We start from the raw sequence: 55,586 nt of genomic DNA, 5'->3' as shown, positions 1-55,586 counted from the left end.
CCTGGTCGAGGTGCGTCGCGGGTCCCGCACCGGAGCCAGGGTGCGCGTTCCCGGCCCGGAGATCGTCGCTCGCCCTGCCGGCCTGTTGCTCGAGCTCTCCGGCGCCGATATCGCCGACGTCATGGTGGCGCGCGCGGCGATCGAGCCGATGGCCGCCCGGTTGCTCGCCGAGAACGGCTCCGAGGAGGCGTTCGCCGAGCTGGACCAGATGCTCGAAGAGCATCTTCCGACCGATTGGCAATCGGATCGTCTGGCCGAGACCACCGGGGACTTCCACCGCCGCGTGGTCGAGCTGTCGGGCAACGCCACGCTCGGCATCATCGCCGGCATGTTGCACGAGATCACCGTGCGTCACACCGCGTTTCTGTTCAAGGAGCGGCGCCCGGTGTCCAAAGCCGACTACGAGAAGCTCATGCGGTCCTACCGCAAGCTCATGCAGATCATGCGCTCAGGTGACGGCGCCGCAGCCGAAGCGCATTGGCGCAAGCACCTCGACACCGCTCGTGGCCTGCTGTTGCAGGGTATCGAGACGGTGAAGGTCCGCGACGTGATGGGCTGACGTTCGGGCCTAGTCGGGCCACACCGCAAGCCGCGCATCGGTATCCCGCCAACCATCGGCGGTCTTCCACCGCATGGGCAGCAGCCGGTACCGCCAACTTCCTGGGGGCCCGTCCGCGCCCACGTGGTCCACTGTGATCGAGATGAGATCCGCTGCAAGGTGTTTGGCGTGGGTTTCCAGATAGATGCCGGCCTCGTCGTCGACGTTTGACATCAGCTCCCCGTAGATCAACCGGGGGCCCGGCGCGCGATACAGCAGGACGCATTGCCGGCGCTGCGGACAGTGCCCCGCACGAACGGTGGCCATGCACCCGGTGTCGACGCCACCGAGCTCACTCATCAGCCGCCCGGCCTCGTCAACCCAAACCGCAACCGGCTCAGGTGGCTTGGTCATTCAAGGCGTGGTCGACGTACACCGGCAGGGTGTCATCCCACGGTTGACGCGTCACCATGTCGGCGACCTTGACGTAACCCCGCTCGAACTCGCCGGTGGCCGCGTCGACCAGCCGGTACTGCTGGGCCTGCCGATGAATCGGTTGCGCATCGAGCATCACGATCCGCACCTCGCCGGGTTCGAATTGACACCGCTTCTGCAGCGCGGCCACGAGTTGCTCATTGCTCATGTGACCGTCGCCGAAGTTCCATCCGATGGCCGTGGACACCAGCCGCTCCCCGTCGGTCAGGGTGTAATCGTCCTCGTTCTGCCCGGCCATCGCGCGGTGCGCGAGTGTGAACAGGGCCCGACCGTGAGTGTTGAAAGCGCGGAACGCGTACCCCATGTACTGCGGGATCTGCGCGGCCTCCTTGCTGCCGTAGAACCGCTCCAACTGCGCCTGCGGCATGCTGGCGATCGCGACGATGCCCTTGGCGATCTTCTCCTCGGCGGACCCCCTGATGCACCACAGCGTGGTGTCCCAGTTGCCCGCGTAATAGCGCATGCCCGGCAGGAAGGAGATCTTGCGCGGGAACAGGTTTCCCAATGCCACGATCCCCGCCAACACGACGAACAGCACCACCGGGAGCGGTGTGCTCAGATCCGACAGACCGAGATCGGCGTGGCCGACGAACAGCGTGACGACGCAGAAGATCATGAAGACGTTCCACTCCAGCGGCACGCCCATCGGGATAGAGCTGAGGATGCCGAAGTGGAAGCAGATCATCACGAACGCGGCGATCGCGGTCGGCCAGCCGCCGTGTGAGAAGAACAGGACAAGCGGCACCAGCATCTCGATCGCCGTGCTGAGATGCGCGAGCAACCGCGACGGGCGGCCCGGCCGCAGATCGTCCGGGAAGTGCTCGAAGAATGCCCGCTTGATGAACCGCGGCCGGAACACCGGGTTGTTGCTCATCATCGTCGAGATGACGAACGGGAAGTGCTTGTTGAGCTTGGAGGTCGCCGCGCCGATCCAGATCACCATGCAGACCAATTTGGCGGCCAGGATCATGTCGACGCCGTAGCCGGCGAACAGGAAGGCGACGGTGAACGAGGCGTACACCTCGCCCCGGGCGGCCAGGAAGATGACCTTGTCGCGCAGTCCGGCCAGCGCCAGCAGCACCAGGACCGCCCAGATCTGCCACATCGGCAGCACACCGACCTCGGTGCCCAGTGCCGGCACGGACCCGGTGCCGTCGGAGAACAATGCCACCAACAGCACCACGAGCAGGGCCGCATACAGCGCGACGTCGAACACCGTGCGGCTGTCGCCCTTGGTCAGCGGCACCCGGTTCGGCCAGGGTGGCAGCCGAATGGTCTTGGGCCGCAACCAGTACAGGATCGATCCCATGGGTGGGAAGAACCGGTTGTTGAGCGGGCCGAAGCCGCAGCCGAGGCCGACGACCTCGAACAGCATGGTGTAGAGCACGACCTTTTCGAAGACGATCGGCTCGGTCCACCAATCCCCGACGTTGGTGAAGCCGTCGATGCCCGTCGTCGTCAGCACCACCAGCCAGGCGCCGAGGATGTAAAGCCCGATCTTGATCACATAGAACAGGTGCAGTGCGACCGGTGCGCCGAAACCGACCTCTGCCCAGTGCCGGGCCATCGGCTGGATCTTCTCAGCGCGGGTGCCCTTGCTCCACTCCTCGAAGTTGATGACAGGAGTCTCTTGTTTGAGAAAGCCCATGCCCGACAGATTAGAACGTGTTCTAGTCCGACCTCACGCGAACAGACACTTGGGTACCGAAGAACGGCCGTTTTCGGGTACCGGAGCGGCTGCTCGCGGGAAAAGCTAGCGGGGAAAGCTAGCCCGTCTTCGCCGGGGGCCGGTAGAAGACGACCAGTTGGCCGATGCCGCCGGCCAGTCCGAGGACCACCGCGATCGCCAGCCCGCACCAGCCATGCAGCCAGTCGTAGAAGCCGGTGCTCGAGAACAGGACGTAGTCCAGGCTGTAGCGGCCCGCACCGAGGCCCGCGATCGCGATCGCGGCGACCGCGAGGATCAGGTTGTACTCCCAGCCCTCCTTGACGATGAAGAAGCCGTTGGCCCGGTGCACCGTCCACGCCGCCACCAGCATCAGGGCGACGAACCCTGCCGCAGGCACGGGCGTGAGCAGGCCCAGCGCCAGCCCGAGACCGGCCGCGATCTCGGTGCTGGCTGCGACCCTGGCGTGGAACATGCCCGGCTTCATGCCGATGCTCTCGAACCAGCCTGCAGTGCCGGGGATCCGTCCACCGCCGAAGAACTTGTTGTAGCCGTGTGCTGCCATGGTCAGACCAAGCACCACACGCAGGATCAGGATCGCGGTATCAGAAGCCATGTAACAGAATCTAGGACATCTGTTAAGCCGCTGCCCAGCCCCCATCCACACTGAGGATCGCGCCGTGGATGTTCGCGGCGTCGTCGCTTGCCAGGAAAACCACCGCTGCGGCGACTTCCTCGGGCGTACTCATCCGCCGCGACGGGATGCGCGCCAGCACCGGCGCGACATGGTCTGCTACGTCGGCCGCGCGTTCGGTCGCGATCGGTCCGGGGGCCACCGCGTTCACCCGCACACCAAGCGGGCCGTACTCGGCCGCCCACGACTTCGTCAGCGAGTGCACGGCCGCCTTGGTGGAGGAGTACAGCGCCGATTTGTCACCACCGATCAAGCCGTTGATCGAGCCGATGTTGACGACGGCACCGTGGCCCCGCCGGGCCATAGCCGGCACCAGTGCTCCGGTGAGCAAGAACGGCGCGATGACGTTGGTCCGGTAGGACTCCAGCAGAATCTCCTCGGAGATCTGCTCGGACGGTTCCGGCATCGCCCACGATGCGGCGTTGTTGACCAGGATGTCGAGCTGCCCGCCTGCCGCCGCGACTGCCTGCTCGGCCAACCGGCGCACCTCGGCTTCCCCGGCCCCGAGGTCGGCCGCCACGAACTCGGCCCGACCACCGGCCGCACGGATATCGGCAACGACGGCGTCGCCGCGCTCTTTGTTACGACCGCTGACGACGACGAATGCGCCGTGTGCCGCCAGGGCAGCCGCGACAGCGACGCCCAAGCCTCCGGTGGACCCCGTGATCAATGCTGTGCGGCCTGCAAGCCGCGTATTCTTTGGACTCATGAGTCCAGGTATAGGACGCTGAAAATGGACCTGCAAGTCCAGAACTTCACCGCCAAGGGCCAGGCGACCCGCCAGCGCATCATCGAGGGTGCGGCGGCCGAGATCCGCAGCCGCGGCGTGGGCGAGACCACGCTGGACGACATCCGGGCCCGCACGCAGACCTCCAAAAGCCAACTGTTCCACTACTTCCCCGAGGGCAAGGACCAGCTGATGCTCGCAGTGGCCGAACACGAGGCCCGGATGGTGCTCGAAGATCAGCAGCCTTACCTGGGCGAGCTGACGTCGTGGGCGGCCTGGCAGCGCTGGCGGGACGCGGTCGTGGACCGCTACCGGCGCCAAGGGCAGAGTTGCCCGCTCAGCATGCTGATGTCGGAGATCGGCCGCAGCACCCCCGGTGCGCAGGCCGTCACGAAAGCCCTGCTGCGCCAGTGGCACGACGAGATCACCGCGGGCATCCGACACATGCAGAAACGAGGGAAGGTCGCCGACTTCGACGCCGAGCGGGTGGCGGCCGCACTGCTCGCCGGCATCCAGGGCGGGGTCGGCATGATGCTGGCCACCGGGGACCTGAGCTATCTTGAGGCCGCTCTGGACGTCGGGATCGCTTCGCTGCGCCCGGGCTAGCCGAGAGCGCGCTCCAACCGCGCGACATAGGCGTCGATGTCCGCGACCGCCGACTCGGCGGCGTGCACGCTGATCGCGACGGTGTCACCGATGCCGTGCACACCGTGCGTGACGCCCATCATCGGTGACAGCGCGGGGTAGCCGGCCGTGACCACCACGGGCGCGGTGCCGAAATGCAGATCCGCGGCACCTCGGTTGACGCTGGAGACGACGGTGTTGCCGGTCACCAGCGGGGACCGCACGGTCGGATCGAATTGTGCGATCCCCCAACGCAATAGCGGTGCGGGCGTGGCCTCGAACGCGCGTCCGGCCGCAACCATCGCCGGATGCCGGGCCCGACGGCGACGCTCGGCGAGGTCGTGCACGATACGCGCGGTGCGGTCTGGCTCTCCCAGCTCCGGATAGAGGCCGATACCGACGTTACCGAAATGGTTGTGCGCATGCCGGGCACCGGCTTTCGCCATCGGCACCTCGGCGCCCAGCCCGTCGGAGTCCTCGCCGAGCGCACGCAAATGGGCACTCAGCGCGGTGGAAACCGCGGCCAGCACACCGACGGTCACCGTCGGCCCCGCGATCTGCGCACGCTTCCGCACGACGGTGCGCACTCGGCGTGGTCCCGTCGGCTTGGCGTTGGTGCGCCGGACCGGTCTGGATTCTGCTTGCCGGGGAACCGCTCCGGAGTCTTCGTCGCGGACCAGTTGACGATGGGTGCGGGCGGCCCGCACAGCCCGCCAGGGCAGGGTGGCGCCGACAAAGGGCTGCGACGGCACGGCCGCTACCGGTTCCGGCCTGCCGAACAGCCACGCGGCCAACGCCGAGCATCGGATGCCGTCGGCAAGCGCGTGCGTCGCCTGCAGCACCGCCACCGTCCCGGGCCCGTCGGCGCCCGGCACCCCGTGCACTCCGGGGAACACGTGCAGGCGCCAGGTTGCGTTGGTCGCGTCGAGCTGATGGTCGGCCAACCGACTGACCGCGTCCAGACATGTGTGCCAGTCGATCTCGCCGAGATCGTGTACGACGAACCGGTCGTCATCGACCCGACACCGCACCCAGGCCGGATACCTCAGCCTGCTGTCATCGCTCACCCGGACCGTCAGCTCGGGACAGCTGCCTGCCCTGGCCCGGATCGCGTCCAGCACTGCATCGAGATCCGTTGGCACGCCCGCGAACCCGTATAGGAGAAACTGGTCGTTGGGAATCTTCGCCGATATCCAGTGACTCTGGGCATCGACGGCAGCCATCCGGGGCAGAGACCTAGCGGGCACTGCCGATGAAGTCCAGGATCCGGCCGGCCACCACGTCCGGCTGCTCCAGCTGCAGAAAGTGGCCTGCCCGTTCGACGATGCTCACCGCGCTGCCGTCGGGCAGAATGTTCTGCACCCAGCGGGCGTACTCCGGTGTTGCGCAACCATCCTCGGTACCGTGCAGGTACAGCGTCGGCAACACCGGCGGCGACAACCAGTGCTGATGCAGGTCGGCATACTGGGCCGGGGGTTTGGTCCCGCGCATCGTTGCCCGGTAATAGCCGAGCGCGGCCTGCCACCGCGCGGGGGCGCCGATGGCGGCGTCGACATGCCGCACGTCGTCGCGGGCGTCGTACCCAGGCGACCACTGCCGCCACAACCGGGGCACCACCCAGGATGCCGATCGGTCTGGTAGCCAAGGCAATTGGAAGTACATGATGTACCAGCTACGCAGCAACTGGCGCGGTAACTGCGCAGCCAGCCTGCCGCCGTTGGACAAGCGGCCCAGCGGCCGGAATGACGCCGCCGGCGGCACCGACATGATCACCGACTTACTGAAGGGGCTCTCCGGCATGGCCGCCAACCCGGCCCCGGCGATGGCACCCCAGTCGTGCCCGACGAGGACATCGCGCCCGGTGGGCCCGGCCGCATCCAGGAGTCGCAGGGCGTCGTCCATGAGGGCGCCGACGTGGTAGCTGCCGTCCGTTGGGATCGACGATGGAACGTAGCCACGCGAGAACGGTGCCACCACTTTCCAGCCGGCGTCGGCCAGCACCGGCGCGACCTTGCGCCAGCCGTAGGCGGTGTCAGGAAAACCGTGCAGGCACAGCGCAACCGGACCGTCGTCGGGGCCCCAGACCAGCGCCCGCAGCTGTACGGCGGGACCGTTGACATCCAGCCAGCGTGGCTCGGTCATGGCTTCACCGGCTCGAATTGGGACATCAACCAACGGCCATCCTCATGCACCATCGTGGCTCGCACGGTCGACGGAGTCTTCTGCGGTGCCTGATCGCCCACCATGACCGACTGGTTCAGGTACAGCAGCACTTCGGCGCGGTGGGGGCTGGCGGAAACCGAGCCTGCCGACGGCACGTCAGCAACTGCGGTGATGTTCTGAGCCGTCGCCCCGGGAATGATGGCCGTGTTGATCATCTCGGTGTAGGTGTCGAGAAACTCTCCGGTCAGTCGCTCGCGCACCGAGTTGAGTTGCTGCTCGACGGTGGCGGGCTCGTAGGACAGCATCTGCGTGGTGATATCCTTGGCTGCCTCGACCGATTCGGTTGCGGCGGCGGCACTTCCACGTTCCCACCCGATCTGCCATTTCAGGAATGCCGATCCGGCGGCCAACAGCAGAGCAAGCGCGGGCAGCACCACGACGACCGCGACCCGGGACCAGTTGGTCCGGCGGCCCGGGTCCTCGGGTTCCTGGGGCTCCTCGGGGGCCTCGGTTTCTTCGGCGTCAGCGGTTTCTTCACGCTCAGCGGGCGTCTCGGTTTCGGCGTCGGTGTTCACGTCCTCGACGCTGGTGTCTGCGTCGGTGGCCGCTTCGTCAGTGACGTCGTCGGCCGACTTCGCCTCGCGCTCCTCGTCCTCGCGCTCCTCGTCCGCCTGCTCGAACGCCCTGAAGCTGTGCCTACCGCTCATTCGACGAACTCCACTTCGGAAACCTTTGCCAGGCCGTCGTTCTTCTGCACCGTCAACAGCATCCGCCAGTACTGGGGCGCCTGTTCGGGTACGCCCGCGTTGGTCGACTTGATGGTGACCGAGGCGAGCACCTTGGCCTCACCATCGGAGACCGGCTCCAATGCCAAGCCGGTGATGGTGCCCTCCGACTTCGACTTCACCTGTTTGACGACCTCGAGATAGGAATCCGCCCGCTTCTGGAAGTCGTCGTAGAACTTGCCGGTCGCCGAGTCGAGTACCCGCTGAACATCGACGTCCGCAGTTTCCCAACCGACGTTGGTGAGCCGCAGCGCGGCCTCCCGGCCCGCATCCAGGAACATCTCCCGCTGCTGCTCGGTGCGGTGCGACTGGTAGGCCTCGTAGCCGAGCCATCCGGTCAGCCCCGCCAGCACCACGACTACCGCCAGACCGACCAGAGCACCCAGCCTCCTGTGGGACCACGGTGCGCGAGATTCGTCGTCCTCGGCGCTCGCGCCCTGGGCCTCTACCTCGCCCTTTGGCTCCGCCGTTTCGGCGGCGGAGCGGTCCGACTCCTCGACCTCTGCCGACTCGACCGCCTCGGCGTCGGGGCTGTCGTCTGCCATACATCTGCTCCTCGGTGGCACTGCTGATCGCACGCGCGCCGTGCGCGCGCGATCCAACGTACGTGGCGGCGGTCACACCGTCATCGGCGGTACCGGCAGCACGATCGGAGATTGTAGGGAGATCGGGCCCGCAACGGGTCGCAGACTAGGCAGAATCCCGGCTCGGTAACGTGACTGCGGGAGCCCGCCGAGAGGATGTCCGTGAGCACTGCACACAGCGAATTACACACCGTCACGTTTCGGGGGGTCGACGACCTGCAGCTGGTCGGCGACGAATGGAACAAGGGCGCCGATTCAGCAGCGGACCGCCCGACTGTGCTGCTGTTGCACGGTGGCGGCCAGAACCGGTTCTCCTGGAAGAACACGGGCCAGATCCTGGCCGACAGCGGGCTGCATGTGATCGCGCTGGACTCCCGCGGACATGGCGACAGCGACCGCTCTCTCAGCGCGAACTACACGGTGGAATCGCTGTGCGGCGACGTGCTGCAGGTGCTGTATCAGGTCGGCCGCCCAGCTGTGCTGATCGGCGCCAGCATGGGCGGATTGACCGGCATCCTCGCGGCCCATGAGGCCGGGCCGGATCTGGTGACGAAACTCGTGCTCGTCGACGTGGTGCCCCGATTCGAGAAGTCCGGCAGCGCGCGCATCCGCGATTTCATGTTCAACCACGTGCACGGCTTCGACTCGTTGGACGAGGCCGCCGATGCCGTCGCGGCCTACCTGCCCTACCGCACCAAGCCGCGGAGCCCGGAGGGGTTGAAGAAGAATCTGCGGCTGCGTGACGGCCGGTGGTACTGGCATTGGGATCCGGCGTTCCTGACCAAGCCCGAGGACGATCCGTTCGTCCGGGTGGAGAAGTTGGAGCAGGCAGCGGTCAACCTGACGATTCCGATCCTGCTCATCCGCGGCAAATTGTCCGACGTGGTGAGCGCCGAGGGTGTCCAGGATTTCCTGGACAAGGTGCCTGCCACAGAGTTTGTCGAGTTGCCCGACGCCGGGCATACCGCTGCCGGTGACGACAACGACGCCTTCACCGAGGTCGTCGTCGAGTTCGTCGGCCGCTGACCGCCGACCGTGGGCTTCAACTTTCTAGCTGAACCCGAGCTACCGGCCCCCCAAGTCAGCGAGTCTCAGGCCGAGCACATCCTCAGTACTCACTTCGGCTTGCAGGCGCGGGCGGAATCGCTGGGCAGCCAGCAGGACAAGAACTTCCTGGTCAGTCAGGGCGACGAGATCCTCGGTGTGCTCAAGATCGCCAACCCGGCTTTCGACGAAACCGAACTGGCGGCCCAGGACCTTGCGGCAGACTTGATCGCCCACGCCGAACCCGACCTGCGCGTCGCGGTACCACTACCCAACAACCACGGCGAAACCCGTACGGCGGTAACGGGATTGGTTGACGGCACCGCCTACGTCCGACTGCTGCGATACCTGCCGGGCGGCGCGTTGCTCGAGTCCGGCTACATGCGCCCGTCCGTCGTGGCCGAGTTGGGCGCGCTGGCCGGCCGAGTCACCCGCGCGCTGGCAGGATTCCGCCATCCGGGACTCGACCGGATCCTGCAGTGGGATCTGCGTTACGGCGCGGACGTCGTCACGGCGCTGGATTCTTACGTCGAGAGCTCCGCGCGTCGCGGCCGACTGCAGAACGCCGCCCGCGAGGCCTGGGCCCGCATCGAACCGCTGGCCGGCGCGTTGCCGCGCCAAGCCATCCATATGGACCTCACCGACGCCAACGTGGTGGTGTCGCACGCCCCGGGCGGCGTCGTCCATCCCGACGGAATCATCGACTTCGGCGATCTGACCGACAGTTGGGCCGTCGGCGAACTGGCCATCACGCTGTCCTCGGTGCTGCAGCATCCCGGCACCGACCCCACCTCCGTGCTGCCTGGGATCCGCGCCTTCCACGACATCCGACCGCTCAGCGTTGCCGAAGCAGAAGCGTTGTGGCCGTTGCTCGTTCTCCGAACAGCGGTGCTGATCGTGAGCGGGGCGCAGCAGTCCGCCATCGACCCCGACAACGATTACGTCACACAACAGTCCGACGGTGAATGGCGGATGTTCGAGCAGGCCACGTCGGTGCCCTTCGAGGTGATGACGGCGCTGATCAAGGCTGACCTCGGCCTGGGATCCGGGCCTGCGCCGCTTGCTGCGTCGACGCCGTTGATCGCCGGGATCGACTCCGTGGCGACGCTGGATCTGTCGACCACCTCTGACACCCTGGACTTGGCGTTCCTGCCGGGAGGCTGGGCGCGCTCCGACTTCGAGGACGAATTGGCAAGAGCCGCAATCTCTGGCGGGGCACGTCTGGTGGTGACCGCGTTCGGCCAGCCCCGGCCGTCCCGCGCTCCCGCACTGAGCCAGGACGAACCGGCCGTGGTGCCGACCGGTATCAGCCTGTGGCCCGCCGAATCTTTCGAGCTGGTTGCGCCGTTCGACGGCGAGGTTGTGGATCGCACGCCGGGTTGCGTGACGTTCCGCGGACGCGAGCACGAGCTGACGCTCACCGGGATCACCGCTGCCACAACGGATGCGCTTGGCGTGGCAGAGGCCGGACGCCGGATCGAGCTCGCTGTGCGCCCTGTGGGATCGCCGGTGGCGCCGACGCTGACGACACCCCGGTTGGCGCCCGGCTGGCTGGCACTGAGCGTGGATCCGCGCCCGCTGCTCGGCTTGCCTGCGTTGGCAGCGTCGACTGTCGACGCGGGCCTGATGGCCCGACGCGACCGGGCGTTCGCACCGGTGCAGGAGCACTACTACCGCGAGCCGCCCCGGATTGAACGTGGGTGGCGGCATTACCTGATGTCGACGAGCGGGCGCTGCTATCTCGACATGGTCAACAACGTGACTGTGCTGGGGCATGCGCATCCCCGCGTGGCGGAAGCCGCGGGGCGGCAGTTGCGGAAGTTGAACACGAACTCGCGGTTCAACTATGCCGCGGTGGTCGAGTTCAGTGAACGTCTCGCCGCACTGCTGCCCGACCCTTTGGACAGCGTGTTCCTGGTGAACTCCGGTTCGGAGGCCAGCGATCTGGCGCTGCGGCTGGCGATCGCGGCGGCGGGCAGCCCCGATGTGGTTGCGATGCGCGAGGCCTACCACGGTTGGACGTACGGCACCGACGCCGTGTCCACATCGACGGCCGACAATCCGAATGCCCTTGCCACCAGGCCGGATTGGGTGCACACCGTGGAATCGCCGAACAGCTTTCGCGGGAAGTACCGCGGTGCCGAAGTTGGCCGCTACGCCATCGAGGCGGTCGCTCAGATCGAGCAGTTGATCGCGGACGGGCGGTCCCCCGCGGCGTTCATCTGCGAGACCGTGTACGGCAACGCCGGCGGGATGGCCCTGCCCGATGGCTACCTGGAACAGGTGTACGCCGCGGTGCGTGCCGCCGGTGGGTATGCCGTCGCCGACGAGGTCCAGGTGGGCTACGGCCGTCTGGGCGAATGGTTCTGGGGCTTCCAGCAACAGGGCGTGGTGCCCGACATCGTGTCGATGGCGAAGTCGACCGGCAACGGCTATCCGCTGGGCGCCGTCGTCACAAGTCGGGCGATCGCCGACGCATTCCGCAGCCAGGGGTACTTCTTCTCCTCGACCGGCGGCAGCCCGCTGTCGTGCGCCATAGGCATGACCGTGCTCGACGTCCTGCACGACGAACGCCTGCAGCAGAACGCCTCCCGCGTCGGTGGCCATCTGAAGTCGCGGCTGCAAGCCTTGGCCGCGAAGCATCCGATCATCGGAACCGTGCATGGCGTAGGCCTGTACCTGGGTGTCGAAATGGTCCGGGACCCAGAGACTTTGGAGCCCGCGTCAGAAGAGACCGCCTTGATCTGCGATCGCATGCTCGAACTCGGGGTGATCATCCAGCCCACGGGAGATCATCAGAACATCCTCAAAACCAAGCCACCACTGTGCATTGACACAGAAGCCGCGGACTTCTATGTCGACACACTGGACAGGGTTCTCACCGAAGGCTGGTGACGTCGGGTGTTCCGGGGATCTGTGATCGCCCGGACAGTGGAGCCGACCAGCACGCTCAACGCCGGATGGGTGCTGGCTGGCCCGCTCCGATTTCTGGGGCATGTCCTGGGCAATACCCGGTTGGTGGCGCTGTGCCGAGCGTGCAGGTTATCGATGTGATCGAGGAGAAAAATCCACAGAAACCGACACACTCGTCACAGGGCCGGCGCACGGCATCACGGACCTGTCCGATCGCGACGGCTCCCGGAGTAGGCATATTCGGATGACGATGAGCGAAAGGTATTGTCCCGCAATTCTATTAACCGCGAGCGTGCGCAAAATGCCACGTCCACGCGGCACGTCGGGCAACAGACACGCACGCTCGCGGTGATGGGTCTACCCGCTCGGGCCGGCCTTCTCGGCCTCGGCCAGCCGCTGATGCAGCCGCTCCCGGATGTCCTGCGGGGTGTAGGCGTTACGACGGCGCTGATCGCGTGCGACCATCACGCCACCAGCCACAACGCCGGCGACACCGGCCAGCCCGATCCACTTCCAGATGCTGCGCATGCACCAAGTGTGCCTAAGCTGCGCGTGTGGATGCGAACACGGTGCCCCTCACGAAGGCCTTGGAGGAAACCCGGACCGGCGACGTCTGGTTGTTCCGCGGCGGCTCCGGTCCGGACCGGGCAATCCAGACGCTGACGAACAGTCCCGTCAATCACGTGGGTATGACGGTCGCGATCGACGACCTGCCACCGTTGATCTGGCATGCCGAGCTCGGCGACAAGTTGCTCGACATGTGGACCGGCACCAATCACCGCGGCGTGCAACTCAACGACGCAAGGCAGGCGGCCGAACGCTGGATGCACAACTACGGGCAGCGCTGCTGGATCCGTCAGCTCACCCCATTCGCCACACGCGAGCAGGAGGATGAACTGCTCAAGGTGATCGCCCGCATGAACGGCACAGCCTTCCCCACCACCGCGCGGCTGACCGGGCGATGGCTACGTGGGCGGGTACCCGGCGTCAGCGACTTCACTCGGGGAATTCCGTTCGTGCACAGCAGGGTTCGCGAAACGGCCGAACGCAGGAAGGCACGCCAACGGCAGGTCGGCCTGGAGACCGCGTACTGCGCCGAGACCGTTGCCATCACCTACGAGGAGATGGGGTTGTTGACGACGGAGAAGCACTACAACTGGTTCGACCCCGGCTCGTTCTGGAGCGGTGACGAGCTGCCGCTCGCCTCTGGTTTCCAGCTCGGCGACGAGATCGCCGTCATCCCCGACTGAGACGCGAACCCCTTAATCCGGATGAGACACGATGTTCAGCACGTTGCCATCCGGTGCCCGCACCAAGAAGCGCCGCACACCCCACTCCTCGGTCGTCAACGGATGCACGATCTCGTAACCGAGCCGCTGCGCCTCCTCGTAGGCACCCTCGACGTCATCGGTGTGGACGGAGACAACCGGCGGCTCGGGTGCCGTTGCATCTTCGGTGAGCAGCTGGACACTGATGCCCGTTTCGGGCGAGGTATAGCGGCCCACCCAACCCATGTTGAATTCCTCGGTGCTCAGCCCGAGGTAATCGGTGTAGAAGCTCTTCGCTGACTCGATGTCGGGCACCCGAAGGTTGGCCGTGATCCGTTTGCAACGCATGCCTGATTCTCCCGCATGGGTTGGACGAACGGAGATTCCACCGCCCGGCATGCACACCACCAGGAAGTTGGGACCGCGAAGCTGCCATGACTCAGACGAATCATCGGGCGGCACTTCGATAACCGCATCGCCGAACTCGAGGTGCAAAGCGCCGTCCGGTGCGACACGAGCCGAGCTCAGGTTCGTGTGCAGCAGTGGGGTCACCGCGCCGGCTGTGTCCACATTCAACGGCTCGCCAGTCCAGTGTTCGTCGGCGTTGGTCACAGATAGTGTTGTCACTACACTGATTTCGTAGGAATCCCCGAGTTGCAGGCCGATTCCGGATTCCATGTGGAGCCGCTCCAGCGATCGACCGACGAAGTGACGAGCCAGTTGCTGGTTCACCCAATCGATGTCCGAGAAATCCGATTCATGCGGCACATTGCCCCCTCGTTGTTTGATGCGAATCGCGAGACTCTCCCAAGGGTGCCCACGATGCGATTCGTTGAACCAGACAATTGGTACGTGGCCATCAAGCCGGAGGACTACTTCGATCTCGAGATGTCTGAATTGCGTGAGGTCGCTCGCTTCGCGGTCCAAAGCGCCGACGACGTTCTGCACGTCTTCGAAGAGGTGCGCCCGTTCGACGCGCGCCCCAGGTCGGCCGTCGCCGCCGCATGGGAGTTCGCCAACGGCGCGAAGCGGGGCAAGCTTCAGCGGGTCACGGCCCTGGATGCCCACCGGGCAGCCAAAGATGCCGGCACGGAGGCGGCGAAGCATGCCGCACATGCGGCAGGCGACGCGGCCTCAGCCGCCTACCTGCACCCCTTCGCCAAGGCTGATCAGGTCGGCCACATCCTCCGGTCGGCTGCCCATGCCGCTGCTGCGGCCGAATTGATCGCCGGCGACCCCCGAGTCGGCGTCGCGCACCTCAGTCGGGCGGTCGCACGTGCGACGCCCGTCTTGATCGACGTATTGCGCCGGTATCCACCGGTGCCTACAGGCAAGACCCGCGTCGCCGGGCTCATGAGCCTGTTGGACAGCGACCTGAGGTCGCGCTGAGCGAGCGGCTTACATGGTTAACCAGTTACTTGACTTTTCGGCGATAGTCGCGATAGTTAAGTATGTGCCTAACCATTCCGGTTCCGACGGGATCGGCCGCGTGTTCCAGGCGCTCGCCGACCCGACGCGGCGGGCGATCGTCGAGCGGCTGGTGCGCCGCCCGGAGGCGGTGAAGGCGCTGGCCGAGCCGCTGAAAATGTCGTTGCCTGCGGTGATGCAGCACCTACAGGTGCTGGAGGCAGCCGGCGTGATCGTCACCGAGAAGGTCGGCCGAGTGCGCAGTTGCCGGATCGAACCCAAGGCGCTGCGTGAAGCCGAACAGTGGCTCGGCCGCCAGCGCACGGAGTGGGAACGGCAGCTTGATCAACTCGACGACTATCTGAAGGGGAATTGATCATGGAGATAACGCACTCGACGTTCACCCTGGAGCGTCGCTATCCGGCCACGGTCGAGCGCGTCTTTGCGGCTTGGGCCAATCCGGAAGCGCGCAGACGCTGGATGGCCCAAGGGGCCGAGCACTCTCAGAGCTTTGCGGTTGGCGGCCTCGAGACGGTCAAGGGGTTCGACCCCGAGGGCCGCGCTCTCACCTATGAGGCGCGCTACGCCGAAATCGTGCCCAACGAACGGATTCTCACCACTTCGACGCTGCACACCGAGGACCGACTGTCGACGGTCTCGGTCACCAGTGTCGAGTTCCGGGCAGAAGGTGCCGACACCTGTGTGGTGTTGACCGAGCACGGAATCTACCTACCCGGCCAGGAGCAGCCGCAGTGGCGAGAACACGGAACCGCCCAGCAATTAGACACCCTGGCAGCGGAATTCGCCGCAGTCGCCGATGCAGAGGAGAACTGATCATGACGCATGTCGACTTCGTGCTGGCCGTCGTCGCGGTGAGCGACATCGAGGCAGGCCGGGCCTGGTACACCAAGCTGTTCGGACGTGAACCCGACAACAACCCGATGCCGAACCTGGTCGAATGGCAGGTCACCAATGGCGGCTGGGTGCAGGTGACCGAGGACCCCTTGCGCGCCGGCAACGGGATGCTCAACTTGGCCTTGTCCGACTTCGAGGACGGCGTTCGCGAAGCTCGCGAGAAGGGTCTTGGGACGGGCGAGATCCTCGATGCGAACAAGGGCGTACGACTGTTTCCGATCGCCGATCCTGACGACAACATGATTCAGCTGGTCGGCAACTTCCGGGTGAAGTACTAAGCAACGGGCTGTCGGCGCCCCCGAACGTGAAGAAGATCCCGAGTTTTCGCCAAATTCTCACCATCTTGTTCACGTTCGGCGAGCTGATCGGGCCGGGACCTACACGTTGAACCTGAACTCCACCACGTCGCCGTCGGCCATCACGTAGTCCTTGCCCTCGATCCGGACCTTGCCCGCGGCTTTGGCGGCAGCCATCGACCCGGCCGCAACGAGATCGTCGTAGGAGACCACCTCGGCCTTGATGAAGCCCTTCTCGAAGTCGGTGTGGATCACCCCGGCCGCTTTGGGGGCGGTGTCGCCCTGGTGGATGGTCCAGGCGCGGGCTTCTTTGGGCCCCGCAGTCAGATACGTCTGCAGCCGTAACGTGTGGAAGCCGGCGCGGGCCAGCGCGTCGAGGCCGCGCTCGGTCTGCCCGATCGACTCCAGCAGCTCGGCCGCGGATTCTTCGTCGAGCTCCTGCAGCTCGGCCTCGATCTTGGCATCGAGGAACACCGCGTCGGCAGGCGCCACGAGCTCACGCAACGACGCCGTCCGCTCCGCGTCGGTGAGCACCGCCTCGTCGGCGTTGAACACGTAGAGGAATGGCTTGGTGGTCAGCAGGTTGAGCTCGCGAAGCACCGCAGCATCAAAGCTCGAGCCGAACAGCGTCTTGCCGCCGTTGAGGATCTCCTGAGCGGCCACCGCGGCGTCGTACACCGGCCGACGGTCCTTGTTCGTACGGGCTTCCTTCTCCAGCCGCGGGAGCGCCTTCTCCAGCGTCTGCATGTCGGCCAGGATCAGCTCGGTCTCGATCACCTCGATATCGGAGCGTGGATCGACCCTGCCGTCGACGTGCACCACGTCGTCGTCGGTGAATACCCGGACCACCTGGCAAATCGCGTCACATTCGCGGATGTTGGCCAGGAACTTGTTCCCCAGGCCGGCGCCTTCGGACGCACCTTTGACGATTCCGGCGATGTCGACGAACGTGACCGGCGCAGGCACGATCTTCTCCGAGCCGAATATCTTGGCGAGCTCGTGGAGGCGCGGATCCGGCAGCGGCACCACACCTTCGTTCGGCTCGATGGTCGCAAAGGGGTAGTTGGCCGCCAACACGTTGTTTCGCGTCAGGGCATTGAACAAGGTCGATTTACCCACGTTCGGCAAACCGACAATTCCCAGGTTCAGGCTCACAGGGAACACAGTCTGCCAGAGTGTGACGGGCACGCCAGCGTGCGCTGGCCGCACGCCACACCAGAGAGCCGGTACGGTCTACCTGTGTCAGGACAGCGCGCAGAGTCGGCAGTGCCGACTGAGCTTCGCTCCGTACACCCCGGATTCGTAGGTGTGCCGTGGTGGGGTGCTGTGCTGCTGGGCGTCACGGCTACCGCGGTCGGGTTTGCATTCGACGCGGGTTCAGGTGATCGGGAACTCAGTGCGGTGTTCGCCGTCTGTTACGTGTTGGGTTGTCTGTCGGCAGTTCTCGCGGTCCGGCAGTCGGGCCTGTTCACCGCAGTGATTCAGCCTCCGCTGATCCTGTTCGTCGCCGTGCCCGGTTCCTATTTCCTGTTTCACGGCGGCCAGCTGGGCGGTCTGAAAGACCTGGCGATCAACTGCGGGTATCCACTGATCGAACGTTTCCCGCTGATGTTGTTCACCTCGGCGGCGGTGTTGCTGATCGGTTTGGCGCGGTGGTATTTCGGTTTGACCACACGGCGTCCGAATGAGGCCACCAACACCCGCATCTCGCCCAAAGACACGGCAGCGGCCGCATTTGTGTCATCTGTCACAGAGAAATTTTCGGCCCTGCTGTTCCGCAAACCCGCCGCCCGTGGATCCGAGGAACACGATCCGGACGCCGCCCCGCCGCCCCGCCGCCGCCCGGCGGAGCGGCCCACCCGCCGTAGGCCGGCGACAGCCGAAGGCGCCTCACGTACCGGACGCAAGCCGACGAAACGGACGACTCCGCCGCGGTCGCGTTCCGCCCTTCCGATCGACGGCGAGCCCGACGACATTGCCGCCGAGCGACCGCGCAGGCCAAGGTCCTCGCGCACGACCGAGCCGCCGCTGGTACCCCCCGGCGAGCCCCACCGCCGGGTACGCACCCAGCCGAGAGAGCCACGTAAGCAGCCGCCTACGGAGCGGCGCGGTGGCGCCTCCCAGGACCGGCCGCAGCGGCGCCGTCGTTTCGACGACTATCAGCCGTTCGAGGATCCGTTCGAATCAAGCTTTGAACCGACGAATGGCCATCCGGGCCGTTCGACGCATCACCCGGTCTCCCGAGTGCGCTACCGCGGCAGCGACGACGAAGACCATCGCACGGAGTACCGGACCCGGCCGCGGTCATCGTCACGCGGCCGGCACTCGCGGGATTCCGACTAGCGGCGCGGCGGCCGGATTTCGCGCGGCAGGGCGAACACCAGCGTCTCGTTCGCAGTGGTCACCGGCTGCACGGTGTCATAGCCGTATTCGGCCAGTCGCTCCAGCACGCCGCGAACAAGAATCTCGGGAACAGACGCCCCGGAGGTGATGCCGATGGTCCTCACCCCGTCGAGCCAGGCCGGATCGATGTCCTCGGCGTAGTCCACCAGGTACGCGGCGTCCGAGCCTGCGTTGAGCGCAACCTCGACCAGGCGCACCGAGTTCGACGAATTCTTCGACCCGACGACGATCACCAGTTCGCATTCGGGAGCCATCGCCTTGACCGCCACCTGACGGTTCTGGGTGGCGTAGCAGATGTCGTCGCTGGGCGGATCCTGCAGCGTCGGGAACTTCTCCCGCAACCGCCGCACGGTCTCCATCGTCTCGTCGACGCTCAGGGTCGTCTGGGACAGCCAGATCACCTTGTTCTCGTCGCGCACGGTGACCTTGTCCACTGAGTCGGGACCGTCGACCAGCTGAACGTGATCGGGCGCCTCCCCCGCGGTACCGATGACCTCTTCGTGGCCTTCGTGCCCGACCAGCAGGATGTCGTAATCGTCGCGGGCGAACCGTTTGGCCTCGTTGTGCACCTTGGTAACCAGCGGGCACGTGGCGTCGATGGTCCGCAGATTGCGCTTGGCTGCATCGATATGCACCGTCGGCGCGACGCCGTGTGCGGAGAACACCACGATGGCGCCCTCAGGCACCTCGTCGGTCTCGTCGACGAAGACGGCGCCGGCCTGAGCGAGGGTGTCGACGACGTGGCGGTTGTGGACGATCTCGTGCCGGACGTAGACCGGGGCGCCGTGCTTTTCCAGTGCGCGTTCCACGGTTTCCACGGCCCGGTCGACGCCGGCGCAGTACCCACGCGGCTCGGCCAACAGGACGCGCTTGCCGGCAACACCGGAACTCACGGAGCTGGAGGCACCCGGGATACCCATGTTTATGGTCGACGGCATGTCACCAGGGTACGGGGCCACAGCGCAGTCCAGCCAGCCGTAGTCTGTTGCCCATGGGAACTGCACCGTATGGGGTCCGGCTGCTGGTGGGTGCAGCGGTGACCACCCTGGAGGAAGCTCGCAAGTTGCCTCAAACCATCCTGACCTACCCGATGACGATGGCCAGCCAGGCCGCCAACATCGTCATGCACGTACAGCAGAACCTCGCGGAGCTGGTCGTCAAGGGTGACGAGACGCTGGAACAGCTGTTCCCACCCAAGGACGAGCAGCCGGAGTGGGCGACCTTCGACGAGGACGTCCAGACGGACCGCGAGGCCGAGGATGCAGCCGACGGCGATCGACGCACCGAGGGCCGGTTCGCGTTGTACAGCACCGGTGAGCCCGGAGCCGACAACGGTCAATCCGCCGGTCAATCCGCTGACTCGGCAGCCCCGGGTGACGCACCGGCGATCGTCGGCGAATTGGACTACGAGTCGCTGACTCTGGCACAACTGCGGGCGCGACTGACCTCGCTGCGAGTCACCGATCTTGAGGCGCTGCTGGCCTTCGAGGAAGCCGGCCGGGCCCGCGCCCCGTTCGTGACGTTGCTCGCCAACAGGATCACGCGCGCGACCGCCAAGTGACCGAACCGGGTCAGTCGCCGGAGAATCCCTGGCCGGTCCGGGCCGTCGCGACCCGCGTCGCCAAGTGGATCGACCGGCTCGGCGTGGTCTGGGTCGAGGGCCAGCTGACCGAACTGAAGATCCGGCCGGACTCCAAGACCGTGTTCATGGTGTTGCGCGATCCGGCCGCCGACATGTCGCTGACTCTGACCTGTCCGCGCGACCTGGTGCGCAACGCCCCGGTCAAGCTGACCGAGGGCACCCAGGTGATCATCTGCGGCAAGCCCAACTTCTACACCGGCCGCGGCACATTTTCGTTGCGGGTCAGCGAGATTCGCGCAGTCGGAATCGGTGAGCTGCTCGCCCGTATCGAACGGCTACGGCGCCTGTTGGACGCCGAAGGACTTTTCGATGACCGGCTCAAGCGCCCAATCCCGTTCTTGCCCAGCACAATCGGTCTGATCACCGGTCGGGCGTCGGCCGCTGAACGCGATGTCACCACCGTCGCGTCCACCCGCTGGCCTGCGGTGCGCTTCGCGATCCGCAACACGATCGTGCAGGGCCCCAACGCGGTTCCGCAGATCGTCGAGGCGTTGTCCGAGCTTGACGCGGACCCCGAGGTGGACGTCATCGTCATCGCCCGCGGCGGCGGCAGCGTCGAGGATCTGTTGCCGTTCTCCGACGAGACGCTGTGCCGCGCGATATCCGCCTGCCGCACCCCGGTGGTCAGTGCGATCGGCCACGAGCCCGACAACCCGGTGTGCGACCTGGTGGCCGACCTGCGGGCGGCCACCCCCACCGACGCCGCCAAACGCATCGTTCCCGACGCGGCCGCCGAGCACGCCCTGGTGTCCGATCTGCACCGGCGCAGTGCCCGCGCGCTGCGCAACTGGGTGCACCGCGAGCAGCACCAGCTCGACCAATTGCGCAGCCGGCCGGTGCTGGCGCAGCCCCTGGCCGCGCTGACCGCCCGCCGCGACGAGATCCACCGCGCCCGGGCCACCGCCCAGCGCGACATCACCCGGTTGATCACCGCCGAGGCCGCGACCGTCGGCCACCTGTCGGCCCGGCTGAGCACACTGGGCCCCGCCGCGACGCTGGCCCGCGGGTATGCAGTGGTGCAGACGGTTCCGAAATCCGGCCAACCCACGGTGCTGCGATCGGTGGCTGACGCGCCGAGCGGAACCCGGCTCCGGGTTCGGGTGTCCGACGGCGTGGTCACGGCAGTCAGTGAAGGCAGCGAAGGAGCGGGGGCATGAAGCCTATTAGTGAGCTGGGGTACGAAGAGGCTCGCGACGAGCTGATCGCCGTCGTGCAGCAGTTGGAGCAGGGCGGGCTCGACCTCGATACTTCGCTGAAGCTGTGGGAACGAGGCGAAGAACTGGCAAAACGATGCGACGAACATTTAGCCGGCGCCCGCCAGCGCGTGGAGCAGGCACTGGCAGCCAGGGAGCCTGACGAAGACTGAACCTGCCGTCGGTTTCAAATTCGCTGCTCGAAACTGGAACATGTTTCAGTTATGCTGCCGACCATGGCTGACTCATCGTCTCAACTCGGCCGGGTGCTGGTCACCGGCGGTTCCGGCTTCGTCGGCGCCAATCTGGTGACCGAACTGCTCGACCGCGGACACGCCGTGCGCTCGTTCGATCGTGCACCGTCCCCGCTGCCCGACCATGCCGGGCTCGAGGTGGTCCAGGGCGACATCTGCGATCCGGACACCGTCGCCGCCGCTGTGGCAGGCATCGACACGGTCTTCCACACCGCCGCCATCATCGATCTGATGGGCGGTGCCTCGGTCACCGAGGAATACCGGCAGCGCAGCTTCGCGGTGAATGTCGGCGGCACCGAGAACCTGGTGCAAGCCGCTCAGAAGGCCGGGGTGAAGCGATTCGTCTACACCGCGTCCAACAGCGTGGTGATGGGCGGCCAGCACATCGTCGGCGGCGACGAGACCATGCCCTACACCGATCGGTTCAACGATCTCTACACCGAGACCAAGGTGGTCGCCGAGAAGTTCGTGCTCGGCCAGAACGGCGTGAGCGACATGCTGACCTGTTCCATCCGGCCCAGCGGCATCTGGGGCCGCGGCGATCAGACGATGTTCCGCAAGGTGTTCGAGAGCGTGCTCGCCGGACACGTCAAGGTCTTGGTCGGCCGCAAGAGCACGCTGCTGGACAACTCCTACGTACACAACCTCATTCACGGTTTCATCCTTGCCGCGCAGCACCTGGTTCCCGGTGGCACCGCGCCCGGCCAGGCCTACTTCATCAACGACGGCGAGCCGATCAACATGTTCGAGTTCGCGCGACCGGTCATCGAGGCGTGCGGGCACAAGCTCCCCCGCGTGCGGGTGCCGGGGCGCCTGGTGCATGCGGCGATGTCTGCCTGGCAGCGGTTGCACTTCCGCTTCGGCATTCCCGAGCCGCTCCTGGAACCCCTTGCGGTGGAACGGCTTTACCTCAACAACTACTTTTCGATCGCGAAGGCGAAGCGGGATCTCGGGTACCGGCCGCTGTACACCACCACGCAGGCCGTTGCCGATTGCCTGCCGTACTACACCGAGCTGTTCGACACCATGAAGACGCAGTCACAAACACAGCCGGTGCACGCATAGCTTTACGGCAGCACCGACAGCGGGCTGATGTGCCCGGTCGCGCTGTTGATCAGGGCAGCGTGATCCAGGGTCGCGCGCAGCGGCAGCACGTCCATCACGGCGGCCACCACCTCAGGTAGCTGGGCCAGCGTGGCTCGCGGCGCAAGCGAGCAGTGCGGCAGCCAGATTCCCGGTCGGTAGTGCTTGTGCAGATCAGCGCCGGTCGCGGTGGCCAATGCGACGACGCGCTCCTGGCGCGCGACGAAATCCGTGCTAACCCCAGCCACCAACCAGATGCGGCCGCGACGGAACAGGCCGACGCCGTCGAAGCTCAACTCCACGGGATCGCCACTGTCGATGCCGGACAACGCATTCGACACGGCTGGCTGGTCCCAGCGGCGCAGCACCGCGTAGGACACGTGCGGCACATGCCGGCCATGGGTGTGCGAGCGCAGACTCGCCACGCCCTGCTCCTCGATGCGGTCCCACAGCGCGCGGATCGCCCGCTCGGAACGCCGGTCGAACAGCAGACAGACCGCCAGCGCCACCGGTTAGCGGTACAGGTGCACCGGGTGGTGGGTGCCCTGCTCGATGCTCGCCGACGCCGCGTGCAGCAGCTCGGTGCCCAGTGCGATGAGCGCACGGGCCGCCGCGATCTCCTCGCCGATCATCGGCAGGCTCGGGTCTCTCGGGTTGCGGTAAGCGTCGCCGGTCGTGGCGATGGATTCGTCGCCACGCAACTGCGCGCGGGCAGATGCGTGGGTATGGACGTCGTCCTCGGAGAACTCGATTTCGACGTGCCATTTGTTGGATAGATCTTTGTCATACATGTCGATCACCCTCCGCCTTCAAGCGTGCACCGCAGACGCTGAGGACGCCAGGGTTCGGTCTCAACTGCCGACAAGTGTCAGGGCGTGTGAGCGACGCAGCTTGCCCGACGGTGTCTTCGGGACCGTGCCAGGGGCGAGGACGACGACGCTGCGGGGGCGCATGCCGACCTCGGCGACCACCTCATGGGCAACCTCACGCTGGATTCGCCGCACCTGCACCCGGTCCTCGAACGCATTCGACTCGACCGCGACGGCGAAGGCCTCGGTGGTATGCCCGGCATGTAGTCGCACCGCGACGGCACTGCCCGGCCGCACGCCGTCGACACGGCCCGCGGCCCGCTCGATGTCGGTCGGGTAGACATTGCGCCCAGCCATGATGATGACGTCCTTGACCCGGCCGCAAACGACGACGTGGCCGTTTTCCATCAGATAGCCCAGATCGCCGGTGTCGTACCAACCCTGCTCGTCCTGGGCCGGCATGAACCCGGCCGCAGTCGTGTAGCCGGGGGTCACGGGCTCGCCGCGAACCTCGATCACTCCGACACCTCGGGCCGGCAGGATTTTGCCGTCCTCGTCGACGATCCGGGCCTCCAGCCCGCCCAGTAGGGGTCCCAGTGTCGCCAGCCGGCGCCGGTTGCCGTGGTTGGTCGGCACCGCACGATGCAACAGCGCGAGGATGTCGGCATCCACCTCGTCGACCACCAGGCCGGCGTTGCACTCCGAGAACGACACCGCCACCGTCGTCTCGGCCATGCCGTAGGCCGGCAGAATCGCCTCCGGACGGAGGCCGAACGGCTTGCCGGCGGCGCACAGTTCCTCGACGTCGGCCGGCTCGACCTGCTCGGCCCCCGAGAGGGCCCATCGCAACGTGGACAGGTCGAATTCGCCTGGCTTGGCCTGTCTACGCAGCCGCTTGGCCAGCAGTGCGTAGGCGAAGTTCGGCGCGGCGGTCATCGTGCCCTTGTACTTGTCGATGAGCCTCGGCCACAGCAACGTGTCCTGCAGGAAGTCCATCGGCGTGATCTTGACCAGCTCCGCGCCGAAGTACATCGGAACAGTCAGGAAACCCGTCATCCCCATGTCGTGGAACAGCGGCAGCCAACTGACGATGACGTCGGTTTCCAGGTCGTACTCGGCGCCGACGAACATCGCCTCGGCGTTGGAATAGAGATTCCGGTGGGTGATCTGGACGGCTCTCGGCGGGCCCGTGGAGCCCGACGTCAATTGCAACAGCGCCAGGTCGTCCTCGCCGACCTCTACAGGGTTGATCGGCGCGGACGCGAGCAGTTGTTCGACGGTGACAACGGTCAGCCCGCGGTCGGCCAGCACGGGTGCGGCGGCCATGAACGGTTCGGATACGACGACGGTGCCGGCTTCGATCGCTTCCACCACCCCGACGGTTTCAGCCGCCCACTTCACGAGGTCCGTGCGAGGGGTCGGCTGATGCAGCATGGTGAGGCTGGCGCCGCGCATCCACACGCCCTGAGCGGTCGGCGCGATCTCGACCGGCAAGCCCGCCAGCACCGCGATCGCGTCGCCGGGTCCGACTCCCGCTGCGGCCAATCCGCCGGCCACGCGGCGCGCGCGCTGGTGCACCTGTTCCCACGTATGCCGAACCGGTGCATGCGGTTCGCCGGTCACCAGCCCCCTGTCGCTGGACTGCGCATTCGCGTACATCGCTTCGCTGAACCTGCTCATGGCTTCCCCCCGACATTCATCGGACGTGTTGTGTCATCGACGACGCCACCACATACAGCAACGCCAATCGGGAGACGCAGTGACCATCGACGTTGCTCCATCACTATCAGAGCAATCGCAGACGGTGGCCGAATTCTCGGTATCGCGATGAACCTACGATTTCGTCAGAGTAAACCCGCAGAACCGAATCTCAGGGCATCTGCCGGTCAAACGATATTCGCGTCGCTCTTGGCGGGTACTGCTTGGTAAGCAAGACAATTCGCTCGCCCCTGGTCACGGCGAAGTGAACGCCGGGGTAAATATCTGCTGAGAACCACGTCGATGCCCTCCGGCGAGCATCGAATCGGCATACCGTCCGAAGTGAACGGTCGGGGACCCAGTCGGGGATCGGCAGGAGGACGCAAAACATGCCAAACGGCAAGCCAAACATCCTGGTCATCTGGGGTGACGACATCGGCATCAGCAATCTCAGTTGCTACAGCGACGGCCTCATGGGTTATCGCACACCCAATATCGACCGCATAGCCAGCGAGGGCATGCGGTTCACCGACTCCTACGGCGAGCAAAGCTGCACGGCCGGCCGTGCAGCATTCATAAGTGGACAAAGTGTGTATCGCACCGGAATGAGCAAGGTCGGTGTGCCCGGCGCCGACATCGGTTGGGCTGCAGAAGACCCGACGATCGCCGAACTGCTCAAGCCGCTGGGTTACGCCACTGGTCAATTCGGCAAGAATCACTTCGGCGATCTGAACAAGTACCTCCCCACCGTGCACGGGTTCGACGAGTTCTTTGGCAACCTGTACCACCTCAATGCCGAGGAAGAACCGGAAAACGTCGACTACCCGCATGCCGACCAGTTCCCGCGACTGCACGAATTTGCGCTGCCCCGCGGTGTGCTGAAATGCCGTGCTACCGAGGGAGTTTCAAAAGAACCGGATGACCCGAGGTATGGGCCGGTCGGCAAGCAGGTGATCGAGGACACCGGCCCGCTGAACACGAAGCGGATGGAGACCATCGACGACGAGGTCACTGCGGCGACAATCGACTTCATCAAACGCCAGCACGACGTCGACACTCCGTTCTTCGTGTGGATGAACACCACGCACATGCATCTGTACACCCACACCAAACCCGAAAGCCTGGGTCAGGCGGGGCTTTGGCAGTCCCCGTATCACGACACCATGATCGACCATGACCGCAATGTCGGTCAGGTGTTGGACGCCCTGGACGAGCTGGGGATCGCCGAGGACACCATTGTCCTCTACTCAACGGACAATGGCCCGCACCGCAACACCTGGCCCGATGCCGGCACCACGCCGTTCCGCAGCGAGAAGGACACAAACTGGGAAGGCGCCTTCCGAGTGCCGGAACTGATCCGGTGGCCCGGCAAGATCCAGGCCGGGGTGGTGTCCAACGACATTGTGCAGCACCATGATTGGCTGCCGACCTTGCTGGCCGCTGCCGGGGATCCCGACGTCAGCGAAAAGCTCAAAACGGGCTTCAAGGCAGGGGCCGACGGAAACACCGAATACAAGGTGCACATCGACGGCTACAACTTGCTCCCGTACCTGACCGGTGAGGTGGACACCAGCCCGCGCCGTGGTTTCTTCTATTTCTCCGATGACGGCGATCTGGTCGCGATGCGGTTCGAGAACTGGAAGATCGTGTTCATGGAGCAGCGCTGCGAGGGCACGCTGCGGATCTGGGCTGAACCCTTCACACCGCTGCGCGTCCCGAAACTGTTCAACCTGCGCACGGACCCGTACGAGTACGCCGACATCACCTCGAACACCTACTACGAGTGGCTGCTGCGGCACGACTACTTCATCTTCTATGCCACCGGCATGGCGACGAAGTTCCTGGAGACTTTCAAGGAATTTCCGCCCCGGCACGAGCCGGCCAGCTTCAGCGTGGACCAGGCGGTGGCCAAGCTGGAGAAGTGGCTGGCCAAGGACTGACCCTTCCCCTGACCCGCGGCTGCCGAAACCGCCTGGCGACGTTTGGGGACGTCGCACTCGGGTATGTCCGTCGCTACGACCTGGCGGCGACGCTCGCGCGCTCTGGTGCTCGCCCACTGGAGAGGAAGGAATGGCCATGAAGGCAGTCACCTGGCACGGCAAACGCGACGTACGCGTCGAAACCGTGCCCGATCCGACGATCCGAGAACCGACCGATGCGATCGTCGAGATCACGTCCACCAATATCTGTGGATCCGACCTGCACCTGTACGAGATACTCGGGGCCTTCATGACTCCCGGCGATGTGCTGGGCCACGAGCCGATGGGCATAGTGCGCGAGGTGGGGAGCGCGGTCACCAATCTGGCTGTCGGCGACCGCGTCGTCATCCCGTTCCAAATCTCTTGCGGCACCTGCTATATGTGCGATCGCCAGCTCTACACCCAATGCGAGACGACGCAGGTGCGTGACCAGGGAATGGGGGCAGCGTTGTTCGGCTACTCGGAGCTGTACGGCGCGGTCCCCGGCGGGCAGGCTGAACTCCTGCGGGTCCCGCAGGCACAGTTCACCCACATCAAAGTTCCACTCGGTCCGCCGGATTCGCGCTACGTCTACCTGTCCGATGTGCTTCCGACTGCGTGGCAGGCAGTTGCGTACGCGGACATCCCCGACGGCGGTTCGGTGACCGTCCTCGGCCTGGGTCCGATCGGCGATATGGCCGCGCGTATCGCCGGCCACCTCGGCTATGACGTGATCGCCGTCGACAGGGTGCCCGAGCGTCTCGAGCGCGCCAAGGCCCGCGGGTTCCGGACCATCGACCTGACCGAGGTCGATGACAAACTGGCCGACGTCATCCGCGACTGGACCGACGGGCGGGGCACCGACTCGGTCATCGACGCGGTCGGGATGGAAGCTCACGGTTCACCGATTGCCAAAGCCGCCCAACAACTCACCGGCATGCTGCCCGACGCCCTCGCCAAACCCATGATGCAGAAGGCGGGCATCGACCGACTCGATGCGCTTTACTCGGCCATCGACATTGTGCGCCGAGGTGGCACGATCTCGCTGATCGGCGTGTACGGGGGCATGGCCGACCCGCTTCCCATGCTCACCCTCTTCGACAAGCAGATCCAGCTCAAAATGGGCCAGGCGAACGTCAAAAAGTGGGTCGACGACATCCTGCCCTTGCTGGGCGACGAGGATCCGTTGGGCGTCGACACGTTCGCCAGCCACGTCTTGCCGCTTGACGAGGCACCGCACGCGTACGAGATTTTCCAGAAGAAGCAGGACGGTGCGGTCAAGGTCATCCTGCAACCGTGAGTGGATATGGTCGACCCGAAGAACGGCGAGCGCCCGGGATTGGCTCTAAGCTAGAGCCAACTGCACAGAAGGAATGCGTATGCCTGCATCGAAACCCGTCACTACGGCGCGGGCGGCTGATATCTGATGCTGGACAACTGGAACGACAGCCCGACGAAGTCGGCGATCGTCGACTTCGTCGGGCGGGTCACCACCGATGGTCCGGATTATGTAGCGCCAGAAGAACGTATCGCCGTCTTCGACAATGACGGCACGTTGTGGTGTGAGAAGCCGGCCTATATCCAGCTGGATTTCCTGGTCCGCCGGTTCGTCGAGCAGGCCACTGCCGATCCGTCGCTGCGGGAACAGCCGCCGTACAAGGCCGCTGTCGAAGGTGATCTCGCCTGGTTCGGCGACGCCGTGACCAAGCACTACCAAGGTGACGACAGCCAACTCAAAGTGCTTGCCGGAGCGATATTGTCGGCGCACAGCGAAATCTCGGTCGACGAGCACGCCAGCCGCGTGCGGGCATTCTTCGCCGAGGCCACACACCCGACGCTGAACCGGCCTTACACGGCGTGCGGTTATCAACCCATGGTGGAGCTGCTGCGCTACCTGGAGAACAACGGCTTCACCATATTGATCGCCTCCGGCGGAGGGCGCGACTTCATGCGTCCGATCACGGTCGACATGTACGGCATCCCGCCGGAGCGTGTGATCGGCAGCTCGGTGGGGCTGGAGTTCCATGACGGAAACCTGTACACCACTGCGAAACCGGAGTTCCTCGACGACGGGCCGGTGAAGCCGGCGCGCATCTGGGGCCGGACCGGGCGGCGGCCAATCTTGGTCGCAGGCAATTCCAACGGCGATATCGAGATGTTGCAGTACGCGGGGGCGGGGACCAAGCCGTCGCTTGGCCTGTTGGTGCTGCACGACGACGCCGAGCGCGAATTCGACTACACCGCTGGGGCGGAGAAGGCGCTGGAGCTGGCAGGCACCAGCGGGTGGACCGTTGTCAGCGTGAAGAACGACTGGGCTACCGTTTTTCCGTGACCTCCTTGCATCGACTCTGCGCTCACGCCGCAAAAGTTCGAGTTAGCACCGCCCTCAGCGCAGAGTCGGCAGGTGAGCACGTTGCGTGAGCTGGTCTGGATCCCCGCACAGACCGCGACGATGGGCTCCGATGCGCACTACCCGGAGGAAGCGCCGGCGCGGGAGGTCACGGTTGACGGGTTCTGGATTCAACCGACCCAGGTGACGAATGCGGAGTTCGCGCAATTTGTTTCGGCCACCGGATACACCACGGTCGCCGAGCGGCCGATGAACCCGGAGGACTATCCAGGCGCACCACCGGAAAACCTCGTGCCCGGCTCGATGGTGTTCCGGCGCACCGCGGGGCCGGTGGACCTGCGCCACCTCCACCTGTGGTGGGCATGGACACCCGGAGCATGCTGGAATCACCCACGCGGGCCACGTTCTTCACTGAAGGGGCGCGACGACCACCCGGTGGTGCACGTCGCCTATGAAGACGCCGAGGCGTACGCCGAGTGGGCGGGCTTGGCATTGCCGACAGAGGCCGAGTGGGAAACCGCGGCTCGCGGTGGGCTTACCGGTGCGGTGTACACCTGGGGCGACGAGCGGGAGCCCGCAGGCAGGCGGCTGGCCAATTATTGGCACGGCGAGTTCCCCTACCTGCCCGAAACGGGCTACGGCACAACACAACCGGTTGGCAGCTTCGAACCAAACAGCTACGGCCTTTACGACATGGCCGGCAATGTGTGGGAGTGGACGACCGACTGGTACAGCGCCGATCACACGTCCGAATCCTGCTGCGCGGCAGAGAGTTATGATCCTGAACAGCCTCAGTTCAAGATTCCCCGCAAGGTGATCAAGGGCGGCTCGTTTCTGTGCGCGGACAGCTACTGCATGCGGTATCGCCCGGCGGCGCGGCGTCCGCAGATGATCGACACCGGCATGAGCCACATCGGTTTCCGCTGCGTCAAGCGGGCCTAGCGAACGCAGGCGCCACGAAGCGCCGCAGCATGTCCTCCTCGACAGCCTCGTCGGCTCCGGGCCAGACCACCAGCGACAACACCAGGCGGACGATCCACGCGGCCGCGACCGGATCGTCCACGGCCAACCCAGTGAGCTCGGTGGCGAACGCGGCAGGAACCTGCGACTGGCCGAGTCCGGCCATCCCGCCCCCGCTGCGCAGCGAACCGAGCAGGAGATCGAACATCGGGTCGGAGCGGATGCGCCGCAGCGCCACGGTGATGGCCTTGAGTACGCGGTCGGGCCCGGTCAGGCCGTCGACTTGATTCCGGACTTCCTCGACGATCTGGGCGGCCGATCGAGAGAGCACGGCATCACGGATCTGCGCCTTCCCACCCGCGTGCCGGTACACGGTTGCGCGCGAACAATGCACCCGCGCAGCGATCGCGTCGATATCGAGTGCGTCCAGACCCTCGCGTGCCGCCAGGTCGGCTGCTGCGGCGTAGATGCGCTCGGCAGCATGGGCGCGCCGGTCGCCGATCAGCCAGTCCTCTCGCAGTGGAGACACGGCCCTCACGTTATCTCAGTTTGAGACAAATGAGCGAGAGAATCTCACTATGGCCGCAGATCAGTGACGCCCGCTGAGACGGCCGCAGTACGGACGACAATTTCGGCGTATCGACTTTCGCGTGCATCGTTGACGCCGCTGAAACAGGCCGACAACCTGGGGCGATGCGTCTGGCTCAAGAACTGTTCACACCCGCCTGCTTGCAGGACCCTTACCCGCTCTACGACCGGATGAGGGCCCATGCACCGGTGCAACAGGTCGGGGACTCACAGTTCTTCGTCGTGAGTTCGTTCGACGCTGTCGTCGAAGCCACGGCGCGTACCGAGGACTTCTCGTCGAATCTCACCGCCACGATGTGGCACCAGCCGAACGGAACCGTCGTTCCGTTCGTAATGGGCACCCGGGGTGATCCGGCCCATGTCCTCGCCACCGCGGATGCCCCCTCCCACGCGGCGCATCGCAAGCTCGTGCTGCCCCGGATGGCGGCGAGGCGGATGCGTGAGCTTGAGCCCTTCATCGCCGCGGCCGCCGAGAATCTGTTGGTCGAAGCGGGCAGCGAGTTCGATTGGATGGCCACCCTGGCCGACCGGCTGCCGATGCTCGTAGTAGCGCAGCTGCTCGGGTTACCTTCGACCGACGTCGACCGCCTGGTCGGCTGGGCCTACGCCAGCACCCAGTTGCTTGACGGTCTAGTCGAAGCCGATCAGCTCACGTCAGCGGGCATCGCAGCCATCGAGCTCGGCGGGTACCTGATCGACAAGTTCGAGCAAGCGGCGGCAAACCCACAGGACAATTTGCTGGGCGACTTGGCCTCGTACTGCGCGTCCGAACAGCTGGGCAGCGAGACCGCAGCGCTGATGCTGATCCAGTTGGTGGGAGCCGGTGCGGAATCCACGGCTTCGCTGCTCGGCAGCGCGGCATGGCTGCTGGCGCAACGACCGGACATCGCACAGCGGATACGGCAGGACCGCGACCTTGTGACGGCGTTCCTGGAGGAGGCGTTGCGGTTCGAGTCGCCGTTCCGCGGGCACTACCGGCATGTCATGGCCGATACGGAGTTGGCGGGCACTGCGCTGCCGTCGGATTCGCGTCTACTGCTGTTGTGGGGCGCGGCGAACCGGGATCCCGCCGTGTTCGACGAGCCCCATGAGTTCCGGCTTGGCCGGGCAAATGCCAAGGGTCACTTGGCCTTCGGGAAGGGCGCACACTTCTGCGTCGGCGCGGCACTGGCGCGCCTGGAAGCCCGCATCGTGGTCTCGCTACTGCTGTCGGTCAGCACAGACATCCAAGCGGCCGGGGACGCCGAATGGCTGCCGAGCCTGCTGGTCCGCCGGTTGCGCCGGCTGCCGCTGACGCTGAGTTGACCTCAGGCCGGCTGCGCTTCGACGATGATGCTGTCGTCGTCGACGAACACCAGGCCGCCGTCATCGAGGCTGACTGCCCACCGCCGCGCCGGTTCGACGATCCGTTCGCCCGCAATTTCCACCGCGGTTCCGGCGAGATCCGCGAAATCTTCGACAACTGTGCCGTGAAGTTCGCCGTCGCTGCCCGGATATACGACTACTCGGGCATCCACAGCTATCCCCTCGGCAACGTCACCAGACTCGCTACCGTTAACCCCCACGGCTACGTCTTCTGACATTTCGCACCTCCCCAATTGCTGACGCGTGCAACCGAGTACACCACATACGCCTGCAATCGGCTCGTTTTCATTTGATTCCGACAGCCACACAATGCATAAGCGTCAGGCAAATACACAAATCGGTATATGAAGCCGTGTTTGGCAAAGTCGTCACATCAGGGCGGGTGATGCGGGCTTGGTCACACCTATTCCGGCGACAATGCCATCGGCCAATGCTTTCCAGGCAACTCAGAGTGGATTCGCCCAGCCTCCGGAGTGCCAGTGCATTGCCGATTGACGGGTTGCTGAAGGCGTTCAGGCGAACGGGTGGCCGTTTCAGCACAGAAATCGGCCGCACGGACGGTGACACACACCACAGGCCCGTTCGCTAGTGTTGCAACACGTTCTAAAGCGAGGAGAGCTGTGAGTCAGCCGATGTCGGACGCCGTTCTGGTCACGGGAGCTTTCGGTCTGGTCGGATCGACGGTCGTCAAGACACTGGCGGCCGATGGCCGCCGCGTCGTCGCGACCGACCTCGACGTGCCCGCCAACAGGAAGGCGGCGGCGAAGCTCCCGGCAGGCGTCGACGTGCGCTGGGCCGATCTGACCGAGCCATCCGCCGTCGACGCTCTGGTGGCGGCCGTCTCTCCCGCCGCGATCATCCACCTCGCGGCGATCATCCCGCCGTTCTGCTACATGCGCCGCGGAGTGGCCCGCAAGGTCAACGTCGACGCCACCGCCGCGCTGCTGCGGGCCGCCGAAGCCCAGCCTCAACCCCCGCGGTTCGTGCAGGCGTCCAGCGTCGCGGTCTACGGCGCCCGCAACCCGCACCACATCAGCGACGTGCTCACGCCCGACACCCCGGTCAATCCATCCGACATCTACGGCGCGCACAAGGTCGAAGCCGAGGCCCTGGTCCGGGCGTCCAAGCTGGACTGGCACATTCTGCGTCTCGGCGGGGTGATGAGCTCCGAGTTCAGCATCGACATGGACGTCGACCTCATCTCGTTCGAAAGCGTCCTGCCCGCCGACGGGCGACTGCAGACCGTCGACGTGCGTGACGTCGCGGCCGCATTCGTGGCCGCCACCACTGTCGATGCCAACCACGAGGTGCTGCTGATCGGCGGAGACTCCGCAACGCACCGGCACACGCAATCCGCGGTCGGCTCGCAGGCGGCCGCCGCCATGGGGATCAAGGGCGGATTGCCGATCGGCCGGCCCGGCAACCCCGACGATGACGCCGCGTGGTTTGCCACCGACTGGATGGACACCAGTCGCTCGCAGGAACTGCTGGGGTTCCAGCGGCACTCCTGGTCGCAGATCCTGGCCGACACAAGGGCCAATGCCGGATGGAAGCGTTTCCCGATCAGCCTGGCCGCACCGCTGATCCGCGGATTCCTGCGGTCCAAGTCCGCGTACCGCGACTACCCGGGGCGCTACGCCGATGTGTGGAACGCCATCGACAAGAAGTGGGGCGATCACCGCCCCGATCGGAGTGAATCATGAGTGCACAGCGCGTCGCGATCGTCATCGGCGCGGCTTCCGGGATCGGCTGGGCCAGCGCACAGGCGCTGGCCGCCGACGGCTGCCGCATCGTGGTGGCCGATCGCAACACCGAAGGCGCGGCCGCCCGCGCTTCCGAGTTGGGTACGCCCCACACCAGCAGCTATGTCGACGTCACCGATGAGGCGTCGGTGGAGGCGTTGTTCGACGCGGTCGGACCGATTGATGTCGTGGTCAACTGCGCCGGTTTCAGCAACGTCGGCCTGATCACCGACATGCCGGTCGACCAGTTCCGCGCAGTCATCGACGTCTGCCTCACCGGCGGGTTCATCGTGGCCAAGCATGCCGGCGCACATTTGTCCGAAGGCGGTGTGCTGGTATCGATCTCGTCGCTCAACGGGCGTCAGCCGGCGGCCGGGATGAGCGCCTACTGCGCGGCCAAGGCGGGCCTGTCGATGCTGACCCAGGTGGCCGCGCTGGAGTTGGGGCCGAAAGGGATTCGGGTCAACGCGATCGCACCCGGTTTCGTGCACACCCCGTTGACGGAGCCGGCGGCGATGGTGCCGGGGGTCGTCGAGGATTACGTCGAGAACACCGCCCTCGGCCGGGCCGGAACGCCGGAGGACATCGCGGCCGCGGTGGCGTTCGTGTGCTCGCCGCAGGCGTCGTGGATGACGGGCGAGGTCGTCGACCTCAACGGCGGCGCACACCTCAAGCGCTACCCCGATGTGCTCGGGCATGTGCTGAAACTGGCCGAGGCGTGAATTTCGGAGGTAAACAAGCACTTGTCACGGGCGCCGGGTCGGGCATCGGCGCGGCGCTGTGTCGTGCGCTGGTCGCTGCGGGCGCCGAGGTCCTGTGCACGGATATCGACGGCGACGCCGCCGCCCGGACCGCGGACGCGCTCGGCGCCCGATCCGCGCGGCTTGACGTCACCGATGCGGCCGCGGTCCAGGCCGCCGTCGACGGCGTGGTTGAGCGGGCCGGCCGGCTGGACCTGATGTTCAATAATGCCGGCATTGTGTGGGGCGGCAACACCGAGTTGCTGACGCTTGAGCAGTGGAACGCCATCATCGACGTGAACGTGCGCGGTGTGGTGCACGGCGTCGCCGCGGCCTATCCGTTGATGATTCGCCAGGGGCACGGCCACATCGTCAACACCGCCTCGATGGCCGGGTTGGCTGCTGCCGGGCAACTCACCAGCTATGTGATGACCAAGCATGCCGTCGTCGGGCTGTCACTGGCCCTGCGCTCGGAGGCTGCCGCGCACGGAGTCGGAGTACTCGCGGTGTGTCCGGCCGCGGTGGAGACGCCGATTCTGGACAAGGGCGCGATCGGTGGATTCGTGGGACGCGACTACTTCCTGCAGGGCCAGGGCGTCAAGACCGCCTACGACGCCGACCGGCTGGCCGCCGACACGCTGCGGGCGATCGAGCGCAACAAGGCGATCCTGGTGAAACCGCGTCGCGCACATGCCTCCTGGGTGTTCGCCCGGCTGGCGCCGGTTCTGATGCAACGGATGTCGGTGCGGTTCGTCGCGTCGCAGCGGGCCAGTCAGGCGCGCGTTTCGCTGGACTGACGCTAAGGTCGGCGCAGCGAGGGAAGGGGCCAGATGGAACGGCAGTTCACCGTCACCCAGAAGCGCGCGCTGGCGGTTTTCACGGTGCTCGCCCTGCTGCTCGGGGCGTACTTCCTGCGCAGCTTCTTCATCCTCATCGTGATGGCTGCGGTCGGTGCGTACCTGTTTTCCCCTCTGTACCAACGGTTTCAGCGCAGATTCGGCACCGGAATCTCGGTCACGCTGACCGTGCTCTCGGCGCTGTTGATGGTCATCATCCCGGTGGCGCTGATTGTGTTCCTGGCCATCGTGCAGATCACCCAGATGGTCAACACGGTCAGCGCCTGGGTCGCCGAAACCGACCTCAGCACGCTCGGCGACCGCACGTTGAACCTGATCAACGCGACGGCGGCACGGGTGCCGTTCCTGGACATCCACGTCACCCCCGAGTCGTTGCGGGGCACGATCGTCTCGGTGTCCCAGCGGGTCGGCGAATGGCTGTTGGGAGTCCTGCAGGGCGCAGTCGGCGGCCTCGTCGGCGCCCTGACCGCGTCGATCATCTTCCTGTACGTGTTCATCTCGCTGCTGGTCAACAAGGACGAGGTGGCGATCCTGATCCGCCGGCTCAACCCGCTCGGCGAAGAGATCACCGACCTGTACCTGGCCAAGACCGGAGCGATGGTCAAGGGCACCGTCAAGGGCCAATTCGTCATCGCGTTGGCGCAAGGCATCGCCGGGGCCATCTCGATCTACATCGCCGGCTTCCACGACGGATTTTTCATCTTCGCGATACTGCTCACCGCGCTGTCGGTGATCCCGCTCGGCGGCGGGATCCTCTCGATCCCGTTCGGCATCGGAATGATGTTCTTCGGCAACATCATCGGCGGCATCTTCGTGGTGGCGTGGCACCTTTTGGTGGTCACCAACATCGACAATGTGCTGCGGCCGATCCTCGTGCCGAAGGCGGCGCGGCTGGACCCGGCGCTGATGCTGCTCTCGGTGTTCGCCGGCATCTCGATGTTCGGCTTCTTCGGTCTGGTGATCGGGCCGGTGCTGATGATCATCATCGTCACCACCGTCAGCGTCTACCTCGCGGTGTACAAAGGCGTCGAACTCGAGGCACCCGAGCCCGAGAAACCGCGCAGGCGGCTGTGGTCACGCAAGCCCAAGGAGGCTCCGGCTGCCCCGGCCGCCGACGAGGATGCTCCGGCGGAGGTCGCTACCCCGCCAAACGCTCCGTAAGGAACTCCACCACGCGCTTGCGCGCCTCATACGCGGGGTGCCCGTCGACCTCGCGGACCTGATCGGTCAGCACCGAATGTGCCATCCGGCTCAGACCGTGCTGATTGCCCGGCTTCGAGTTGATCTCGATGACCTCGAACGCATCGCCGAGGCGGGCTTTGAGGGCGGCGAACCGCTCACCCGGAACCAGCGGGTCCTCGCTGAACCGCAGACCGAGTGCGCACAGGCCGTCATTGGCGGCGCGCTGCTGCACGATCATGAGCTCCGCTTCGGACAGCCCAGGGTCGCGCCTTTGTGTGGGTGTCAACGGCAATGGCAGCGACGGCTGGCTCAGCACCGGGGCCAGGACGCTGTCGTCGACGGCGGCTGCCAGCGCGAAGCCGCCGGTGAAACACTGCCCGATCACCCCCACGCCCTTACCCGGGGTGGTGGCGTTGAGATCGCGGGCGAGTGCCCGCAGGTAGTGCGCGACGGGCCGGTCGGCATTGGTCGCAAACGCCGCGAATTCTTTTGACACACAACCCTTCAGCAGCACCGGAACCATGCCCGGCCGCACCGCCGGCGCACCCGGGGTGCCGAACAGCGATGGGGCCGCGACGGTGAACCCGTTGTCGACCAGGTGATTGCCGAGCGCGAGCACACCGGGGTGCAGGCCCGGCATCTCGGGGATCAACACCACGCTGGGACCCTCGCCCCTGCGGTACACGTCGTGGGTTTGGCCCGCCGCGGAGAACGACGCGACGGTCCATCCGGTGAGATCAGCTTCTGGCGCTTCTGGTGCGGTCATCACTCATCCTTTTGCGTCCAACGTGAAGGAGATCGCGAGATTCTCGAGGTATCTCGCCATCTTCTTCACATTGGACGCCTATCGGTGTGCGGGCAACGGCGACTGCGTCTGCGTCGCACCCGCAAGCGTACGGTACTCATCCGTACCACCGGCGCCGGTGATCGCGATCTGAGCCGGACCGCTCAACCGCGTCGTCCACACCGGCTCCGGGTCCGAGCTCTCGTACACCACCCACGTCACCCCATCGACGTCTTGCGCCCCCGTCGCATACGAGTCCGGCTTGATCGAGGACACCAGCGCGGCCTCGTCGGCATTGCTCTGGGTGAGACTCAGGTACATGCCGCTCGGCGAGAGATATCCGACCCGTGAGGTGATCGCCCGGGCGTGCTGCCCGTCCGGCAGTGTGAGGCCGCCGTCGATGCTGCCCCGGCCGCCGGAATTCGCCTGCCAACCCTCGGGCAGCGCCGGCAACCGGACCGGGATCTTCAGCGCCTCCGCGTCGGCCTGCAGAGCGGCCGGAGCATCGAATTGCGGGGCCGGGCCGGCACCCGGTCCGCTTGCCTGCAACGAGCACATCCCCAACATTCCGGCGAGCACAATGCATGCCACGACCAGCGGAGCCATCGACCAGAACATGTCGCGGCCGTCCTGCAGAAGCCGCGACTTCGCCGGCTTGGCCGCCGGGCCGACGACATTTGGCCTGCGTGGGGCCGGGGTGGGCTGGGTGGTCATGCTTGCCAGTATCCCAGCTCTCAACCCCGGGCCATCAGCGCGGTAAGCGCAGACGACCGTCGATTCGGATGGCGGTTGCTCTAACCGAGGTGTGCAGCGTAATGGCGGCTGGCCAGGGCGTGACCGCTAGTAACCGCGCCCGGGGTTGAGGATTCCGTCGGGATCGAAGGCCGCCTTGATCCGATGCATCAGGGCCCGTTCGACGGCACCCACCTGTCTGCCGAGCATGTCCCGCTTGAGGACGCCGATGCCGTGCTCCCCCGTGATGGTGCCGCCGTGCTCGACCGCCGCTGTCACGATGTCGTCGAATGCCAGCCGGGCGCGGTCCCGCTGTGCTGGGTCGGCCGGGTCGAACACGATGGTGGGGTGCAGATTTCCGTCGGCAGCGTGTCCGAAGGTGCCGATGACCACGTCGTGGCGGGCGGCGATCTCTTCGATCTGCGCCAGCAGTGCGGGCATCCGATGCACACTGACCGCAACGTCGTCGAGCAGCGTGGCTCCCAGTCTCTCCAAGGCCGGATACGCCGCGCGTCTGGCCTCCATGAGCGCCTCCCCCTCGGCGATGTCCACGGTGTGGAACACCTCGGCGCCTTTGGCCTCGGCGAGCGCAGCACAGTTCTGCGCTTGCGCACCGACGGCCGCGTCGTCGGCACCGTCGAATTGTGCCAGCACGACTGCACCCGCGCGCTCGTCGAGGTCCATGCGGGTGGCCGCGTTGACGGCACGCACGGTGGTGCGGTCCATCAATTCCACCGCCGCCGCACCGTCGCCGAGTTCCAGGACCATCGCGATGGCGTCCTGCGCGGTCGGGAAGAACGCGGCCACCGTCGCCACGGCTGCCGGACGACGCCGTAACCGCACCGTGGCCTCGACGATGACGCCGAGCGTGCCCTCGGACCCGACGAGCAGCCTGGTGAGATCGAGTCCGGCGACGTTCTTTCGGGTGAGCGCCCCGGTGTGCACCGTCTCCCCCGTGCCCAGCACCGCCGTCAGCTGCTGGACATGGTCGGCGGTGACACCGTATTTGGCGCAGCACATGCCGCCGGCGTTGGTCGCGAGGTTTCCACCGATCGTGGATATCGCCCGGCTGCCCGGGTCAGGTGCATACCAGAGACCGTGCTCGGCGGCGGCCCGGTCGAGATCGCCGTTGAGTACGCCCGGTTGCACCACCGCCGAGCGGGCGATCGGGTCGATGGCGAGGATGCGGTCGAGCCGCGACAGCACCAGGACGATGCAGCCGTCGATCGCGTTCGCGGCGCCGGCCAGCCCGGTACCCGCGCCGCGGGTGACCAGCGGGACACGGTGATGCCTGGCGACGCGCACAGTGGCGGCTACGTCTTCAACGGATTTGGCGAGTACGACGGCAGCAGGCACGCCCGCCTCGGTGAGCAGGCACTGGTCGCGCCGGTAGCCCTCCATCGCCGCTGGATCAGTGACAAGTGCGGCAACCGCTCCGGCAAGCTCGTCGAGTAGTGCCGTCACGCCTGTTGCCCAGCAACCCTGAGGAAGAAGTCGTCGCCGCCGACTTGACCACCTTTGAGGACGACCTCGGCGCCATCGAGCACCGAACTCTCGCCGAACGTGCGGCACAGCAGTCCGGCCACTGCGATCGAACTGGCGATCTCGATGGCGCTGACCCCGGCCATGCTGACGATCTCCCCGGACGTGTCTCCGCCGGCGATGAGCAAGCGGTGGGTAAACCCGTCACCGACGGCAGTGAGGGCCAGCGCACCGAGCCGGCGGCTCAGGTCCGCCGCGGCCGCACCGGTGCTTGCGCCGCGAGCCGTATAGACGACGCTGTGTCTGCCCTGTTGAAGAGCCGCGAAAACCCGCTCCGACACATCGGCGTCGTCGATGTGGGCGCTGAACCACCCGGCGTCCTCGGCGGTGAGGATCTGGCGATCGGTGACCGGCGAACAACTGCCGGACACGGCCAACACCGGACCCCCCGGAGGCGGCACCTCGCCGTGTGCGGGTGCAGGCACCACCGGCGGCCCGCCGCGCACGAGCGCCGCGGCGTACCCATAGGACAGCCCGCCCGACCCCACCGCGAACAGCGGGCGGCCAACTCGTGACTGCAGGTCGCGCAGCGCCGCGCCGAACCGGACCAGATCACCGTTGCTGATCGCATCGACGATGAAAGCACTTGCAGCACCGTTCATCTGGTTATCCAGGGCGGCAGTCAGCGCGGCGTCGTCGGCGAGTAACGGAACGTGCAGCACGCCGACCTCGCCGGCCAGCTGACGCCCGAGGTGCAGTCGGAGGTCGGCTTCATCGATGGGTGTTGCGGGATGACTGCGCATGGGCTCGTGACGGTCCAGCCGGTAGTTCTGCCCGGCGTAGTTGGCGAAGTGGTTCGCAAAAGCCGTCCAACGACCGAACTCCGGCTGCGCCGGCAGGACGGGAGCCGGCAATTCGAAACCGAGTTGGGCACGCGCGGCGTCGATCACGGCTCCGATGTTGCCGCGGTTGGGTGATGAGTCGAACGTCGAGCACACCTTGTACTGCAATAGTTCCGGCTGCAGTTCGGCGAGCGTCCGCAACACAGGCAACGCCACGCGGGCCGCGCCGGTACCGGTCGCCGAGCGGGCCGTGGTCGCGATCCCGATGACGTCGTAGTCGGCGTCGAGATTCTCCGGGGTCAATTGTGACGCGGACGTGAACAGCCGCGACCGTAGGCCGTAGCGCTGGAACTGCCACAGCGCATCGGTGGCGCCGGTGAAATCGTCGGCGACGAACGCTGCGCGCACCATCAGCCGAAATGGGCGAGCGCTGCGGCGAGCTCGCCATGTTCCTTGGCCGCATCTTCGAGCGAAATGCCCGCCGTCACGGCCTCCCACGCCTGTCGCATGCTGCGCGCGCCCGCCGCGGCGCCGCCCGGATGACCGAGGACTCCGCCGCCGGCGAGCACCAGGAGATCGTCGGTGCCGGTGTGCTGCCATGTCGTCGGCGCGGTGCCCGCCCACTGTGCCGACGAGACGACCGGCAGACATTCCCGGCCGCCGAGCAGCGGGGCGCGGACGGCTTCGACGTTGGCGGCAGTCTCCTCATCCTCGATGAAGAATTTCGACTTGAATCCGCCCACATGCAGATGGTCCACACCGGCGAAGCGGGCCAGCTTCTGGAACGCCGCGAAGCCCATACCCAGATTGGGGTGGCGGGACGCCGCCGCGAAGCCCGCAAGATGCCCGTGGATCACCAGATCAGTCTGCCTACGCACAGCACACAGCGCGGGGACACCGACGAGCGCGGTATTGACCACGGCGCACTTGCCTCCGGCCTCGGCGACATAGCCCGCCGAATCGAGCATGTGGTCGAGTTCATCGCTGATGTTGAACGCATACAGTGGGCGGCGGCCCGTCTCGCTCTCTACCTCATCAAGAGCACGGATCACATGCGGCACCCGCTCCCGCAAGGGAGTCGGCGGACAGTCGGCATTGACTTCGTCGTCCTTGATGAAATCCAAACCCGCCAGCCCGAGTTCACGGACGACGCGGTAGTAGTCGGGCCCGGACAGCCCGATGTTCGGTTTGACGATCGTGCCGAGCAGAACGCCCGACGGACGGCCGAGGAGCCGACGCGTCCCCGCCACGCCGTGGGGGGCTGGTGGGTAGACCGCACCGAACTCTTCGGGAAATTCGATGTCGAGGAGTTTGATCCCGGCAAGTTCGCTGAGCTCGTAGAGATTGCCCGAGACGAATGCCAGCATGCGCGTCAGCGAGGGGCCGCTGTTGGCCAGTGGGTAGCCGATCCGTACCAGAGCCCCACGCAGGCTGCCGCTTTCACGGCCGCGAGCGCCCGGCAGCGGGTCCCCAAGGCCGCCGTCCAACGGTGTGAGGTCGAGAATCTGCGCGCGATGCTTGCGATGGAGCTCCGGGGTCTCGCCGGCGACCTTGGTGAAGGTGCCCGTGGTCTGCTCACCCGCAATGGCTTCTGCCGCCTGTTCGAGCGGAAGGTAGCTCAAGATGCGGTACGTGACTGCGATGGTGTCGCTCAAAGTGTTTGCCTCTCAAGGGATATGTGGTGTCGCTCAGCTGAACAGGCTGGGCAGCCACGTGGACAGGGCCGGGACGAACGTGACCAGGACCAGCGTGAGGATCAACGAGAGGAAGAACCGCCACGAGGCCGTGGTGATTTTGTCCAGGCTGACGCCGGCGATCGAGGCACCCACCACGAGGGTGGGTGCGACCGGCGGAGTGACCAGTCCGACAAGGAGATTGATCACGACGATGACGCCGAAATGGACGGGATCCATGCCGAGCGCATCTGCCAACGGCGCAAGGATCGGGACCGCGATGATGATGCCCGGTGCGACGTCGAGGAAGGTACCGATGATCAGCAACAGAATGTTGATGAGAATCAACTGAATCCACACGGTCGATGTCAGGCCGAGCATGAACTCGGCGATCGTCTGGGGGATCTGCTCGATGGTCATGATCCAGCCGAACAGGGTGGACGCTGCGATGATGAGCATCACGATGCCGGTGGCTGTGATCGTCCGCGTCATTACCGTGGACAGGTCACGGAGTTTCAGCTCGCGGTAGACGAGGAGTTCGACGGCGAGTGCGTAGAGCACGGTGGCGACCGCGGCTTCGGTGACCGTGAGGATTCCGGAGACGATGCCGCCGACCATGAGGACCGGAGTCAGCAGCGCCAGGAAGGCGCGCCCGAAGGAGCTGAAGAACTCCTGCACCGTTGCCCGTTCCCCGGCGGGGTAGCCGGCCTTGACCGACTGCCAGTAGCCCACGGCGATCAACAGGACCACCATCAGGATGCCAGGCACGATGCCTGCGACGAACAGCGCGCTGATCGAGACACCGGCGGCAATCCCATACAGCACCATGGGAATCGACGGCGGGAACACCGAACCGAGAACGCCGGCGTTGGCAACGACCGCACCGGCGAATGCCGGATCGTAGCCGCGTTGGCGCATTTGTGGCACGAGCACACTGCCGACCGCGGCGGTGTTGGCCACCGACGATCCGGACACACCCGAGAACAGCATCGTCGACAGGACTCCGACCACTGCGAGGCCGCCGCGCAGATGTCCGACCATCGTCGCGGCGAATTCGACCATGCGCCTGGCCATCGCCCCACGGGCCATGATCTCGCCTGCGAGCAGGAACGCCGGAATCGCGATGAGAGCGAAGGAGTCCATGCCGGTGAACATCCGTTGGGAGATGACTGCGAGCGGCAGATCGGTACCCGTCGCCATCATGGCGACGACGACTGCCATCAGCAGCGCGATACCCACCGCGACGTTGGAGGCGACCAGCACCGCGAAACCGCCGAAGAGCCAACCGATCATCATTTTGCGCTCCGTTCGTGCTCGGGCCCATCTCCGATTGCGCCGGCGGCTTCCTCTGCCACGGCACGGTCCTCATCGGCCGACAACAGGTCGTCGGCGCCGGCGCGCAGGTGCAGGGCGATGTGCTCGATGCTGAACACGACTCCGAGCACGGCGAACACCGGGAATACCAAATAGATCCAGGCCATCGGCATCCCGGTCGCCGGTGCCGTGGAGTCGATCCCGATATCGATGAGTTTGCGGCTCGACAGGCCGACCACGACGAAGAAGGCGATGCTTACCAGGTCGACACCGATGATCACGATGCGCCGTACCCCCACCGGAAGTTTGGTGACCAGGCTGGAGTAGCCGGCATGCATCTGCCTGCGGTGCGCCACCGTGATGGCGATGAAACTGGTGAAGATGAACAGGAATCGCGAGACTTCCTCGGTCCACGCCAGCGACTGATCGAGGAAGTAGCGGAACAACACCTGCAGGGTGATGACGACCACCATGCCGATGAGTCCGGCGCCCGCGACCACCCGGGCCACCGCGTCGAGACCATCGGTGAACTGGCGGAACATTGTGTACGAGCGGCTTTCGGCCGGCTGCGCGCTAAGAGTCATTGGACGCCACCAGATCGTCGTAGAGCCGCTGACCGAACTGTTGTGCATAGTGCTCGTGTACCGGCCGGACCGCTTGGCGGAACGCGTTCTTGTCGACCTGAACGAACGTCATGCCGTTCTCGCGCAATTCGTCCTGGTACTTCTGTTCGTCGGCGGCGGTGCGTTCGTTGTGGCGCGCCCGCACGGTCTTCGCAGCCTCGGTGACCACCTGCTGCTGTTCGGATGAGAGCCGGCCCCAGGTGTCCTCGGACATCGCCAGCATCACGTAGCCGTACACGTGATCGGTCTGCATGACGTAGCGCTGCACCTCGAACAGGTTCGACGATTCGATGATGGCGTACGGATTCTCCTGCCCGTCGATCACGCCTTGCTGCAGTGCGCCGTACACCTCGGAGAACGCCATCGGGGTGGGATTGGCGCCCATGGCACGCCAGGCGTCGATCGAAGCCGGTATCTCCGGAACCCGGATCTTCGCGCCGTCGAGCTGTGCCGGGCTGACGATCTCGCGGTTGGCGGTCAGCTCGCGCGGTCCCCGATCGAGCCACGCCAGGTTACGAATCCCCTTCTCCAGCAGGTCCTCCGACAGCCGCTGGCCGCCAGGGCCATCGAGTGCCTTGTTGAGCGCCTGCTGACTGGTGAACATGTACGGGATCTCCAGCATCGTCATCGCCGGCTCCACCGAGGACAGCACACCGGCGACGAGCGTGAAGTCGACCGAGCCGATCTGCATACCCTCGACCATGTCGCGGTCACCACCGAGCTGTGCGCCGGGATAGACCTTCACCTCGACTGTGCCACGGCTGTTCTCGTTCACCAGGTCGGCGAACTCCTGGGCCGAGGTCTGCCACGGATCGGTCGCGGAGTTGACATGCCCGAGCCGCAACTGCACGGTGTCGTGGCGGCCACCGGAGCAGCCGGTCGCCGCAATCATCAACGCGCACAGCGTCAATACCGTGGTCAGCAGCTTCGGCGAAGCTGTCGGTCGCCATGTCATGCCGTCAACCCCGGAACGACGAGGGTCTTGATGGCCGCGCCACCATCGGCCTGGCGGGCGAATTCGGCGCCAACCTCGTGCAGGCCAATGCGTTTGGTGATGAAGCGAGCGTAGGTTTCGGTGTCGCTGCCAAGCAGTCCCAGTGCCGCATCGAAGTCATCGCTGTTGTACGTCAGCGACCCGACCATGGTCTGTTCATCGGTGACCAGTGCCGATGCCGCGATATGCGCGGTGTCGGCGTACAGGCCCAGGAGCACGATGCGACCGCCGGGCCGCGTCAGAGCTGCGGCGTCGAGCAGACTGTTGGGTGCGGTGGCGGCGACGATCGTGATGTCGCCTCGGTCGAACCGGCTGGCCCGCAGAGCATCGATGATGTCGGACGTCCGTACGTCCGATGGTCGCTTTGCGCCCAATTCGCCTGCGACCCGGAGCTTCTCGGTGTCAATATCAGTTACGACGTCGACGTCGGCTCCGAGGTGGCGCGCGACCATCAGGCACAGCAGTCCGATCGTGCCCGAGCCGACGATGTTCACGGTCATCCCCGGGCCGGTGCCACCCCGGCGATTGGCATGGCACGCGACGGCCAGCGGCTCGGCGAGGGCGGCCAGATCGAGCGGTACACCGTCCGGTACCCGGTGCACCATGTTCGCGGGCGCGGCGAAGAACTCGGCGAGGCTGCCCGTCCAGTCGTGGGTGGCCGGGTACTGCTTGTGCTCGCAGATTTCGTTGTCCCCATGCCGGCACGCTCGGCAGGTGCCGCAGATCCGGTGTGGCTGGATCACCACCCGATCACCCACGTCGACCGTGGTGACGTCGGAGCCGCGTGCGTACACCGTGCCTGCGGGTTCGTGGCCCAGCACGACGGGTGGTTGCCGGAACGGATGGCGCCCGTGCCAGGCGTGCAGGTCCGAACCGCAGATGCCGGACGCCTCGACCGCGATGACGATCTCGTCGGCCCGCGGTTGCGGTTGCGGGATGTCGCGAAGCTCGACGCAGCGGTGCGCTGTCAGCACAGCCGCCTTCATCGGCCACGTTCCGAGCGGGGCATCAGTGAATCAGCGGAACCAGACCGGACCATGGGCTTCCTCCGTGCATTGCCTGCTTGGACGTACTTGTACGTACAATTGATACGTACAACTATGATGTGATGTGTGTTACGTGTCAAGCCAGACTGTGACCCTGCCCTAGCCTCTATTTGCTGATCAGTTTTCGAAAGGGAGCACCGTGGTTTCAGAGCGGCTAGTGGACCGCGACAGCGGCATTCCCTTATATGCGCAGGTTCGCGACGTCCTACGCAGCCAGATCCTCGGTCAGAACCTCGCCCCGGGCGATCCCCTCCCCAGTGAGCTCGAGCTTCAGGAGACGTTCGGCGTCGCCCGCAGCGTGATCCGCCAAGCGCTGGCCGAACTCGCCGATTCAGGACTCATCCGGCGGGAACGCGGCCGGGGCAGCGTCGTCGCGCCAACACGGCTGCACCATCGACGCGCCGAACAGGCAGGCGGCCTCAGTCGGCAATTGGCGGCGGCAGGCGAGCACCTGCGGACCGTGGTGATCGACTTGAGTGCCGCAGCGGCGCCTGATGCCGCAATCCCGGCGTTGGGAACGCCCGATGCCTGGCGCATCGAGCGCCTCCGTTTCGTCGACGACGAGCCGCTGGTGTTCATGCGGTCGTGGGTGTCACGGGAACTGTTCCCCAACCTCACCGCAGAAGCGATCCAGGGATCACTCCTCGGCTACATGCGATCCACCGGCGTCGTCCCGGTCGGCGGCCCCCGCCAGCTCCGAGCGGTGCCGGCGGACCCGACCGTGGCAAGGCATCTGGCCATAGACATCGGCACACCGGTGCTGCTACTCCAGGCGCAGACCAATGATGCCGAGGGCCGAGGTCTCGAGTGGTCGACGTTGTGGCACCAACCGTCAACGGTTTTCGATGTCGATGCGAAGGTCGACGCTAACGCTGAGGCAGCCGACTCCGATCCGTCAGACTTCGACCGCGTGCGCGAGCTGGTCGCCGAGCTGGCGTCACTTATCGACGCGGGCCGACGCTGACGTCGATCGGCCCGGATCCCGGCTCCCAATTGACAACCCCGTTCTGGGAGAATCACCGCCATGAGTCCCACGCGCGGCGAAGCCCCGGATCGCAACCTTGCCCTTGAACTTGTCCGGGTCACCGAGGCCGGTGCCATGGCGGCCGGCCGTTGGGTGGGCCGCGGCGACAAAGAGGGTGGTGACGGGGCCGCCGTCGACGCCATGCGCGAGCTGGTCAACTCGGTCTCGATGCGCGGCGTCGTCGTCATCGGCGAGGGCGAGAAAGACAACGCCCCGATGCTCTACAACGGGGAAGACGTCGGCAACGGCGACGGCCCGGAGTGCGACTTCGCGGTCGACCCGGTCGACGGCACCACGCTGATGAGCAAGGGCCTGTCCAACGCGATCTCGGTCCTCGCGGTCTCAGAACGCGGCACCATGTTCGACCCGTCGGCCGTGTTCTACATGAACAAGATCGCCGTCGGGCCCGACGCCGTCGACGCGATCGACATCACCGCGCCCATCGGCGAGAACATCCGCAATGTCGCCAAGGCCAAGAGCGTGTCGGTCTCGGACCTGACGGTGTGCATCCTCGACCGGCCGCGCCACGAGCAGTTGATCGCCGACGTGCGGTCCGCCGGTGCCCGCTGCCGGCTGATCACCGACGGTGACGTGGCCGGCGCCATCTCGGCGTGCCGGCCCAACACGAGCACCGACATGCTCGTCGGCATCGGCGGCACCCCGGAAGGCATCATCGCCGCGGCCGCGATCCGCTGCATGGGCGGCGCGATCCAGGGCCAACTTGCACCGAAGGACGACGAGGAACGCCAGAAGGCGCTCGACCGGGGGTACGACCTGGACCAGGTGTTGAGCACCGAGGACCTGGTCTCGGGCGACAACGTGTTCTTCTGCGCCACCGGGGTGACCGACGGCGACCTGCTCAAGGGCGTCCACTTCTACAGCGGCGGCTGCACCACCCAGTCCATCGTGATGCGGTCCAAGTCCGGGACCGTCCGGATGATCGAGGCCTACCACCGGCTTTCGAAGCTGAACGAATACTCGGCCATCGATTTCACCGGCGATTCCAACGCCATCTATCCCCTGCCCTGACAACCGACAATCAAAGGGAGCACATGACCGCCGACAGTGCCGTCGACAACAATGGCGACGTCGAGTACCGCATCGAGCACGACACCATGGGCGAGGTCCGGGTACCGGTCAACGCCCTGTGGCGGGCACAGACCCAGCGTGCCGTGGAAAACTTCCCCATCTCGTTCCGTCGCCTGGAACGCACCCAGATCCGGGCATTGGGCCTGCTGAAAGCGGCCTGTGCTCAGGTCAACAAGGACCTGGGTCTGCTCGCACCCGAGAAGGCCGACGCGATCATCGCCGCGGCCGGTGAGATCGCCGACGGCCTGCACGACGACCAGTTCCCGATCGACGTGTTCCAGACCGGGTCGGGCACCAGCTCCAACATGAACACCAACGAGGTGATCGCGTCGATCGCGGCACGCAACGGTGTGACCGTGCATCCCAACGACGACGTGAACATGTCGCAGAGCTCCAACGACACGTTCCCGACCGCAACGCACATCGCCGCGACCGAAGCCGCTGTGCGCCATTTGATTCCGGCGCTCGAGGTGCTGCACGAATCTCTGGCAGGCAAGGCCCGCCAGTGGCGCACCGTGGTGAAGTCGGGCCGCACCCACTTGATGGATGCGGTGCCGGTGACGCTGGGGCAGGAGTTCGGCGGGTATGCCCGTCAGATCGAAGCGGGCATCGAAAGAGTCAAGGCGACGCTGCCGCGTCTGGGCGAACTCGCCATCGGCGGCACCGCCGTCGGCACCGGGCTCAACGCACCCGACGGCTTCGGCGCCAAGGTGGTCGAGGTGCTGGTGAACCAGACCGGGCTGGCCGAATTACGTACCGCCGTGGACTCTTTCGAGGCGCAGGCAGCTCGCGACGGGTTGGTCGAGGCTTCCGGCGCGTTGCGAACGATCGCGGTGTCGCTGACCAAGATCGCCAACGACGTGCGCTGGATGGGCTCCGGGCCGCTGACCGGCCTGGGTGAGATCCAGCTGCCCGATCTGCAGCCGGGCAGCTCGATCATGCCGGGCAAGGTGAATCCCGTTCTGCCCGAGGCGGTTACGCAAGTGGCTGCGCAGGTGGTCGGCAATGACGCGGCTGTCGCATGGGGCGGTGCCGCGGGAGCCTTCGAACTCAACGTGTACATCCCGATGATGGCGCGCAACCTGCTTGAGTCGTTCACGCTGTTGGCGAACGTGTCGAAGCTGTTCGCCGCGCGTTGCATCGACGGCCTCGTTGCCAACGAGGCTCACCTGCGTGAGCTGGCCGAGTCCTCGCCGTCGATCGTGACCCCGCTGAACTCCGCGATCGGGTACGAGGAGGCCGCGAAGGTGGCCAAGCAGGCGCTGAAAGAGAAGAAGACCATCCGCCAGACAGTCGTCGACCGCGGGCTGATCGGCGACAAGCTGTCCGAAGAGGAACTCGACCGCCGCCTCGACGTGCTCGCCATGGCCAAGGTCAAGCCCGGCGAGTAACTTTCCTGCACGGAGTCAGGGCAGCGGTACGGACCAGCGCAACAACAATCCGCCGCCGTCGGCTTTCCCGAGGGTGAAGTCTCCGCCGTATTCCTGGGCGCGGTGCCGCAGGTTCGCCAAGCCGCTTTCGGTGATATCGCCGGAGATGCCACGCCCGTTGTCCCTGACTTCGATGCAGAGGTCGTCGGCCACCCTGACGTCAACGGACAGTTCGCTGGGGTGGCCATGGCGCACCGCGTTGCTAACCGCCTCGCGCACAACGGCTTCGGCGTGATCTGCCAGTGTGGCATCGACGACCGAGAGCGGCCCGACGAACTGCACGTTGGTTCGCACGTCCGAGCCGGCGAACTGGTCGATCGCCTGGTCGAGGCGTTGCCGCAATCGGGTGCCGCCTGCGGACGAAGTGTGGAGATCGAAGATCGCCGTACGGATTTCCTGGATGACGGTGTGCAGATCATCGACACATCCGGTCAAGCGCTGCTGCACTTCCGCGGACCGCGCACGTGAGATGGTGCCCTGCAACGCAAGACCCACCGCGAACAGGCGCTGGATCACATGGTCGTGCAGATCCCGTGCGATGCGGTCCCGGTCGGTCAGGATGTCCAGTTCGCGCATCTGACGCTGTGAGGTGGCGAGTTGCCACGCCAAAGCCGCCTGATCGGCGAAGGCGGCCATCATGTCAAGCTGTTCTGCGGTGAAAGGCGGCGCGTCGTCGTGACGCATCGCCACCAATACGCCAACGACCGTATCGGTTGCCCGGAGAGGTAGCACGAGCGCCGGACCGACACAGCCGACGCCGTGGATTCCCACGTCGAGCTTGTCGAAGCGTAGTGGCGTGTGATCACGGAAAGCCTGACCGACCGGTGTGGCATTCAGCTGGAGTATGGGCGTTCCCACATCCGTGGGGGCGGTGCTGCCGGTCTCGACCACGACCAGTTCATCAATGTCCGCCGATGGCGTTTCGGAGTCGGCCGGAACGGCTACCAGCGTGCACTCCGCGCCGGTGAGGTTAAGGGATTCGGTGGCGATGAGGCGGAACACGGTGGCCGGATCCGCGCCGGCGAGCAGTTCGGTCGCGATGTCACGGGTCGCGGTGATCCAGGACTGGCTGGCCCGGGATTGCTCGTACAGACGGGCGTTCTCGATCGCGATACCTGCTGCCGCGGCCAATGCCTCGACCAGGATCTCGTCGTCCTCGGTGAATGGTTGGCCGGTGGTCTTGTCGGTCAAGTAGAGGTTGCCGAAAACCTCGTCGCGAATCCGCACCGGGACACCCAGGAATGTCCGCATCGCGGGATGATTCGGCGGGAAACCGACCGATGCCGGGTGCTGATGGATGTCGTCGAGCCGGATCGGCTTGGGATCGTCGATCAGGACACCCAGCACGCCACGGCCTTCGGGCAAATGCCCGATCCTGCGCCGGGTGTCGTCGTCGACGCCCTCGTAGACGAACTCCGTCAGCTCATGTCCCTCGCCCCGCACGCCCAGTGCTCCGTAGCGCGCATCGACCAGCTCGATCGCGGTGTGCACGATCGTGCGTAACGTCACGTCGAGTTCGAGACCGGCGGTCACCGTCAGCATCGCCTCGACCAAGCCGTCGAGCCGATCGCGACTCTCCACGATCTCCTCGATGCGGTCCCGCACCTCGCTGAGCAGTTCGCGCAGCCGCAATTGCGACAGGGTGTCGCGAACCGGGGGCGTGCGTCGCTCGGGTCTATCCCGACCACCCTGACCGGCCACGTCCCCATCGTGACAGTCGGCCGACGGTTGTGCCAGGTAGGTTGTCATGCAGCGACCGGTTTCTTGACCTGATGAGCTGGATGCCTCTGTGGTGAGTGAACGCGCTACTGGCGCAGTATCGACGGCCCGTACCGACAGGCCGTCCACACCTACTGCCGCCCGCGATGCCGTACGGACGCTCAATCCCGGCTTACTTCGCGCTGGTCTGGGCCGTCTCGCCGCGAGCAGTGTTGATGCCCCTGGGTCCCTACCACCCATAGCGCGAATCCAGAACGATGGGAGCACAACATGGTGAGGGTTTTCCTGGTGGACGACCACGAAGTCGTCCGACGTGGACTGATCGACCTGCTCGGCTCCGATCCTGAACTCGAGGTTGTCGGTGAAGCCGGTTCAGTGGCGCAGGCAATGGCGCGGATACCTGCCCTTGAGCCCGACGTCGCTGTCCTCGACGTCCGATTGCCCGATGGCAATGGCATCGAACTGTGTCGCGACTTGCTTTCGCGCATGCCCGATCTGCGTTGCCTGATGTTGACCTCGTTCACCTCTGACGAGGCGATGCTGGACGCGATACTGGCCGGCGCCAGCGGATACGTCGTCAAGGACATCAAGGGCATGGAACTCGCCGGGGCCATCAAACAAGTGGGTGCGGGGCGGTCCCTGCTGGACAACAAGGCCGCGGCAAAGCTCATGGCGAAGCTGCGCGGCGCCGCACAGTCTGACCCGCTGTCGGGACTCACCGACCAAGAACGCGTCCTGCTCGATCTGCTCGGTGAGGGCCTGACCAACAAGCAGATCGCCGCCCGGATGTACCTCGCCGAGAAGACCGTCAAGAACTACGTGTCGCGGTTATTGGCCAAGCTGGGCATGGAGCGCCGCACTCAGGCAGCCGTGTTCATCTCCAAGTTGGATCGGCCTAGGCGAAGCTGAGGAACGCTTCGACCGGCCGTCGCGCGGTCGGCGGCGGTACCTCCTCCAGTCCCGGCGCGGTTCCGATCCTGAGGAGAACCTGCGGGCACGCGTCCCGTCCGATCAGCGTTCCGATGATGTCGCGGCTGGCGTGCAGTTCGGTCACGTGGGTCACGGGGCACGTGCTCAGACCGGCGAGCGTGCATTCCAGCAGCGCCGCCGACAGCGCCTCTCCGCACTCCAGCGCATCGGCACGGCTGTACCCGTCGGTGGACAGCACGACGATCGTCGCGGAGTCGTCGTTGACGTGGCGGCGCCGTTCGCTGTGCCTGGTCACCGGGAAGGCGCGCGACACACTGACCCGGTCGCTCTCCTCAGCGGACACCAGTGAACTCTGTGGGATACCGTCCTCGGTCGCGAAAGGTGTTGTCCACCAAGTCAGATCAGCGTGGTACGCGGAGTCGTAGAGCCGTAGCGACTCGGTGAGGGCCACCGCTTCTGCCAGGTCCGGACGGACGTCGTCGCTCAGCACGTCCAGATGCACCGGCCCGCCGGCCAGTTGCGCGCGCAGCACCGGTTCGAATGAATCCCACGCCGCATAGCCGGTCATCGGCAGCCGGTCGGTGCGCCGCGCCAGGATCGCCTCGGCTCGGCGGCGGTGCGCGTCGGTGACGAACTCCATCTCGCGGAAGTGCAACGTCGCCAGATGGTCGAGGTTGTTCGGGTTGGGGAACCGCTCGACCGTGGTCCCCCACCCCGCGGCCGCCATCGCGACGCGCACATGGTCCAGCATCGCCCCGCAGCTGATTACCGCCTCGCGCGCCGACCGGTCGGTGGAGTACACCACCCGGTTGGGGTCGAGGAACAACTTCAGTCCATCTGCATCGGCCACCCAACGCCACGGTTGGGTGTTGTGCAACGACGGCGCGCGCGACGCCAACTGCACGGCGTTGGTGATGGTTGCGGGGTCAATCATGGTGTCGGGCATGACACCAGCTTCGTCGCGCCGGGCCGCGCCGGTTAGGGTCTTTGGTCCTCAACCTGGCCCACCGGCCCGGCGATTCGGGTGCGTTTACCGGCGCCCACCGCCGGTAAACGCGCCCAAATCACTCAGGGCAGCGCGCCGGGACTGAACTCCTCCAGCATCTCGGTGACCAACGCGGCGATCGGCGAGCGTTCGCTGCGCTGCAGGGTCATGTGGGCGAACAGCGGGTGGCCCTTGAGCTTCTCGATGACCGCGGCGACACCGTCGTGCCGGCCGACCCGCAGATTGTCGCGTTGGGCGATGTCATGGGTGAGCACCACCCGCGAGCCCGCGCCCAACCGGGACAACACCGTCAGCAGGACGTTGCGTTCCAGCGACTGTGCCTCGTCGACGATCACGAACGAGTCGTGCAGCGAGCGGCCCCGAATGTGGGTCAGCGGAAGCACTTCGAGCATGCCGCGGGAGAGCACCTCTTCGAGCACGGCCGGGCTGGCCAGCCCTTCGAGGGTGTCGAACACGGCCTGGGCCCACGGACCCATCTTCTCGCTCTCGCTGCCCGGCAGATAACCGAGATCCTGCCCGCCGACGGCGTACAGCGGCCGGAACACCACGACCTTGCGCTGGGTGCGACGCTCCAGCACAGCCTCCAGACCCGCGCACAGCGCCAGTGCGGACTTGCCCGTGCCGGCCTTGCCGCCCAGCGACACGATGCCGACGGATTCGTCGAGCAGCAGGTCGAGGGCGACGCGTTGTTCGGCTGACCTTCCCCGGAGGCCGAACACTTCGCGATCACCACGGACCAGCTGCACCCGCTTGGCGGCAGTTACCCGGCCCAGCGCGTGCGAAGTACCGCCGAGGAGACGAATCCCGGTGTGGCACGGCAGATCCCGCGCCTCGGCCAGGTCGGTCTCACCATCGGCGAACAGCGCGTCGATGTCCTCTGTGGCCACGTCCAACTCGGTCATCCCGGTCCAGCCGGACACGACGACGTCCTGAGCGTGGTATTCGTCGGCTGCGAGGCCCACCGCACCGGCCTTGACGCGCAGCGGGATGTCTTTACTCACCAGCGTGACGCGTTTGCCCTCCGCGGCGAGGTTAGCCGCACAGGTCAGGATGCGAGAGTCGTTGCTGTCGGTGCGAAATCCGGCGGGCAACACCGTCGGGTCACTGTGATTCAGCTCGACATGCAGCGTACCGCCTTGTGCCCCAACCGGAATCGGCTGATCCAGCCGTCCGTGCTCGAGCCGCAAATCGTCGAACATCCGCAGCGCCTGCCGGGCGAACCAGCCCAGCTCGTGGTGATGCCGTTTGGCTTCGAGCTCGCTGATGACGACCAGCGGTACCACCACTTCATGCTCGGCGAACCGGGTGCATGCCCAGGGATCGGACAGCAACACAGAAGTGTCGAGCACATAGGTACGGACAGCGTTATCGGTCACGTGGCGCTCCTAGAGCTCGCGCGGCCCCACCCGAGCTTCTCGGTGGACACTGCGGCACCAGGACCGGGGCCGGTCCTCTCGTGATCGCAACGATCGGTACCGCCCGGACAGCAGAGCATGTCGCTAGCCATCGGATTCGACGCTACTCCCGCCGCGGCGGGGTTGCTGATCGGCGCGCCGGGTGTGAAACGCGTGGCGCGTTACGTGTTGGTGAACTCCTGGAGTTCGGGCTCGTCGGCCAGGCCCCACGCCGTGATGCGGTCGGCGATCAGCTGCCGCAGCGCGGCCTTGTCGAAGATGCCGGACTCGGCCACCAGCGCGACCTTGTCCTGGTAGGCGTCGATGTCAGCGCCGATCACATCCAGCTCGGGCACGCGCGCGGCGATCGCGGCGACGACGTCTGCGCGGTGCTGGGCAAGCAGGGATGCGACGAGGTTGGCGAAGATTTCCTCGTGCCGCTCCTCGTCGGTGGCGATCCGGCCCATCAGCCGGCCCAGCACGGGCTCGGCGATCTGCGCCTGGAGGTTGCGGCAGAACACCGCGTGCGCCCGCTCGAAGAACGCCATGAACACCAGCGTC

General features: G+C 65.9%; 57 protein-coding genes and 1 pseudogene (2 of these 58 only partly in view). 28 read left to right on the top strand and 30 right to left on the bottom strand.

Annotated elements, in window-relative coordinates; all coding sequences use genetic code 11:
• A protein-coding gene (locus tag ABQF30_RS22195; protein WP_448467775.1) for a FadR/GntR family transcriptional regulator crosses the window boundary here: on the top strand, positions 1-559 show its 3' portion. It extends 233 nt beyond the left edge of the window; the window shows 559 of its 792 coding nt (coding positions 234-792); its start codon lies beyond the left edge, outside the window; it ends in the stop codon at positions 557-559.
• A gap of 9 nt (positions 560-568) precedes the next feature.
• Here ABQF30_RS22195 and ABQF30_RS22190 read toward each other — a convergent pair whose 3' ends face one another.
• From ABQF30_RS22190 to ABQF30_RS22175, 4 genes are all read right to left on the bottom strand, one after another.
• On the bottom strand, positions 569-952 hold the full coding sequence (locus ABQF30_RS22190) for a hypothetical protein (RefSeq protein WP_448467773.1): 384 nt from the start codon (positions 950-952) through the stop codon (positions 569-571).
• Entirely contained in the window at positions 936-2,681 is a 1,746-nt protein-coding gene (locus ABQF30_RS22185) for a DUF3556 domain-containing protein (RefSeq protein WP_448467771.1), read from the bottom strand. Before ABQF30_RS22185 ends, ABQF30_RS22190 begins: the two co-directional genes overlap by 17 nt.
• A gap of 118 nt (positions 2,682-2,799) precedes the next feature.
• Complete coding sequence (locus tag ABQF30_RS22180; protein ID WP_448467769.1) at positions 2,800-3,315, bottom strand: DoxX family protein; 516 nt, start codon at positions 3,313-3,315, stop codon at positions 2,800-2,802.
• Positions 3,316-3,337: 22 nt separating this feature from the next.
• On the bottom strand, positions 3,338-4,102 hold the full coding sequence (locus tag ABQF30_RS22175) for an SDR family NAD(P)-dependent oxidoreductase (RefSeq protein WP_448467767.1): 765 nt from the start codon (positions 4,100-4,102) through the stop codon (positions 3,338-3,340).
• Between the two features lie 24 nt (positions 4,103-4,126).
• Here ABQF30_RS22175 and ABQF30_RS22170 point away from each other — a divergent pair, with 24 nt between their 5' ends.
• On the top strand, positions 4,127-4,726 hold the full coding sequence (locus ABQF30_RS22170) for a TetR/AcrR family transcriptional regulator (protein ID WP_448467765.1): 600 nt from the start codon (positions 4,127-4,129) through the stop codon (positions 4,724-4,726).
• On the opposite strand, the gene ABQF30_RS22165 is transcribed toward ABQF30_RS22170, so the two are convergent.
• From ABQF30_RS22165 to ABQF30_RS22150, 4 genes are read right to left on the bottom strand one after another with little or no spacing between them, the layout of a single operon-like run.
• Positions 4,723-5,967, bottom strand: coding sequence for a WS/DGAT/MGAT family O-acyltransferase (locus ABQF30_RS22165; protein WP_448467763.1), 1,245 nt, complete (start codon positions 5,965-5,967; stop codon positions 4,723-4,725). The genes ABQF30_RS22170 and ABQF30_RS22165 overlap by 4 nt on opposite strands.
• Positions 5,968-5,980: 13 nt before the next feature.
• A complete protein-coding gene (locus ABQF30_RS22160; protein ID WP_448467761.1) occupies positions 5,981-6,886 on the bottom strand; it encodes an alpha/beta fold hydrolase in 906 nt (301 codons plus the stop codon).
• Positions 6,883-7,614 (bottom strand): hypothetical protein, encoded by a 732-nt coding sequence (locus ABQF30_RS22155; RefSeq protein ID WP_448467759.1) that lies wholly within the window; start codon positions 7,612-7,614, stop codon positions 6,883-6,885. Before ABQF30_RS22155 ends, ABQF30_RS22160 begins: the two co-directional genes overlap by 4 nt.
• The gene (locus ABQF30_RS22150) at positions 7,611-8,237 is read right to left on the bottom strand and encodes an Rv1363c family protein (protein WP_448467758.1); all 627 of its coding nucleotides are present in this window, start codon (positions 8,235-8,237) and stop codon (positions 7,611-7,613) included. The genes ABQF30_RS22155 and ABQF30_RS22150 overlap by 4 nt, the downstream gene beginning before the upstream one ends.
• A 201-nt stretch (positions 8,238-8,438) precedes the next feature.
• On the opposite strand from ABQF30_RS22150, the gene ABQF30_RS22145 reads away from it, so the two are divergent.
• Together ABQF30_RS22145 and ABQF30_RS22140 are read left to right on the top strand one after the other, a co-directional pair.
• Positions 8,439-9,302: an alpha/beta fold hydrolase gene (locus tag ABQF30_RS22145; protein WP_448467756.1), complete on the top strand. Its 864-nt coding sequence runs from the start codon at positions 8,439-8,441 to the stop codon at positions 9,300-9,302.
• Positions 9,303-9,311: 9 nt separating this feature from the next.
• Entirely contained in the window at positions 9,312-12,215 is a 2,904-nt protein-coding gene (locus ABQF30_RS22140) for an aminotransferase (RefSeq protein ID WP_448467754.1), read from the top strand.
• 375 nt (positions 12,216-12,590) lie between these two features.
• Here ABQF30_RS22140 and ABQF30_RS22135 read toward each other — a convergent pair whose 3' ends face one another.
• Positions 12,591-12,761 carry a hypothetical protein gene (locus ABQF30_RS22135; RefSeq protein ID WP_448467752.1) on the bottom strand — a complete coding sequence of 57 codons (171 nt, stop codon included), beginning with the start codon at positions 12,759-12,761 and terminating at the stop codon, positions 12,591-12,593.
• 26 nt (positions 12,762-12,787) lie between these two features.
• Between ABQF30_RS22135 and ABQF30_RS22130 the strand changes: the two genes are divergently transcribed.
• On the top strand, positions 12,788-13,483 hold the full coding sequence (locus tag ABQF30_RS22130; protein ID WP_448467750.1) for a guanylate cyclase: 696 nt from the start codon (positions 12,788-12,790) through the stop codon (positions 13,481-13,483).
• Positions 13,484-13,495: 12 nt separating this feature from the next.
• Here ABQF30_RS22130 and ABQF30_RS22125 read toward each other — a convergent pair whose 3' ends face one another.
• Together ABQF30_RS22125 and ABQF30_RS22120 are read right to left on the bottom strand one after the other, a co-directional pair.
• Positions 13,496-13,849 (bottom strand): VOC family protein, encoded by a 354-nt coding sequence (locus ABQF30_RS22125; protein ID WP_448467821.1) that lies wholly within the window; start codon positions 13,847-13,849, stop codon positions 13,496-13,498.
• Positions 13,850-13,888: 39 nt separating this feature from the next.
• Positions 13,889-14,233, bottom strand: a pseudogene (locus ABQF30_RS22120) (DUF6188 family protein); the annotation flags it as partial.
• Between the two features lie 156 nt (positions 14,234-14,389).
• Here ABQF30_RS22120 and ABQF30_RS22115 point away from each other — a divergent pair.
• From ABQF30_RS22115 to ABQF30_RS22100, 4 genes are all read left to right on the top strand, one after another.
• Positions 14,390-14,890: a putative immunity protein gene (locus ABQF30_RS22115; RefSeq protein WP_448467748.1), complete on the top strand. Its 501-nt coding sequence runs from the start codon at positions 14,390-14,392 to the stop codon at positions 14,888-14,890.
• Positions 14,891-14,954: 64 nt separating this feature from the next.
• Positions 14,955-15,284, top strand: a complete 330-nt coding sequence (locus ABQF30_RS22110) for an ArsR/SmtB family transcription factor (RefSeq protein ID WP_448467746.1) — start codon at positions 14,955-14,957, stop codon at positions 15,282-15,284.
• 2 nt (positions 15,285-15,286) lie between these two features.
• Positions 15,287-15,742, top strand: a complete 456-nt coding sequence (locus tag ABQF30_RS22105) for an SRPBCC family protein (RefSeq protein WP_448467744.1) — start codon at positions 15,287-15,289, stop codon at positions 15,740-15,742.
• Between the two features lie 2 nt (positions 15,743-15,744).
• Complete coding sequence (locus tag ABQF30_RS22100) at positions 15,745-16,101, top strand: VOC family protein (RefSeq protein ID WP_448467742.1); 357 nt, start codon at positions 15,745-15,747, stop codon at positions 16,099-16,101.
• Positions 16,102-16,200: 99 nt separating this feature from the next.
• Here the strand turns inward: ABQF30_RS22100 and ychF are convergent, their stop codons facing one another.
• Entirely contained in the window at positions 16,201-17,274 is a 1,074-nt protein-coding gene (gene ychF, locus ABQF30_RS22095) for a redox-regulated ATPase YchF (RefSeq protein ID WP_448467740.1), read from the bottom strand.
• Positions 17,275-17,358: 84 nt separating this feature from the next.
• Between ychF and ABQF30_RS22090 the strand changes: the two genes are divergently transcribed.
• The gene (locus ABQF30_RS22090; RefSeq protein WP_448467738.1) at positions 17,359-18,462 is read left to right on the top strand and encodes a DUF6542 domain-containing protein; all 1,104 of its coding nucleotides are present in this window, start codon (positions 17,359-17,361) and stop codon (positions 18,460-18,462) included.
• Here the strand turns inward: ABQF30_RS22090 and ABQF30_RS22085 are convergent.
• Entirely contained in the window at positions 18,459-19,460 is a 1,002-nt protein-coding gene (locus ABQF30_RS22085; RefSeq protein ID WP_448467736.1) for a 4-hydroxy-3-methylbut-2-enyl diphosphate reductase, read from the bottom strand. The two genes, ABQF30_RS22090 and ABQF30_RS22085, sit on opposite strands and share 4 nt — an antisense overlap.
• Before the next feature lie 53 nt (positions 19,461-19,513).
• Between ABQF30_RS22085 and ABQF30_RS22080 the strand changes: the two genes are divergently transcribed.
• From ABQF30_RS22080 to ABQF30_RS22065, 4 genes are all read left to right on the top strand, one after another.
• Positions 19,514-20,083 carry a lipid droplet-associated protein gene (locus tag ABQF30_RS22080; protein ID WP_448467734.1) on the top strand — a complete coding sequence of 190 codons (570 nt, stop codon included), beginning with the start codon at positions 19,514-19,516 and terminating at the stop codon, positions 20,081-20,083.
• Positions 20,080-21,321, top strand: a complete 1,242-nt coding sequence (gene xseA / locus ABQF30_RS22075) for an exodeoxyribonuclease VII large subunit (protein WP_448467732.1) — start codon at positions 20,080-20,082, stop codon at positions 21,319-21,321. Before ABQF30_RS22080 ends, xseA begins: the two co-directional genes overlap by 4 nt.
• Entirely contained in the window at positions 21,318-21,530 is a 213-nt protein-coding gene (locus tag ABQF30_RS22070; protein WP_448467730.1) for an exodeoxyribonuclease VII small subunit, read from the top strand. Before xseA ends, ABQF30_RS22070 begins: the two co-directional genes overlap by 4 nt.
• 63 nt (positions 21,531-21,593) lie before the next feature.
• Positions 21,594-22,676: a 3-beta-hydroxysteroid dehydrogenase gene (locus ABQF30_RS22065; protein ID WP_448467728.1), complete on the top strand. Its 1,083-nt coding sequence runs from the start codon at positions 21,594-21,596 to the stop codon at positions 22,674-22,676.
• A 2-nt stretch (positions 22,677-22,678) separates the two neighbouring features.
• Here the strand turns inward: ABQF30_RS22065 and ABQF30_RS22060 are convergent, their stop codons facing one another.
• From ABQF30_RS22060 to ABQF30_RS22050, 3 genes are read right to left on the bottom strand one after another with little or no spacing between them, the layout of a single operon-like run.
• Complete coding sequence (locus tag ABQF30_RS22060; RefSeq protein WP_448467726.1) at positions 22,679-23,203, bottom strand: 2'-5' RNA ligase family protein; 525 nt, start codon at positions 23,201-23,203, stop codon at positions 22,679-22,681.
• A 3-nt stretch (positions 23,204-23,206) separates the two neighbouring features.
• On the bottom strand, positions 23,207-23,485 hold the full coding sequence (locus ABQF30_RS22055; protein WP_448467724.1) for a dsRBD fold-containing protein: 279 nt from the start codon (positions 23,483-23,485) through the stop codon (positions 23,207-23,209).
• Between the two features lie 60 nt (positions 23,486-23,545).
• Positions 23,546-25,183 carry a fatty acyl-AMP ligase gene (locus tag ABQF30_RS22050; RefSeq protein ID WP_448467722.1) on the bottom strand — a complete coding sequence of 546 codons (1,638 nt, stop codon included), beginning with the start codon at positions 25,181-25,183 and terminating at the stop codon, positions 23,546-23,548.
• A gap of 407 nt (positions 25,184-25,590) precedes the next feature.
• Between ABQF30_RS22050 and ABQF30_RS22045 the strand changes: the two genes are divergently transcribed.
• The 4 genes from ABQF30_RS22045 (at position 25,591) to ABQF30_RS22030 (ending at position 30,451) form a co-directional block, all read left to right on the top strand.
• Positions 25,591-27,141: an arylsulfatase gene (locus ABQF30_RS22045; protein ID WP_448467720.1), complete on the top strand. Its 1,551-nt coding sequence runs from the start codon at positions 25,591-25,593 to the stop codon at positions 27,139-27,141.
• A 136-nt stretch (positions 27,142-27,277) separates the two neighbouring features.
• Positions 27,278-28,459: a zinc-dependent alcohol dehydrogenase gene (locus ABQF30_RS22040; RefSeq protein ID WP_448467718.1), complete on the top strand. Its 1,182-nt coding sequence runs from the start codon at positions 27,278-27,280 to the stop codon at positions 28,457-28,459.
• A 126-nt stretch (positions 28,460-28,585) separates the two neighbouring features.
• Entirely contained in the window at positions 28,586-29,491 is a 906-nt protein-coding gene (locus ABQF30_RS22035; protein ID WP_448467716.1) for an HAD family hydrolase, read from the top strand.
• A 120-nt stretch (positions 29,492-29,611) separates the two neighbouring features.
• Positions 29,612-30,451, top strand: coding sequence for a formylglycine-generating enzyme family protein (locus ABQF30_RS22030; RefSeq protein WP_448467819.1), 840 nt, complete (start codon positions 29,612-29,614; stop codon positions 30,449-30,451).
• On the opposite strand, the gene ABQF30_RS22025 is transcribed toward ABQF30_RS22030, so the two are convergent.
• Positions 30,438-30,998, bottom strand: coding sequence for a TetR/AcrR family transcriptional regulator (locus tag ABQF30_RS22025; protein WP_448467713.1), 561 nt, complete (start codon positions 30,996-30,998; stop codon positions 30,438-30,440). The genes ABQF30_RS22030 and ABQF30_RS22025 overlap by 14 nt on opposite strands.
• A gap of 164 nt (positions 30,999-31,162) precedes the next feature.
• Here ABQF30_RS22025 and ABQF30_RS22020 point away from each other — a divergent pair, with 164 nt between their 5' ends.
• The 6 genes from ABQF30_RS22020 to ABQF30_RS21995 all read left to right on the top strand — a co-directional run bounded on the left by ABQF30_RS22020 (position 31,163) and on the right by ABQF30_RS21995 (position 36,922).
• Positions 31,163-32,362, top strand: a complete 1,200-nt coding sequence (locus ABQF30_RS22020; protein ID WP_448467711.1) for a cytochrome P450 — start codon at positions 31,163-31,165, stop codon at positions 32,360-32,362.
• Positions 32,305-32,637: a hypothetical protein gene (locus tag ABQF30_RS22015; RefSeq protein ID WP_448467823.1), complete on the top strand. Its 333-nt coding sequence runs from the start codon at positions 32,305-32,307 to the stop codon at positions 32,635-32,637. Before ABQF30_RS22020 ends, ABQF30_RS22015 begins: the two co-directional genes overlap by 58 nt.
• Before the next feature lie 417 nt (positions 32,638-33,054).
• Positions 33,055-34,125 (top strand): cholesterol dehydrogenase/isomerase, encoded by a 1,071-nt coding sequence (locus ABQF30_RS22010; RefSeq protein WP_448467817.1) that lies wholly within the window; start codon positions 33,055-33,057, stop codon positions 34,123-34,125.
• Positions 34,122-34,886 carry an SDR family NAD(P)-dependent oxidoreductase gene (locus ABQF30_RS22005; protein WP_448467709.1) on the top strand — a complete coding sequence of 255 codons (765 nt, stop codon included), beginning with the start codon at positions 34,122-34,124 and terminating at the stop codon, positions 34,884-34,886. Before ABQF30_RS22010 ends, ABQF30_RS22005 begins: the two co-directional genes overlap by 4 nt.
• Complete coding sequence (locus ABQF30_RS22000) at positions 34,883-35,701, top strand: SDR family NAD(P)-dependent oxidoreductase (RefSeq protein ID WP_448467707.1); 819 nt, start codon at positions 34,883-34,885, stop codon at positions 35,699-35,701. The genes ABQF30_RS22005 and ABQF30_RS22000 overlap by 4 nt, the downstream gene beginning before the upstream one ends.
• A gap of 33 nt (positions 35,702-35,734) precedes the next feature.
• On the top strand, positions 35,735-36,922 hold the full coding sequence (locus ABQF30_RS21995) for an AI-2E family transporter (RefSeq protein ID WP_448467705.1): 1,188 nt from the start codon (positions 35,735-35,737) through the stop codon (positions 36,920-36,922).
• On the opposite strand, the gene ABQF30_RS21990 is transcribed toward ABQF30_RS21995, so the two are convergent.
• From ABQF30_RS21990 to ABQF30_RS21950, 9 genes are all read right to left on the bottom strand, one after another.
• Entirely contained in the window at positions 36,900-37,709 is an 810-nt protein-coding gene (locus tag ABQF30_RS21990) for a dienelactone hydrolase family protein (RefSeq protein WP_448467703.1), read from the bottom strand. The genes ABQF30_RS21995 and ABQF30_RS21990 overlap by 23 nt on opposite strands.
• Positions 37,710-37,787: 78 nt before the next feature.
• A complete protein-coding gene (locus tag ABQF30_RS21985) occupies positions 37,788-38,441 on the bottom strand; it encodes a DUF4245 domain-containing protein (RefSeq protein WP_448467701.1) in 654 nt (217 codons plus the stop codon).
• Between the two features lie 126 nt (positions 38,442-38,567).
• Positions 38,568-39,860: an FAD-binding oxidoreductase gene (locus tag ABQF30_RS21980; RefSeq protein WP_448467815.1), complete on the bottom strand. Its 1,293-nt coding sequence runs from the start codon at positions 39,858-39,860 to the stop codon at positions 38,568-38,570.
• A gap of 59 nt (positions 39,861-39,919) precedes the next feature.
• Positions 39,920-41,194 carry a four-carbon acid sugar kinase family protein gene (locus ABQF30_RS21975; RefSeq protein ID WP_448467699.1) on the bottom strand — a complete coding sequence of 425 codons (1,275 nt, stop codon included), beginning with the start codon at positions 41,192-41,194 and terminating at the stop codon, positions 39,920-39,922.
• Complete coding sequence (locus ABQF30_RS21970) at positions 41,194-42,438, bottom strand: RuBisCO large subunit C-terminal-like domain-containing protein (protein WP_448467697.1); 1,245 nt, start codon at positions 42,436-42,438, stop codon at positions 41,194-41,196. The genes ABQF30_RS21975 and ABQF30_RS21970 overlap by 1 nt, the downstream gene beginning before the upstream one ends.
• A gap of 33 nt (positions 42,439-42,471) precedes the next feature.
• Entirely contained in the window at positions 42,472-43,752 is a 1,281-nt protein-coding gene (locus tag ABQF30_RS21965) for a TRAP transporter large permease (RefSeq protein ID WP_448467695.1), read from the bottom strand.
• Complete coding sequence (locus ABQF30_RS21960; protein ID WP_448467693.1) at positions 43,749-44,354, bottom strand: TRAP transporter small permease; 606 nt, start codon at positions 44,352-44,354, stop codon at positions 43,749-43,751. Before ABQF30_RS21960 ends, ABQF30_RS21965 begins: the two co-directional genes overlap by 4 nt.
• A complete protein-coding gene (locus tag ABQF30_RS21955) occupies positions 44,344-45,348 on the bottom strand; it encodes a TRAP transporter substrate-binding protein (RefSeq protein ID WP_448467692.1) in 1,005 nt (334 codons plus the stop codon). Before ABQF30_RS21955 ends, ABQF30_RS21960 begins: the two co-directional genes overlap by 11 nt.
• Positions 45,345-46,373 carry a zinc-dependent alcohol dehydrogenase gene (locus ABQF30_RS21950; RefSeq protein WP_448467690.1) on the bottom strand — a complete coding sequence of 343 codons (1,029 nt, stop codon included), beginning with the start codon at positions 46,371-46,373 and terminating at the stop codon, positions 45,345-45,347. The genes ABQF30_RS21955 and ABQF30_RS21950 overlap by 4 nt, the downstream gene beginning before the upstream one ends.
• A 199-nt stretch (positions 46,374-46,572) precedes the next feature.
• Here ABQF30_RS21950 and ABQF30_RS21945 point away from each other — a divergent pair, with 199 nt between their 5' ends.
• The 3 genes from ABQF30_RS21945 to ABQF30_RS21935 are packed head-to-tail and all read left to right on the top strand — an operon-like array spanning position 46,573 to position 49,937.
• The gene (locus ABQF30_RS21945; RefSeq protein WP_448467688.1) at positions 46,573-47,397 is read left to right on the top strand and encodes a GntR family transcriptional regulator; all 825 of its coding nucleotides are present in this window, start codon (positions 46,573-46,575) and stop codon (positions 47,395-47,397) included.
• 60 nt (positions 47,398-47,457) lie between these two features.
• The gene (gene glpX / locus ABQF30_RS21940) at positions 47,458-48,486 is read left to right on the top strand and encodes a class II fructose-bisphosphatase (RefSeq protein WP_448467686.1); all 1,029 of its coding nucleotides are present in this window, start codon (positions 47,458-47,460) and stop codon (positions 48,484-48,486) included.
• 23 nt (positions 48,487-48,509) lie between these two features.
• Positions 48,510-49,937, top strand: coding sequence for a class II fumarate hydratase (locus ABQF30_RS21935; RefSeq protein ID WP_448467684.1), 1,428 nt, complete (start codon positions 48,510-48,512; stop codon positions 49,935-49,937).
• Positions 49,938-49,952: 15 nt separating this feature from the next.
• Here the strand turns inward: ABQF30_RS21935 and ABQF30_RS21930 are convergent, their stop codons facing one another.
• Positions 49,953-51,725: a GAF domain-containing sensor histidine kinase gene (locus ABQF30_RS21930; RefSeq protein ID WP_448467682.1), complete on the bottom strand. Its 1,773-nt coding sequence runs from the start codon at positions 51,723-51,725 to the stop codon at positions 49,953-49,955.
• Between the two features lie 240 nt (positions 51,726-51,965).
• Between ABQF30_RS21930 and dosR the strand changes: the two genes are divergently transcribed.
• A complete protein-coding gene (gene dosR, locus ABQF30_RS21925) occupies positions 51,966-52,604 on the top strand; it encodes a hypoxia response regulator transcription factor DosR/DevR (protein ID WP_448467680.1) in 639 nt (212 codons plus the stop codon).
• Here the strand turns inward: dosR and ABQF30_RS21920 are convergent.
• From ABQF30_RS21920 to ABQF30_RS21910, 3 genes are all read right to left on the bottom strand, one after another.
• On the bottom strand, positions 52,591-53,571 hold the full coding sequence (locus ABQF30_RS21920) for an Acg family FMN-binding oxidoreductase (RefSeq protein ID WP_448467678.1): 981 nt from the start codon (positions 53,569-53,571) through the stop codon (positions 52,591-52,593). The genes dosR and ABQF30_RS21920 overlap by 14 nt on opposite strands.
• A gap of 122 nt (positions 53,572-53,693) precedes the next feature.
• Positions 53,694-55,007: an RNA 5'-3' helicase PhoH2 gene (locus ABQF30_RS21915; protein ID WP_448467676.1), complete on the bottom strand. Its 1,314-nt coding sequence runs from the start codon at positions 55,005-55,007 to the stop codon at positions 53,694-53,696.
• Between the two features lie 200 nt (positions 55,008-55,207).
• Positions 55,208-55,586: the 3' end of an acyl-ACP desaturase gene (locus ABQF30_RS21910; RefSeq protein WP_448467672.1), read on the bottom strand. Its footprint extends 449 nt past the window's final position; only the last 379 of its 828 coding nucleotides appear in the window; the start codon falls outside the window, past its right edge — the gene reads right to left on this strand; it ends in the stop codon at positions 55,208-55,210.

The sequence above is a fragment of the Mycolicibacterium sp. XJ870 genome (assembly GCF_053483975.1).
Note: the sequence above shows the minus strand (reverse complement) of the source record. Positions and strands in the feature narration are given on the sequence as shown.

Excerpts from the sequence above, each read along its gene's own strand:
- ABQF30_RS22180 (WP_448467769.1), bottom strand. The coding sequence starts at position 3,315 with ATGGCTTCTGATACCGCGATCCTGATCCTGCGTGTGGTGCTTGGTCTG.
- ABQF30_RS22175 (WP_448467767.1), bottom strand. The coding sequence starts at position 4,102 with ATGAGTCCAAAGAATACGCGGCTTGCAGGCCGCACAGCATTGATCACG.
- ABQF30_RS21975 (WP_448467699.1), bottom strand. The coding sequence starts at position 41,194 with ATGGTGCGCGCAGCGTTCGTCGCCGACGATTTCACCGGCGCCACCGAT.
- ABQF30_RS22010 (WP_448467817.1), top strand. The coding sequence starts at position 33,055 with ATGTCGGACGCCGTTCTGGTCACGGGAGCTTTCGGTCTGGTCGGATCG.
- ABQF30_RS22040 (WP_448467718.1), top strand. The coding sequence starts at position 27,278 with ATGAAGGCAGTCACCTGGCACGGCAAACGCGACGTACGCGTCGAAACC.
- ABQF30_RS22150 (WP_448467758.1), bottom strand. The coding sequence starts at position 8,237 with ATGGCAGACGACAGCCCCGACGCCGAGGCGGTCGAGTCGGCAGAGGTC.
- ABQF30_RS21930 (WP_448467682.1), bottom strand. The coding sequence starts at position 51,725 with ATGACAACCTACCTGGCACAACCGTCGGCCGACTGTCACGATGGGGAC.
- ABQF30_RS21960 (WP_448467693.1), bottom strand. The coding sequence starts at position 44,354 with ATGACTCTTAGCGCGCAGCCGGCCGAAAGCCGCTCGTACACAATGTTC.
- glpX (WP_448467686.1), top strand. The coding sequence starts at position 47,458 with ATGAGTCCCACGCGCGGCGAAGCCCCGGATCGCAACCTTGCCCTTGAA.
- ABQF30_RS21935 (WP_448467684.1), top strand. The coding sequence starts at position 48,510 with ATGACCGCCGACAGTGCCGTCGACAACAATGGCGACGTCGAGTACCGC.
- ABQF30_RS22035 (WP_448467716.1), top strand. The coding sequence starts at position 28,586 with ATGCTGGACAACTGGAACGACAGCCCGACGAAGTCGGCGATCGTCGAC.
- ABQF30_RS22190 (WP_448467773.1), bottom strand. The coding sequence starts at position 952 with ATGACCAAGCCACCTGAGCCGGTTGCGGTTTGGGTTGACGAGGCCGGG.
- ABQF30_RS22105 (WP_448467744.1), top strand. The coding sequence starts at position 15,287 with ATGGAGATAACGCACTCGACGTTCACCCTGGAGCGTCGCTATCCGGCC.
- ABQF30_RS21990 (WP_448467703.1), bottom strand. The coding sequence starts at position 37,709 with ATGACCGCACCAGAAGCGCCAGAAGCTGATCTCACCGGATGGACCGTC.
- ABQF30_RS22100 (WP_448467742.1), top strand. The coding sequence starts at position 15,745 with ATGACGCATGTCGACTTCGTGCTGGCCGTCGTCGCGGTGAGCGACATC.
- ABQF30_RS22050 (WP_448467722.1), bottom strand. The coding sequence starts at position 25,183 with ATGAGCAGGTTCAGCGAAGCGATGTACGCGAATGCGCAGTCCAGCGAC.
- ABQF30_RS21995 (WP_448467705.1), top strand. The coding sequence starts at position 35,735 with ATGGAACGGCAGTTCACCGTCACCCAGAAGCGCGCGCTGGCGGTTTTC.
- ABQF30_RS21965 (WP_448467695.1), bottom strand. The coding sequence starts at position 43,752 with ATGATGATCGGTTGGCTCTTCGGCGGTTTCGCGGTGCTGGTCGCCTCC.
- ABQF30_RS22155 (WP_448467759.1), bottom strand. The coding sequence starts at position 7,614 with ATGAGCGGTAGGCACAGCTTCAGGGCGTTCGAGCAGGCGGACGAGGAG.
- ABQF30_RS22170 (WP_448467765.1), top strand. The coding sequence starts at position 4,127 with ATGGACCTGCAAGTCCAGAACTTCACCGCCAAGGGCCAGGCGACCCGC.
- ABQF30_RS22045 (WP_448467720.1), top strand. The coding sequence starts at position 25,591 with ATGCCAAACGGCAAGCCAAACATCCTGGTCATCTGGGGTGACGACATC.
- ABQF30_RS22185 (WP_448467771.1), bottom strand. The coding sequence starts at position 2,681 with ATGGGCTTTCTCAAACAAGAGACTCCTGTCATCAACTTCGAGGAGTGG.
- ABQF30_RS22115 (WP_448467748.1), top strand. The coding sequence starts at position 14,390 with ATGTCTGAATTGCGTGAGGTCGCTCGCTTCGCGGTCCAAAGCGCCGAC.
- ABQF30_RS22070 (WP_448467730.1), top strand. The coding sequence starts at position 21,318 with ATGAAGCCTATTAGTGAGCTGGGGTACGAAGAGGCTCGCGACGAGCTG.
- ABQF30_RS21985 (WP_448467701.1), bottom strand. The coding sequence starts at position 38,441 with ATGACCACCCAGCCCACCCCGGCCCCACGCAGGCCAAATGTCGTCGGC.
- ABQF30_RS22065 (WP_448467728.1), top strand. The coding sequence starts at position 21,594 with ATGGCTGACTCATCGTCTCAACTCGGCCGGGTGCTGGTCACCGGCGGT.
- ABQF30_RS21980 (WP_448467815.1), bottom strand. The coding sequence starts at position 39,860 with ATGGAGGGCTACCGGCGCGACCAGTGCCTGCTCACCGAGGCGGGCGTG.
- ABQF30_RS22005 (WP_448467709.1), top strand. The coding sequence starts at position 34,122 with ATGAGTGCACAGCGCGTCGCGATCGTCATCGGCGCGGCTTCCGGGATC.
- ABQF30_RS22160 (WP_448467761.1), bottom strand. The coding sequence starts at position 6,886 with ATGACCGAGCCACGCTGGCTGGATGTCAACGGTCCCGCCGTACAGCTG.
- ABQF30_RS21920 (WP_448467678.1), bottom strand. The coding sequence starts at position 53,571 with ATGCCCGACACCATGATTGACCCCGCAACCATCACCAACGCCGTGCAG.
- ABQF30_RS22080 (WP_448467734.1), top strand. The coding sequence starts at position 19,514 with ATGGGAACTGCACCGTATGGGGTCCGGCTGCTGGTGGGTGCAGCGGTG.
- ABQF30_RS22015 (WP_448467823.1), top strand. The coding sequence starts at position 32,305 with ATGGCTGCCGAGCCTGCTGGTCCGCCGGTTGCGCCGGCTGCCGCTGAC.
- ABQF30_RS21955 (WP_448467692.1), bottom strand. The coding sequence starts at position 45,348 with ATGACATGGCGACCGACAGCTTCGCCGAAGCTGCTGACCACGGTATTG.
- ABQF30_RS22020 (WP_448467711.1), top strand. The coding sequence starts at position 31,163 with ATGCGTCTGGCTCAAGAACTGTTCACACCCGCCTGCTTGCAGGACCCT.
- ABQF30_RS22135 (WP_448467752.1), bottom strand. The coding sequence starts at position 12,761 with ATGCGCAGCATCTGGAAGTGGATCGGGCTGGCCGGTGTCGCCGGCGTT.
- dosR (WP_448467680.1), top strand. The coding sequence starts at position 51,966 with ATGGTGAGGGTTTTCCTGGTGGACGACCACGAAGTCGTCCGACGTGGA.
- ABQF30_RS22125 (WP_448467821.1), bottom strand. The coding sequence starts at position 13,849 with ATGCGTTGCAAACGGATCACGGCCAACCTTCGGGTGCCCGACATCGAG.
- ABQF30_RS22030 (WP_448467819.1), top strand. The coding sequence starts at position 29,612 with ATGGGCTCCGATGCGCACTACCCGGAGGAAGCGCCGGCGCGGGAGGTC.
- ABQF30_RS21950 (WP_448467690.1), bottom strand. The coding sequence starts at position 46,373 with ATGAAGGCGGCTGTGCTGACAGCGCACCGCTGCGTCGAGCTTCGCGAC.
- ABQF30_RS22165 (WP_448467763.1), bottom strand. The coding sequence starts at position 5,967 with ATGGCTGCCGTCGATGCCCAGAGTCACTGGATATCGGCGAAGATTCCC.
- ABQF30_RS22055 (WP_448467724.1), bottom strand. The coding sequence starts at position 23,485 with ATGTATGACAAAGATCTATCCAACAAATGGCACGTCGAAATCGAGTTC.
- ABQF30_RS22085 (WP_448467736.1), bottom strand. The coding sequence starts at position 19,460 with ATGCCGTCGACCATAAACATGGGTATCCCGGGTGCCTCCAGCTCCGTG.